The following is a 56,791-nucleotide window of genomic DNA, read 5'->3' on the forward strand; positions in this document are numbered from 1 at the left end:
GGGCCACTGTCCTGTCTGAACGAGGCCCGCTTCGGCATCCTGTTCGGCGCGGTCGGCGCGGCCCGCGACTCACTGCAGGCGGCCATCGAGTACGCCGACTCCCGGGTCCAGTTCGACAAGCCGATCAGTGCCTTCCAGCTGACCCAGAAGAAGCTCGCCGACATGAGCGTGACCCTGGGCAACGCGGCACTGCTCGCCGTCCACCTGGGCCGGCTCAAGGACCAGCACCGCATCCGGCCCGAGCAGATCAGCGTCGGCAAGCTCAACAACGTACGAGAAGCGATCGCCATCGCACGGGAGTGCCGCACCATTCTCGGGGCCAACGGCATCTCCCTGGAGTACTCGCCGCTGCGGCACGCCAACAACCTGGAGTCCGTCCTCACCTACGAAGGCACCAGCGAGATGCACACCCTCGTTGTCGGCCAGGCGATCACTGGCCAGCCCGCATTCCGCTGATCGCCGAAGGCGGAGGGAGGACACCCGTGAACATCGTCGTACTCGTCAAGCAGGTCCCGGACTCCGGCGCCGAACGCACCCTGTCCCACACCGACCACACCCTCAACCGGGAGGACACTGAACCCGTCCTGGACGAGATCAACGAGCGTGCCGCCGAAGAGGCTCTGAGACTGAAGGACACTTCGGACGCCCACGTCACCGTCGTTTCCATGGGACCCGAGTCCGCGCGCGACGCCATCCGCAAGGTCCTTGCGATGGGCGGCGACCGCGGCATCCACATCTGCGACGACAGGCTGCGCGGCGCCGACGTGCTGACCACCGCGCAGGTCCTGGCAGCCGCCGTGCGGACCGTGGCGGACGTCGACCTGGTGCTCGTCGGCAACGCGACCACCGACGGTCAGGCCGGCGCGGTTCCCGCCGTCGTCGCAGACCTCCTTGCCATGCCGCAGGTGACCCACGTGCGGAAGCTGGACGTGGACGCGGGACGGGTGCGCGCCGAGCGGGAGACCGAGAACGGCCGGACGACGCTGGACGCGCCGCTACCCGCGCTGGTCAGCGTCACCGAGAAGACCAACGAGCCGCGCTACCCCTCGTTCAAGGGGATCATGGCCGCCAAGAAGAAGCCGGTGGCCACGGTCGACCTCGACGACCTGTTCCCCGATACCGGCGACGCCGGATTCCGCGTGACCCGCACTCGTGTGGTGGAGGCCGTGCCGCGTCCCGCGCGAGCCGCCGGAACCCGCATCACGGACGACGGCTCCGCTGGTCTGTCCCTCGCCGCGTACCTGATCGGCCAGAAGCTGCTCTGAACCGCCCCGTCAAGAAAAACCCGCCCAAGAACAAAGAAGACAGGCACCTCATGCCCGATGTCCTCGTGCTCGTCGACCACGACGGGGAACGTGTCAACACATCCACGTACGAACTCCTGGCCGCCGCACGGAGGTTGGGGGACCCCGGTGCCGTCGTCGTCGGAACTCCCGGCACGGCGGCGCGTCTTACGGATTCCCTCGCTCGCTATGGCGCCACGAGCGTCCACGCGGCGGAGTCCGCCGAAGCTGCCGAGTTCCTTGTCACGCCCGCAGTCGATGCCCTGGAGCTGGCGGTCCGAGAAGTAGCTCCTGTCGCCGTCCTGGTCTCCGCCACGGCGGACGGTAGGGAGGTGGCCGCGCGTCTCGCCGCACGTCTGGACGCCGGACTGCTGATCGACGCGGTCGACCTGGATTCCTCCGGTGTGGTCACCCAGATCGTCTTCGGTGGGTCGTACACGGTCCGCTCCCAGGTCACCCATGGCATACCGGTGATCAGCGTGCGCCCGGGCGCCTTCGAACCGGAGGAACATCCCGCGGACCCCGTTCAGCGGACACTCGCGCTGCCGGCGGTCGACCCCGCGGCGTCGGCCCGCATCACTGCCCGGCGCGACACCCCTGTGGGCGACCGGCCCGGGCTCACGGAGGCGACCGTCGTCGTCTCCGGAGGTCGCGGTGTCGGGGGAGCGGAGGGCTTCGAGGTGGTGGAGGAGCTGGCCGACGCCTTGGGAGGTGCGGTGGGCGCCTCCCGCGCCGCAGTGGACGCCGGGTACTACCCGCACCAGTACCAGGTCGGGCAGACCGGCAAGACCGTCTCCCCCCAGCTGTACATCGCCCTGGGGATCTCCGGGGCCATCCAGCATCTCGCCGGGATGCAGACCTCCAAGACGATCGTCGCGGTCAACAAGGACCCGGAGGCGCCGATCCTGGACCTCGCCGACTACAGCGTGGTGGGCGACCTGTTCGCGGTGGCGCCCCAGCTCACGCAGGAAGTGACTGCCCGCCGCCAGTGAGCTGGAGAGGCCCGCCGTCGGGCGGGCCATGATCCAGGTGAGTATCGCAGGGAGGGACCCCGCCCCCGCGGTACTCACCTTTCCACCACGCGGTCGGACGCACGCCGCCGCAGACCACCGCGCCCACGGAGCCTGGCCGTGGGCGCTTTGGTGTTCAGCCTTCGGCACACGGGACGTACTCCGCCCCGGGCTGGGCGGCCGCCGGATCCGTTCGTGCGTGCAGCCGACGAGCTCGTTGTGGATCCCCGACGCCCCGTGGCGGAGGTGCTGGGTGCCACGGGTACAACTTGGCGAAAATCGCCTGTACCACTGGATCCTCGCCACTGGCCAGTACTCTGATCGGCACCCTGCTCGCGGAGCCCGCCGACGTGGATGATGCAGCTGCCCAAGTCAGCCACACCTTGAAGATGGCTTGGGGAGTGAGCCCCCCCCCGAGAGGCGCACGCTTCACGCCGATGACGGCGGCCGGTATTCCGCAGCGCGGGTCCTCAGGCTGTCTGGTAGCTGAAGAACCCCTGCCCCGACTTACGGCCCAGCAGCCCCGACTCGACCATGCGGCGCAACAGCGGGGGAGGGGCGTACAGCGGTTCCCGGTATTCCTCGTACAGGGCCTCGCCTATCGCCGCCACGGTGTCCAGGCCGATGAGATCGGCGAGGTGCAGCGGGCCCATGGGGTGGGCGCAGCCCGCCGTCATCCCCGTGTCGATGTCCTCCGCGGTCGCGGTGCCGGAGCCGACCATCCGCACCGCTGCCAACAGGTACGGCACAAGGAGGGAGTTGACCACGAAGCCCGCACGGTCCTGCGTGGCGATGGCGGTCTTGCCCAGGGTCTCGTTCGCGAAGGCCCGCACCCGCAGTTCCGTGGCCTTCGAGGTCTGCAGGGAGGGGATCACCTCGACCAGCGGCATGACGGGGACCGGGTTGAAGAAGTGCAGGCCGACCACCGCCTGCGGCCGACTGGTCGCGGCCGCGAGCCGGGCGATGGGGATCGAGGAGGTGTTGCTGGCCAGCACGGCGGCCGGGTCGGTGACCACGGTGTCCAGTTGCCGGAACAGCTCTGTCTTGGCCCGCTCGTCCTCGACGGCGGCCTCGATCACCAGGTCCGCCCCCGCCAGGCGGGAGAGATCGCCGGCGACCGAGATCCCGGCGAGCGCATGCGCGCGCTCCTCCGGGGTGATGGTGCCGCGCTTCTCGGCCTTCAGGAGGGAGTCCGCCACGCCCACCAGTCCGGCACGGGCCCGGTCCTCGGTCACGTCGCACAACGTGACGTGCAGACCGGCCCGGGCACAGACCTCGGCGATGCCGCGGCCCATCTGGCCGGCGCCGACGATTCCCACGTGCTTGATCGATGTCATGTGCTCCTCCGCCTGTCCTCCGTCCGGCGGTGGTCGAGCTACGCCGTCACGGTCTGTGGTCACATCGAGCGTAGACCGCCTGCAACCCCTCTGACCTGCTCAGACAGTGCGTCATCCACGCACAAACATGCGCCGGTTCGCGGTTGACCGACCCTGTCGTGCCGAGCCACGATGAGCACGCCCAGGGCGGGTCCGGTAACCGGAGAAGCGGGAGATGAGGAGGCGGTCGCGGTCATCGAGGACAGTGCCCGCGGACGGGCATGACAGCACCGCCGGGAAGCGGGTCAAGGCACCCTGAACGGAGCGTGGACTGCGCACTTCTTCGTCTGCCTGGTCGCGTGCTGGGGTACGCGACGTCAGCCGACGGTGATCGTGGCCGCGGCAGCCTCCCGCAGTCGGCGGATCACGCCGCGCACCGCGGGCGAGGTTTCGCCCCTGCGGTAGGCACCCACCAGCCGGGTGGTCAGTGCTACGTCCGCCAGCGGGCGGTAGGCGACGCCTGGTATCTGTACGTGGCGCAGCGAGTCGGGCACCAGCGCCACGGCGAGACCGCCGCCGACCAGGGTGAGCGCGGCGATGAAGTCCCGTACCGGAGGTGCGCACTGCGGGCTGAAGCCGCCCCGCTGCGCCACCTCGAGGACATGGTCGCGGCAGCCGTACTCCTCGTCGAAGTACGGGGCCGCGAACTGCTCGTGGCGCAGCTCCGCCGCCGGCACCGCCTCGTACGCCGCCAGCGGGGCGCTCTTGGGCAATGCCAGTACGACGTCCTCGGTGAGCAGGCAGGTGGCCGTGATCCCGGCCGGGTACTCGGGCCGCCAGCGCAGGAAGCCGACGTCGATGTCCCCGCAGGACAGGGCCTCCAGCTGGGCTGGGGTCTCCAACTCGCGTACCTGCACCGTGAGATGGGTGTCGAGGGCCGTACATCTGCTGAGGACGTCGGTCAGTACACCGGAGAAGGCGGCGGAGGCCACGTAGGCGATCTCGGCGTGCCCGAGCTCGCCGCGACCGGCACGCCGGCCCACCGCTTCCGCCCGGGCGGCCTGCGCGAGGGTCAGCCGTGCCTCTTCGAGGAACAGCCGCCCGGCGCTGGTGAGCGCCGGGCGAGTGCGTCGTCCGCGGTCGATCAATCGGACTCCCAGGTGCGACTCCAGCGCTCTGACCTGGGCGCTGAGTGCCGAAGGAGCCAGATGCAGCCGGTCCGCCGCACGCGCGAAGTGCAGTTCCTCCGCGACGACGACGAACGATTCCAGCCAGCGCAGTTCCACCGGCTCCTCCGTCCTGCTGGGTGTACCGGCCGTGCATACGGCCGGTGGGATGGACACCCCGCGGCGGCGTCAGGGCAGAACAGGTCCGCCGCGGGGTGAGCTGGGGAGGTCAGGGGATGACGACGTAGTTGCTGAATCCGCCGTCGCGGTCCGTGAGACCCGAGATCGCTTCGTTGACGCGGGACAGCGGGAACGGTTTGGCCTGCAGATAGGACAGGTCCAGGGTGCCCGTGGCCACCATGTCGGCGAGTTCCTGTCCCTGCGCGGTGCTGAACCAGTTGGAGCCGATCAGCTGGACCTGCTCGTCCATGAGCCACTTCACGTCCACAGGCAGCCGGTCGGCCACGCCACCGACGTTGACCACCCTGCCGCCCCGGCGGACGCCCTGCATGGAGTCGAGCATGGTCTCCACCGGCGCCTTGGCGCCGAGGGCGCTGATCACGTAATCCGCGCCCTCGCCGCCGGTGCGGGACTTCGCCCACTCACCCGTGGAGCCGTCACCCAGGCGGAAGACCTCGATGCGATCCGGGGCAAGTTCCTTGACGCGCTTGAGGAGTTCCTCGTTGCGGCCGGTGCCGAGGATCCGGGAGGCTCCGGAGGCGAGCGCGAGTACGGTCGACGCGACACCGAGGGTTCCCGTGATCCCGTCGATGAGCGCGACCTGGCCGGGGCGGGCCGCGGCGTTCTTGAGGGCGCCATAGGACGTGCCGATGTAGCCCAGTTTGCCAGCCTGTTCGAACGTCATGTTGTCAGGGATGTTGACGATCGAGTACTGCGGAGCGGTCATGGATTCCGCGAAGCCGCCGTAGGGGTACAGGTCGAAGATCCGCTGGCCGTCACGGGAGGTGCTGAAGTAGCCGTTCAGGGTGAAGTAGCGGCACCGGCTCAGTTCACCGCCCCGGCACACCTGGCAACTTCCGCAGGAACGCAGGGGGTTGACGTACACCCGGTCGCCCGGTCTGGTGTGCAGCACCGCCTCGCCGACCTGCTCAACCACGCCGGCGGCGTCCAGGCCGAAGATGGCGGGGAGCTTCGGCAACGGCTGGTGCGGGAACCAGGTCGGCCAGTTGTTGATCACGTTGGCCATGTTCGGCACGATCCCGCACGCCTTGACCCGCACCAGCACGTCGGTCGGTCGCGGGGTGGGCTTGTCGATCGTGTCCACGGACATCGGCTCACCGAGTGCGTGCAGCCGTGCAGCGAGCATTTTCGCCATTGAAATACTCCTTGGAACCGCTCCGTCCCAGCGGCCGGGGCGGAGATATCGAGAATCCTCTACGAATTCGGGAACGGGTGTGGGTAATTGGCCTCAAGGTCGATGCCCAGCAGCCCCATGATGCGGACGCCGGAGTTGTACCAGGCGATGGACAGCGACAGTTCGACCATCTGCTTGTCCGTCAGGCGGTCGGCGGCGGCACGCCAGGTCTCCTCCGAGACGTCGACCTGGAGCGTGGACTCCTCGGCGAGGCGCATCACGGCCTTCTCCGTCGCGTCGAACAGATCGGACGACTCGAAGTCGGGCACCGCCGCCAGCTGTTCCTCCGTGAGACCGGCCCCCAGCGCGTGTGACTGGTGGTGCGCGACCTCGTACGCCGACCGGGTCGCGTACCCCACGGTCAGGATCGCCAGTTCCCGCAGCCTGGGGCTGAGGTCGGCGGCCCGCAGCGAGTTGGCGTAGGTCAGGAAGCCGTCCAGCTGGGTCGGCGCGTTGGCCAGGGCGAGGAAGATGTTCGCCGTCGGCACCTTGCGCTCGGCTTCCAGCCGGTCGTACAGGGGCTTCTGCGACTCGTCCGCGTCCTCGCGGCGCAGGTAGGGGACTCGTGCCATGGTCACTCCTGGAGGTACGGAAGGTCAGCGTGCGGACTGTTCGAGCAGGAACCGCTCAAGCGTCATTGGATTCGGCGTCTGGGCCGGCGGGATCTGCTTCACTCCCGCGAAGGGCGACGCCTCGAAGTACCACTTCTCCAGGGCCGGGAGGCCCCAGCGGGCGTTGGTGCTCAGCGATGCTGCGTCCCAGCGCACGGGCTCGATCTCGGTGTCGATCGTCTGGTAGTGGCTGTTGAAGATCTCCACCCGGTGTCCGTCGGGGTCGCGGAGGTAGGTGAAGAGCATCCCGCCCGGACCGTGCCGACCGGGACCTCGCTCTACGCCGTCGCCGTAGCCGAGGATGCCCGCCCAGTCGCAGGCGGTGAAGATGTCGTGGCTCTCGGAGACGGTGTAGGCGAAGTGGTGCAGGGCGGGTCCGGTGTTCTCGACGATCGCGAGGTCGAGGCAGGTGCCCTTGCGGTACATGAACGCACCCAGCAGCTTGTCGCCGTGCTCCAGGTACTCGGAGTTGCGGAAGCCGAGTTCGCCGTAGAACGCGCACAGTTCGTAGGTGTCGGGCGCGAAGGTCTGAAAGTGGTCCAGCCGCTGCGCGTGGGCGCCCTTGTACTGCTCGAAGTCGATGTGCAGCCGCGGCCGGGTCTCCATGTGGGCGCACAGTTCGAGCGGTGTGCCGATGGGGTCGCTGACGTGCAGGGTGCGGCCCTGGTACGGCACGTCGACCCACTCGGCGGGCAGTCCCCGCTCACGGAACCAGGCGTACGCGACGTCCAGGTCCTCGTCGAAGAACACCCGGAAGCCGATCCTCCTGCACTGGCCCGCGCCCTCTTCGTCCAGTTCCAGGACGAGGCTGTGGTGACAGGCTTCGGCCAGGCCGCGCAGGTAGCAGGTGCGTTCGTCCTCGTCGCTGACGACCAGCCCCAGCACCTTCACGTAGAAGTTCCGGCTCTCGGCCAGGTCCGCGACCGTGAGACGCACGTGACTGGAGCGGGTGATATTGAAACTCGGGCGCAGATTGACGGGTGGCAGCATGCTGGTCTCCGTGCTCGGATCGGCTCTGGATTTCGATGACTGTAATACTGCGGTGCTGTTTTACGGCCTGGCTGTCGAGGGCCCGGACCCGGTGAATGTGAAGGCGGACCAGCCGCTGAATTCCGCGGATTCACCGAGGGATTCCTCGATACGCAGAACCTCGTTCCACTTGGCCATGCGCTCGGAGCGGGTGAACGAGCCCACCTTCAGCTGACCGGCGTCCCAGCCGACGCTCAGATGGGCGATGGTGATGTCCTCGGTCTCTCCGGAACGCGCCGAGACGATCGTGCCGAAGCCCGCTTCCTTCCCGGCCCGCAGGGCCTGGAACGCCTCCGTGATGGTGCCGGCCTGGTTCGGCTTGATCAGGACGGCGTTCGCCGTTCCGCCGGTGGCCGCGGCCTCGACCCGCTTGGCGTTCGTGACCAGGTAGTCGTCGCCGATCACCTGGCAGCGGTGGCCGTAGCGCCGGGTGAACTCCAGCATGCCCTCGTGGTCGTCCTCGCCCACCGGGTCCTCGACGGACATGATCGGATACTGCTCGATCCAGCCGCCCAGCATGTCGATCAGCGCTGCGGTGTCCAGGGTGCGGTCGTCCAGGGCCAGCGTGTACCGTCCGCCGCTGCCGAACTGCGAGGCCGCGACGTCCAGCGAGATGCCGACCTGGGCCGAGGGTGCGAAGCCCGCGCTCTCGATCGCTCGGGTCAGCGTCTCCAGCGCCTCCTCGTTGGAGTCGAACGCGGGCCAGAAGCCGCCTTCGTCGGCGACCCCTTGGGCCTTGCCCGCCTGCCGCATCAGACCGCCGGCGGCCCGGTAGATCTCAGCGGTCCAGTCCAGGGCCTCGGAGAAGCTCCGCGCCGCGGGGCAGACCACCATGAAGTCCTGGACGTCGACCCGGCGGTCCGCGTGGGCGCCGCCGCCGAAGATCTGGATCTCGGGGAGGGGGATGCGGACTGGGCGCCCGCCCGCCAGGTGCTGCCACAGGGGCACGCCTGCCGACGCGGCGGCGGCGTGCAGGACCGCCATGGACGTGGCCACGATTGCGTTGCCGCCGAGACGGCTGCGGTCGGGCGTTCCGTCGAGGTCCACCAGCAGCCGGTCGACGGCTTCCTGATCGGTCGCGTCGCGGTCCATGAGCGCGGGAGCGATCTCGTGATTCACCGAGCCCACTGCACGCCGGACGTCGAGGCCGCCGAAGCGGTTGCCTCCGTCGCGCAGGTCGAGCGCCTCGCCCTGCCCCGTCGAGGCCCCCGCCGGAGCGATGGCCCGCCCGGTCGAGCCGTCCGCGAGGTGGACCTCGACCTCGACGGTGGGCCGACCGCGGGAGTCCCACACCCTGCGGCCGTGGAGCTGGGCGATCCGCGCGTCTGTCATGGCGGTGCAACCTTTCGGAGTTCGGACGATCCGGGCGCGGAGCGCTGCCCGTGCCTGTCCTCGGGCGGACAGCCCTCGCGGCGGTGCCGGAAACGGCGCGGTGGCGCTGGGCGCGAACGAGAGGGGGAAAGGGAAAAGGAGGACGACGAGGGTTGCTCGTTCAGCTCTTCCACCGCGCCTCAGTCGTGCTATCGATAGCGCAATCGTGCAAAGCGGCGACACGTCTGTCAAGAGGTGGGACGGACTTCGAACCGGTGGCCGTGCCGTTTGTTTACGTCTCCTTGGCCTGTTGAGACACGAATGCTATCGTTCGCACGATCCGGAGCGCTGCGGCAGAGACTCCGGCGGACCCACGCTCTCCTGGACGGACGGACAGCACAGGCGGCGTGGGTCCGCCGGGCCGGATACCGGCCGACAGGAAAGCGATCCTCCATGACACCCCAGCCCTCCGCGGCGCCCATGACCCTCACCACCGTTGCGGCCAGCACGCGCCCCGGACGTGTGGGCAGATCCGTCGCGGACTGGTTCGCCCTCCGGGCCGCGGAGTACGACCAGTTCGAGTCGCACACCGTAGATCTGCACGAACTCGCTCTTCCCTTCTACGACGAGCCGCATCCGCCCGCCCAGCAGCGGTACACGAAGAGCCACACCCTCGAATGGAGCCGGATCGTCGACGCGTCGGACGCGTTCGTCTTCGTCACTCCGGAGTACAACGGCGGCTTCCCCGCCCCGCTGAAGAACGCGTGGGACTACCTCGCCGTCGAGTGGCAGCACAAGCCCGCCGGGTTCGTCAGCTACGGAGGAGTCTCGGCGGGCACCCGCGCGGTGCAGATGGGCAAGCAGATCGTGGCGAACCTCAGGATGCTGCCGATCGGTCCGACCGTGAGCATCCCGTTCGTCGGTCAGCTCGTCGAGGACGGCGATTTCAGGCCCGGCAAGATCCACGAGTCCGCCGCCGAGCAGGTCCTCGACGAACTCGCGCGGACCGCCCGTGTCATGCAGAGGCTGCGCAGCGGCACGTACTGACTTGGCGGCACACATGCGAGGGCGCCCGGAGCAATGTGCTCCGGGATCCCTCGGTGTTCGCGGGTGAGGCGGCTCCTGATTCAGACGGACCTGGACGGAGCCTTTCCGTCGGGAGGTGCGGTGCTGCCGCGCAGGATCAGCGAGCCGGGGGAAACCGATGTGTACGCGCCGTCGTTGCCCGCTTTGGTCTTGAGCCGGCGCAGCAGCCACAGCGCGCAGCCGGTGGCCATCTCCTGGATCGGCAGGCCGATCGTGGTGAGTCCGGGCCCCCACCAGGAGAACCCCGGCTCGTCCCCGAACCCGACCACGGACAGTTCCCCGGGCACCTTCACCCCCTGCTCGGACAACTCCTTCAGGACCCCCAGGGTGAGCTGGATCGACCCCAGTACGAGACCTGTGGGTGCGTCCGGGCCTTCCAGCAGCCGGCGCACCGCCTGGCGGCCGTGGGCCACGGACGACGGCGGTCCCAGTTCCGTACGCCCGGCGTCATCCGGCAGACCGCCTTCGCTCAGGGCGCTGCGGAAGCCGCGCAGACGCTCCGCGCCCGTGGGGAGTTCCTCCGGCCCGCCCAGATACGCGATGCGTGTGTGGCCCAGCGCCACCAGGTGGGCCGCCGCCTGGCGCAGCGACTCGTGGTCGTCCACGCCGAACCACTGGGAACCCAGTGACGGGTGACGGCGCAGCAGTTGAAGGTGCGGGAGGCCGCGCAGGAGTTTGACGGAGTCGCCGTGCGGGCGGGCGGTGGGCACGATGATGACGCCGGCGACGCGGTTGGCGGACAGTTCGCGCAGGTGGCGCAGCTCCACCATCCGGTCGTCGTCGGTCTCCGAGAGCATCAGCTGGAAGCCCTCGGCCTCCATGTTCGTGGACAGCTCGTGCGCGATCGTCGAGTAGAAGCTGTTGCGGATGTCCGGGATGACCAGCGCGACCACGTTGCTGGACGCGCCGCGCATCATCCGGGCCGCGCGGTTGCCGACATACCCCATCTCGGAAGCGGCCTGGCGGACCCGGAACTTGGTCTCCTCGCTGATGCGGGGATCGTCGGAGAGCGCCCGGCCGACCGTCGAGACGGAGATTCCGAGGCGTTCGGCGATGTCCCTGGTCGTGATCACGTAAGGCCCCCTTGAACTGGCTGATCCCGTGCCGTCACTATCCGTGTGCCAACGATAGCGCTCACGTCGCGCTCAGTGGTCGGCGAAGTGGAGGCGCCCGGCTGATCATCACCTTCATGCTAACGTTAGCACTACTGAATGGGCCGTGCAGCCGCCCGCGGCTGCCCAGTTGCGGAGGTGTCCGTGCGGATCGTCAGGTATGCCGTCGGCGGTGTGCGTCACTACGGAGAACTTGAGACCGGTGACGCCAGGATTGCGAGATTCGAAGGTGACCCCTTCAACGGACTGGCCCACACGGGGGATGTCGACGAAGTCGGCGACGTGGTTATTCTCGCGCCGCTGGAGCGGCCCCGAATCTTCGGGTTCGCCTACAACTACGCCTCACACATTGACGAGACCGAGCGTGAGGTTCCGGAGGTTCCCGTGTGCTTCATGAAGCCGAGCACCGCGGTGATTGGGCCGGATGACTCCATCGTCTACCCGGCGGACGGTGAACTGATCCATTTCGAGGGTGAGTTGGTCGTAGTCATCGGGAGGGAAGCCCGCCATGTGAAGCCTTCCGAGGCCCATGAGTACATCCTTGGCTATACGTGCGGCAATGACGTCAGTGACCGCATCGTCCAGCGCAAGGAAAGCAAATTCGGAACTCTGCTGATCGGAAAGGGGCAGGACACGTTCGCCCCTCTCGGACCGGTCATCGCGACCGAACTCGACCCCTCGGCCCTGTCGCTGACGACCCGTGTGAACGGCGCCGTCTTGCAGTCGGCGACGACCGCCGACCTGCTGCTCGCCGTTCCCGAGATCGTCAGCTACCTCAGCCGCTACCTGACACTGCTGCCCGGCGACGCGATCATGACCGGCACGCCTGCTGGCGTCGGGCCGATCCGCCCAGGGGATGAGGTCGAGGTGGAGATCGAGGGCATTGGAATCCTGCGCAATCCGGTGGTGGCCGAGGTCCTCTGACTGCCGCCGTCCACGGGCCGACACGCGTACCGGGGCCTGCCCACCGCTCGGCGGTGGGCAGGCCCCGGTACGCGTGTCGGTTCTGGCTCGTCAGCGAACCGCGTTGTTGAACTGCGAGGGGCGCACGAAGGTCAGCGCCAGGGCGCCCACCAGTGGCAGCGCCGTCACCTGCACCAGCCCGGCCCCGTCCCAGCCGAAGGAGTCCACCAGGGCGGCGAAGAGCAGGCCCGAGAGCGCCGCCGGTCCGTAGTAGCTGGTGACGAAGAGGCCGGAGGCGCGCCCGATCTGCGCGGGACGGACGGCGCGCTGTATCGCGCTGTTGGTGTTGGGGTAGATGAAGCCCAGGCCGAAGGCGCCCATGAGGAAGGCGAACAGGCACTGCATGCCGACTCCGGCGTGCGTCTCGTAGATGCACACGCTGATGGCGGAGACGGCCAGCAGGCTGATGATCAGCAGGTTGCGCTGGTTGAAGCGGTCGCCGAGCCAGCCGCCGAAGACGGCCGTCATCCCGCCGAAACCGAGGAAGCTCATCGCCAGTGCGGCCTGACCGGAGCTGTAGTGCAGCGAGGTGATGAGGAACGTCGGGTAGAGCCCGAGGAACCCGTAGATGGCCACACCGCTGGTGACCGAGTGGACGGCCAGTGCGGCGGTGTTGCGGTTGTAGGCGGAGGCCGGCATGTACTCGTAGGTCCCGGTCGAGACGGTCTTCTCGGCCGAGTGCTCGGTCAGGCTGGTCTTGACGAGGAACAGGGAGGCGGCGGCGATCAGCAGCCCGGCCGTGCCGAACAGGTAGAAGGGCGAGTGCCAGGTGCCGTGCATGCTCGTCAGCCGGACGCCGATGAGCGGGGCGATGAACACGCCGACGGAGTAGCCCATGCCGATGACACCGAAGGCGAGGCCGCGCCGGTGGGCGAAGAAGGCGCCGATCGCCGCGAAGATGGCGGCGGACTGCATGCCTTCGCCGAAGCCGGAGATGACCCGGTACAGGGTCATGTCGCCGAGACCGGTGGCCAGTGGCGTGGCCATGGTGCCCAGGGAGTAGATCACGATGCTGACCAGCAGCACGGTCTTGCGGCGGAAGCGGTCCAGAAGATAGCCCGCGGGCAGGCCGGCCAGGGCCATGCCGAGGGTGAAGTTCGTCGCCAGCAGCCCACCCTGCTCCAGCGAGAACCCGTACTCCGCACGGATGTTGGGCAGCAGCGGGGGAAAGACCTGGCGGTCCATCGCGTTGACCATGTAGGAGAGGGTCACCAGCAGGAAGCCCACGCCGATCAGCGGGCGGGAAATGGGGGCACGGCTGCTTTCCTGCGTTTTGTTTGCGGGCACCGCGCTGGTGTCGACTTGCGCTGCGTGAGTCATAGCGGCTCCTGGGGAGGAATGGGCCGCGGCAGGCCGCGGCGGATCCATCGCCCGTACACGGAGGTACGGACGATGACGAGAAGCGGTGAGCTGAACACGGACTCAGGCCGGCGACGGCAATGGTGACGTCGTCAGGCGGAATGGGGGCGACGGGCTGCCGCACGGTCGGACACCGCATGCGGAATTCAGCCGTATATCGCCCGTCGGGGACGTCCGTGGCTATGGCGTCTTCGACAGCCGGACCCCGTGCGGACACTTATCGGCCACACGGGCGGCGCTGGCAGAAACCATGAGGGGGAAGTCTCCGGCGCGTCAAGATGTGAACACCGGATTTCTTCGGCGTACCTCTATTTCCCGCGATGGCAGCGTTCCTCGGCTCGACGCGGCCCCTGATGCAGGGACGCCGGCGAACGGGCGCACGCCGCACTCTTGACGCGTCGAAACCCCATAGTGCTATCGTTAGCATCACGTGGCTGTGACAGAGTGATTCGACGTGCCCCGGCATCTCGTGACCCGTTCCAGGGACGTCCTGCGGCGCCCGCACCGACCACAAGTCGGCGAGCGCCGGCGACACCGGACCCGAGCTCAGCAACCCCCTCCGCCCGCCCACGGCGGCCGACGGCCCAACGGACAAGCCGACGGCCGCCCTTACCGATGGCGATCCAGACCCGCTCACCGGATGCGACCGGACATGACACCCGGCCGTCCGCTGCGGCCGCACGACTCTGCGAGGACGACCTGCCATGAACCCACCGAGCCGCCCAAGCACCGTGCTGCTCACCGACTACGCCTGGCCCGACGACTCCGTCGAGCGATCGGTCATCGAGGAGGCGGGCCACACCCTGGTGACCGGCCCTGCCGATCCCGCCTCCGCCGAGACCATCGAGGAACTGGTGGCCGGGCACCGGCCCGCCGCGATCCTGACCTGCTGGGCCCCCGTCTCCGCCACCGCGATCGGCACTTCGCGCGATCTGCGGATCGTGGCCAGGCTCGGGGTCGGCCTCGACAACATCGCCGTGGACACCGCCACCGAACGCGGCGTGTGGGTCACCAACGTGCCGGACTACTGCGTCGACGAAGTCTCCGACCACGCCGTCGGCATGGTCCTGGCCTGGACGCGGGGCCTGGCCGTGTCCGACCGGGAGGTCCGCGCGGGCCGCTGGGACCCCGCCGCCGCCCGCCTGCGCCGCCTGTCGACGCTGACCTGCGGAGTCGTCGGATACGGCCGCATCGGACGCGCCACCGTCCGCAAGCTCGGCGCGTTCGGCTGCCGGATCCTCGCCCACGACCCGCACCCGCCGAAGGACGCCCCCGGAGTGGAGATGGTGGGCCTGGAGGAGCTGCTGCGCCGCAGCAACGTGGTGATCCTCCACGTGCCGCTCACACCTGGCACGCACCACATCATCGGCGCGGATCAGCTGGCGCTCATGCCACCGGGCGGCCTGCTCGTCAACGTCAGCCGGGGCGGCCTGGTGGACACCGACGCGGTGATCAAGGCGCTCGACAGCGGGCACCTGGACGGAGCCGCTTTCGACGTCCTGGAGACCGAACCGCACGTCCCCGCCGCGTTGTTGGACCAGCCGGGCGCACTCCTCACCCCGCACATCGCCTTCTCCTCCGACGCCTCGGTCACGGAACTGCGCCGCCGCGCGGCCGAGGAGGTCGTACGGATCCTGGCCGGCGAGGCGCCAGCCCACGCCTGCAACACTCCCCGCGGTCTGCCCGCAGGGCCGGGGGACCAGCGATGAGCCGGCCCTCCGCGCAGCCGGGCCCGGAGCCCGCGCTGACCGACTTCCTGACCGCCCACCAGCTCGCCGGACCCGACGAAGCCGCCCGTTGGACGCCGCTGGCCGGGGGCGTCTCGTCCGACCTGTGGCGAGTGGACCTGCCAGGACGCTCCCTCTGCGTCAAACGAGCCCTGGCCAAGCTCAAGGTCGCCGCCGACTGGCAGGCACCGGTGTCGCGCAACGCCTACGAATGGGCGTGGATGCGCTTCGCGTCCCGCCACCGCCCCGACAGCGTGCCCGATCTGCTGGCCCACGACCCCGAAGCCGGCCTCTTCGCGATGGCGTTCCTGCCACCCGAGCACTACCCCGTGTGGAAGGCGCAGTTGCTGGACGGCGGGGTGTGTGTGGCGACCGCGGCGGCCGTCGGAGAGCTGCTCGGAGCCCTGCACGCCGCGAGTGCCGGCGACGCCGCCCTCGCCGCGGAGTTCGCCACCGACGACAACTTCCTCGCGCTGCGCGTCGAGCCGTACCTGCTGGCCACCGCCGCCGCACACCCCGCCCTGGGGGCCATCCTCCAGGGCCTCGCCGATCGCACGGCCACGACCCACCTGGCCCTGGTGCACGGCGACGTCAGCCCAAAGAACATCCTCGTCGGACCGTCCGGACCCGTACTGCTGGACGCCGAGTGCGCCTGGTACGGCGACCCGTCCTTCGACCTCGCCTTCTGCGTCAACCACCTGCTCCTCAAGAGCCTTGTCATGCCCGGGCACCGGGCCGAACTCCTGCGGTCCGCCCGGGTACTGACCGAGGAGTACGTCCGCTGCGTCACCTGGGAGCCCCGGCCGACCCTGGAGGCGCGGGCCGCGTCACTGCTGCCGGCACTGCTGCTCGCGCGCGTGGACGGCAAGTCCCCGGTGGAGTACCTCACGGACGACCGGCACCGGCTGTTCGTACGCACAGCGGCATCGGCCCTGCTCCGGGGGCCCGCCGCTACGGTGGCGGACGTGCTGGACGCCTGGGCGAGCGCGCTCGGGGCGCCGACCGAGCCCGGCAGCGGCCGGCCCGACTGACGGCACAACCTATTCGACGGATCCGGCAGCCTCGCGGATCCGACGCGACCGACCGAGGAGAGACACATGCGCAGAGTCGTCACCGGCCACGACGAGAACGGCAGGTCGGTCGTCGTCAGCGACGGCCCCGTCCCGCGCAGCCGGGAGTTCACGAGTCTGCCGGGCTGGGTGTCGCGCCTGCCGTGGGCCACCGAACCTGGTCAACCGGTCAGCGGGACCGGCGAGGATCCCACACCGAAGGTCACCAGCTTGCTCCCGACGCCCGGCGGCACGCGGTTCATCGTCCTGACCTTCCCGCCGGACACCGCGATGGCCGACCCGGCGTTCGACCCCGTGGCTTTTGACCGCGAGCAGCGCGCCGACTCGCCCGGCATCGCGGATCTCATTGAGCCCGACGGCATGCACGCGACGCCGACCGTGGACTACGGCATCGTGCTGCAAGGCGACATCGTCCTCGAACTCGATAACGGCCAGTGCACCCGGCTCTCGACAGGGGACATCGTGATCCAGAACGGCACCCGCCACGGCTGGCGCAACCGCAGCGGCCGACCGGTCACGATGGCCTTCGTCCTCGTCGGCGCGGAACGCGACGGCTGACTTCGACGCCTCTACCGCCGCCGCGCTTGTCATGGCCTTCGAGGTGCATCGCACCACCACCTGCGTCAGCCTGTCCGCCGTCGGCCGCGCCGGGCCCTGTCCCCGAATGTCACTGTCCGTGATGCGATCCGAGGGCAGTCGATCCTGGACGGGGTGCCGTACGGAGAACTGGACGGGTTGGATACCGCAGGCACAAACCGTGGGCTGCCAGTTACTTCTCCCTGAAGGGAGGTCCTGGAGATCTCGGACGCGGCCGTGTGGAGCGGGGACTGGGGAAGCCCACTGAGGGGCAGCCGGTTTTGGCCGCCCCTCCTGGGTGACTATGCGGTGCGCTTGAGATGGGAAAGTACGCCCATGCCTCCGCTGAAAGCGGCAGCGAAGGCGCTGCCGCTCGCGCCGAAGGTCGCGAGGGGGTTGCCGTGGAAGGCCATCACCACGATGACCGCGACGAGAGAAACCACAACAGCACAGAGACTGACGATCGCAACATCACGCCCGGGGTGCGTACAGGCGAGCTGCTGCGTCGAGTTGGCCGGCACTCGGCACCTCCATTGACTTGTTCGCTATCTCCGCTGGATCTGGACGCACTTGACCTGGGTCAAGTGGTCACCAGCGGTACGCGGAGGGGCTTAGGTCGCCCCGGAACAGCCGTTCGGCTGTGTCCACGTATGAAGCGGCGAAGTCAAGGAGCCTCCTGTGAGTGGTGGGCAGATCGACTCTAGCGATCCGTCAACTCTGCTGCAACGGCCGGTTGTTCAGCGTCTTGGGTGGAGTGAGGGGGCCGTCCCGGCAGGCAGATCGGGCAGTCGCGCTGCTGGCGTCCCTTGCCCACATCACCGGATGTCTCCGCGGCCTGTAGTCCGACCAGTGGCCCTCGAACAGCAGTCGTACGTTCGATGGTGCACGCGGAGCGGGAACGCAGCAGCGGGCATTCAGGCGGAAACGGCAACGACCCACCAGACCGTGTGTGTTTCTGTGTGGCCTTCGGTACATTCAGGCAGGTCACATGGCATTTTCGCGTGAAAGGCGCGCCGGCCCCCGAGGTGTGCGGCACGGTCGGTATTTGGTGACGTGTATCGCCAACCGGCCTTTGGCGAATGGCCTTTGAACTGCGGAAACGCGTCAGATGGAGAGCGCGGAAGTCGGTGTATCGCTCGGAAAGAGAAACGGTCAAAAGACCGTGTGCGTTTTGACGTGAACGCAAAAACTCCCGACCTGTATTTCTGCAGGTCAGGAGCTTTTCCCGGAGTGCCCCCTGGGGGACTATTCACAGATGGTTGCGGGGCTGACCAGCTGGTTCTTGTGGGGCGGCTCGTGGTGGAAGGGCGGTTCCGTCCTGCGGTGTTGGGTGCGGGGGTGCGATGAACGCTTCGGGTGCCGAGTTTGTCCCGGGCCGAGAGCCGCGCCGGGTGGCAGAGAGTGGTCCGTCTGATCTTGATGCGTGGTTGCGGCGGGGTTGTGCGTTGGTGGTTGCTGGGGTGGCGGCGTATGCGTCGTATGTGCATCAGCGGGAGTTCGCCCTGCAAGGTGGTGCGGATGAGGTGAGCGCGTCCTTGTGGCCGCTGTCGGTGGACGGTTTGTTGCTGCTGGCGACGGTTGGCATGCTGAAGCCGTCGGGGCGGGGTGGGCGCCGGGCGCGGTATGCGGTGTGGGCGGCTTTTCTGTTGGGGATCGCGGTTTCCCTGGCGGCCAATATCGCGGCGGCGCCTGCGCTGGCGTGGAAGCCGGTGCTGGTGGCGGGGTGGCCGCCGGTCGCGCTGTTGCTGTCGGTGGAGTTGTTGGCGCACCGGCCGGCTGCACAGGTGGATTCGGAGCATCGCGTCGGAGAAGGCGCCGAGGTTGACGGAGGCGGTGATCGAGCCTCTGAGGATCCGTTGTTGGGGCGTGCCTGGCAGGTCGATGCTCGGCATCGGGATCTGCATCAGCGTCCGGTGTCGGCCGAGTCGCTGCGGAAGGAGCTGAGGATCGGTGCGGACCGGTCGAGGCAGTTGGTGGCTTTGGTGCGGGCGAGCCGCAATGGCGGCGTACGAGAGTGAGTGCCGACGCTTCAGGGCTGCCTCGGCAACCTCTAATTGCACCTGTTTGGAGGGGTTTTTCGCAGGGCCCGCGGCCAAGAGTTGCAGTAGCCAAAAGGCGATGGCGGGTTCCGGTTGGTGCTGGGTGAGGGGCGATGGGTGGGTAGCCCGGAGGCGATTCAGGTATGGGCCGCCTCGCGGCGCACAGACGGAGCGGCATCGCGCTATGGACGTGGCGATCCTTGTTCCGCTGGGGCACGAGGACGGTTCTGGCGGCGTGGCTGGGGCGGACGGCGACCTCTGATCGGCAGGATCCGACGTTGTCGCGAAGCCACACAACTGGTCGGCCGAGGATGACCTCCTCGCCCTCGACTCGGCCCTGGCCGGGCGCCGCGCCGCGCGAGTGGGAGCGACGCCGTGTTCGTCGGTGTCGGGGGTCGTGGTCAAGATCCGCTGGGTCACGGGTGTGTCCCGGCGGCCGGTGATCGCGAAACGGTGCCGATCGTGCAGATCCTGCCGATCGGCTGCTGGAAACGGCGTCCCAAACGGCCGACGGGCGGGGGACACCGTATTTGGGCCCGTATTCGGGTGGGCCGCGTTTCCTGGGCCGGACGGCAACAGGGGAGGGGCGCGGCAAGAAGAAGGGGAGAGGTACGCGGGGAGGCCGGTTGGGAAGGCCTTGGCGGGGGAGGACGCGACCTCGGGGGGTGGTTCCGGTGCGGACGCCGGGGTCGGCAAGTGCCGCACCGACGAGTTGGAGGTCACCGCGACGGACAGCACCATTGACGGCGGCCCTGAGGATTCGGTCGCGGTCACGTTCAAGAACGGCGGCGGCCAGGACTGTTCCCCGTCCGGATACGCGGGCGTGGACCTGAAGACCAGCGAGGGGGATCTGTCCGCCGAGCGCGGTGGTCAGGAGGCCGGCCCGACGACGCTCAAGGACGGCGAGTCGGTGTCCTTCGGTATCAACTACCCGGTCAACGACTCGGGCGACTCCGGCGTCAAGATCACCGGACTGGTGGTGACGCCGCCGGACGAAACGAAGTCGGTCTCCCTCGAATGGCCGGGCGCCGCCAGCCTGCCCGTCATCGACGGCTGCGGCTCCGTCGTCGAGGTCGGCCCTACGGGCAGCGCTGGCCAGGGCGGGGCGAGCTGACCCGAACGCCTCAAGGTGAGGTGTACCGCTACGGCTACAGCTACGGCCCCCGGACACGACCGCTCAGCGGCTGTGGTGGGCTCAGCCTTCCAAGTACGCGAGGACGGCCAGGACCCGGCGGTTGTCGTCCTCGGACGGTTCGAGGCCGAGTTTGGTGAAGATGTTGTAGCTGTGCTTGCTGACGGTCTTCTCGCTGACGAACATCCGGGCGGCGATCGCGGCGTTGGAGCGGCCCTGGGCCATCAGTGAGAGGACCTCGTGCTCACGTGGGGTCAGCGCCAGCAGGTGAAGGTCGGCCGAGCGGTGGGTCAGCAGGGCGGCGACCACGTCGGGGTCCATGATCGTACTGCCTGAGGCGACCTGGCGGACGTGGTCGACGAACTGGTCGACGGCCATGACCCGGTCCTTCAGCAGATAGCCCACGGCCCCGGCGCGGTCCGACATCAACTCCCTGGCGTAGAGCTGCTCGACGTACTGCGAGAGCACCACGACGGGCAGCCCGGGGAGCTGCCTGCGCGCGTCGATCGCGGCCCGCAGGCCCTCGTCGGTGAAGGTCGGGGGCAGGCGTACGTCGATGATGGCGACGTCGGGTCGGTGGGCTGTCAGTGCCCGGATCAGCGAGGGGCCGTTGTCAACGGCCTCCACGACCTCGAAGCCGTTGGCCTGGAAGATCCTGATCAGGCCCTCGCGGAGCAGGGCGAGATCCTCCGCTACGACGATGCGCACGGCAACGACATCCTTATCTCGGTGGGTCCGCCGGGCGGGCTGTCGACGGTCAGGGTGCCGTCGAAGGCGGCCAGGCGGCGGGCGATGCCGTGCAGGCCGGTGCCGGCACCGATGGCGGCGCCCCCGCAACCGTCGTCGGACACCCGCATCGTCAGTTCCCCCGTGCTGCCGCCTGGGTGGGTTGTGAACTCCACCTCGATGCGGATGTGCTGGGGCCGGGCGTGCTTGATGGCGTTCGACAGGGCCTCGGTGACGGCGAAGTAGGCCGCGGACTCGACGGGTGTGGGCAGCCGCCCGGGCAGGCGGGTCACCACCGTGGTCGGAATGGGGTTGACCAGGGCCAGGGCCCTCAGCGCGCCGTCCAGGCCACGGTCCGCCAGGACCGGCGGATGGATACCGCGTACCAGGTCGCGCAGTTCGGCCAAGGCGTCGGTGGTCGCCTCCCGGGCCTCGGCCAGCATCCGCTGGACGGCCTGCGGATCGTTGGGCAGCATCTGCTCGGCCAGGCCCAGGCTCATACCCAGCGACACCAGACGGGCCTGCGCGCCGTCGTGCAGATCCCGTTCGATCCGACGCAGTTCACCGGCCTGGGTGTCGACGGTGTCGGCCCGCGAGGTCGCCAACTGCTGGACACGGGCCCGTAGTCGCGCCTGCTCGGTCGGGCCGAGCAGGGAGCGGATCACCAGGGCGTTGAGGTTGGCCAGGCGCACGGCGGTGGTGTACCAGACCAGGAGGAGCACAGGACCGAGTGGGACCATCACGAACGACTCCTGGACGCTGTGCAGGCGGAAGCCGTTGCCCAGGGGGGTGCGGAACACCTGGGGCGGGGTCAGCTGGTAGAGGAGCGGATAGATCAGGTAGAAGACGCCGCCGAGGAAGAGGACGAACGACAGCCCGCAGGTGAACCAGCCGGTGATCGAGTTGACCACCAGCCAGGCCCAGTCCCGCCAGGTCGCCGGGTCGCGCAGGAGTGCCCACAGCCGCGTCGGCCAACCGGCGTCCGGGGGCGGCAGGTAGGGCCGGGGCATCGGTTCGCCGAGCCGGTCGGCGGCCCAGTGGCGGTGCAGTCCGGCGTACCAGCGGACCAAGACGGTCGCGAGCAGGGTCAGCGGGATGCCGACCCCGAGCGCGACGACCGACACCGAGGTGATCCAGAGCGTGGCCAGGCCGGTACCCAGGACCGTGCCGAGCAGCAGCACCAGCGACCAACCCAGCAGGCTCACCCGCACGGCCAACCCGGAGGGCGGCGCGGAACCGTGGCGCGGGCCATGGCCGCCGGGCACCGGGCGTGCCCTGGAGGGCGGGGCGCCGCCGGGACAGCGGCTCGCGCTGGAATCGGTCATCACGCTCCATCATCGTGCATCGGTGTCGGGGCGACCGGCCTCCCGGTCGCCACCGGTCCGTGCGGCCGGTGTGGTCCGTGACCACCGGTGACGTACCTCGATCGCCTCGATCATGACCGGGTGGCCGGGGGCCGCACAGTGGGGTTTTCTCCACCCCCCTGGGGGCTCAGCCCCCGTGTTCCGTTGCCCCGGCCCGGCGAGGCTGGAAGGGCAGGCAGGCATCGACGGCAGCACCGCCGCCGAGCAGTGGCCTGCATCCGTGCGCCGGCGTCGGACGATCCGAGGCCGGTGTCCTCTCGTTCAGGAGGCCCCTCATGACCGCATTCGCGTCGTCCCCGCGCCACCGCCGCCAGGCAGGCCTGACACTTTTCGTGGCCGCGGCCTTGACCGGCACCCTCGGTGCCTGCAGCGGGGCGGCGGCCAAGCAGCCGTCCGCACCCGTCGGTGCGGACGTGTCCCAGCAGGCCCGACTGGCCGAGCTGGCCCAGCAGGACGTGGACGCCGGAGCCCCCGGGGTGATCGTCCGGGTCGACGACGGTCACGGACGGCCGATCGAGATCGCCCGGCAGGCCCCCTGGAGCAAGGCCGACCACACCCTTGCCGCGGAGGACAAGTTCCGGATGGGCTCCAACACCAAGACGATGGTTGCCACCGTGGTCCTGCAACTGGTCGCCGAACACCGGCTCAAGCTGAGCGACCCGGTCGACGCGTGGCTGCCCGGCCTGGTTCCCAACGGGTCCGCGATCACCGTACGCATGCTGCTCAACCACACCAGCGGTCTGTTCAACTACACCAACGACCCCGACGTGCTCAAGGCGTTCACAGGCCAGGACACCAGCGTCTGGACGCCCCAGGAGCTAATCGCCGCCGGCGTCCGGCACGACCCGCTGTTCGCACCCGGCACGGACTACGCCTACAGCAACACCAACTACGTCGCGCTCGGCCTCGTCGCCGAGAAGACGACCGGACACACCCTCGGCGACCTGATCCAGCAGCGGATCGCCGGTCCGCTCCACCTGAAGAACACCTACCTGGTCACCGGCGCCGACACCGACACGGGTACGGGCAAGGACGCCGACGCCGGCACCGAGAAGAGCCCCGTACTCGCCCACGGTTACGAGCCCAACGCCACTCGCCTTGGCCCGCTGCTCCCTCCGGGCACGCCCGCCGGGACCGCGTTCGCCGGCCCGGCCCGGCCCGCGGGATACGTCGACACCACTTTCATCAACGCCAGCACGGAGTGGGCCGCCGGCGGCATGGTCTCCACCGCGCAGGACTGGGCCCGCTTCGACAGCGCGCTGCTGTCCGGCAAGCTTCTGCCGACCGCCCAGCTGAAGGAGATGAAGACCACCGTCGCCGAGGAGTCCGAGTTCCCGAACCGCCGGTACGGGCTCGGCCTGGAGAAGGTCGTCACCCCCTGCGGCACCGTCTGGGGCCACAACGGCCAGGTCCCCGGCTACTCCAGCGAGGCCTATACCGACGCCACCGGCCGGCGTACCGCCTCGGTCCTCACCTCCACGATCTTCGGTCTGGCCTCGCCGAAGCCCGGCGCCGCCAACCAGGCCCTGGTGAACGCCGCGGTGTGCGCCATGCTCGGCAAGCCGATCCCCGCCACGCCCGCGTCCCCGGCGGCCTGAATCCGCCGCCTGACCCCGGCCGACTGACGTCGGCCGCTTGCCTCCGGACCGGCTCGCCCCGCACCCCGCACCCCTCATGCCTCGCCCGTCGCGTGAGCGGTCCCGTTCCGTCTCGTCTCCCGTAGAGAAGAAGGTTGTTCAGTCATGTCCGCACTGGCCAGATGGTGCTTCCGCCACCGCCTTGTAGTTGTGGGGATCTGGGCCGCGATGCTGGTCGCGCTCGCCGTGCCGTACGCGATGCTCGGAACCAGCTACTCCAACGAGTTCAGCCTGCCCGGGGCCGAGTCCGCCAAGGCACAGGCGCTGCTCCAGTCCGCCGCTCCCCAGCAGGCCGGGGACAGCGACCAGATCGTGGTGCACGTACGCGACGGCTCGGTCCGGGACGCCGCCGTGCGGGACAAGGTCACCCCGATGCTGGCCAAGGTCGCGAAGCTGCCTTCGGTCGCTTCGGTGACCAGTATGTACGGCCCCGCCGGAGCACCGCAGATCAGCAAGGACGGCACCACCGCCTACGCGACGGTGACCTTCGACGCGACGGCCGACCGGATACCGGTCGCCGACATCACCCGGGTCGTCGACACCGCCCAAGCCGCCCGTGACGCGGACCTCCAGGTGGAACTCGGCGGCCAGGCCGTCAGCAGCGCGGCCGAGGGCACCACCCAGAGCACCGAGGCGATCGGCATCGCCGCCGCCGGCATCATCCTGTTCGTCGCCTTCGGCTCGCTCCTGAGCATGTTCGTTCCCCTGCTCGTCGCGATCGCCGCACTCGGCGCCGGGCTGATCACCGTCGGACTGACCTCGCACCTGATGACCCTGGGCAGCATCGCCCCCACGGTGGCGGCCCTGATCGGGCTCGGTGTCGGCATCGACTACGCGTTGTTCATCGTCAGCCGCCACCGGACCGGCCTGCAAGCGGGACTGCCGCCCGAGGAGGCGGCGGTCCGCGCGCTCAACACCTCCGGGCGGGCGGTGGTCTTCGCCGGCCTCACCGTGGTGGCCGCGCTGCTCGGCCTGCTCGTGCTGGGCATCGGCCCCCTGACCGGCATGGGCGTCAGCGCCGCCACCGCCGTCCTGTTCACCGTGGCCGCGGCGGTGACCCTGGTGCCGGCCCTGCTCGGCGTCTTCGGCACCAAGTTGCTGAACCGGCGCCAGCGACGCGCCCTCGCCTCGCACACCTCCCCCGTCTCGCACGCCTTCCACGCCCACGGCCGGGGCCGCTGGGCCGAGCGGGTCGAACGCCACAAGACGCTGTACGCCCTGGGCGCGGTCCTGGTCGTCGCTGCCCTGTCGCTGCCCACGCTCTCCCTGCGCCTGGGCGCCTCCGACGCCGGGAACGACCCGAAGGCCAGCACCACCAGAGCCGCCTACGATCTGCTCGCCGAGGGCTTCGGGCCTGGTTCCAACGGGCCGTTGGTACTCGTGGCGCAACAGGGTTCGCCCGGCGACGGTCCCGCCCTGAAGGCCCTGGTCCACGCTGTACGGCAGACGCCGGGCGTGGCGGCGGTGGCCGTCGGGCCGGGCGGCGCGACAGGCGGGCTGTCCGTGATCGACGTGGTTCCGACCAGCGCACCCCAGGACAAGGCGACCAGCACGCTGGTCACCCACCTGCGCGAGGACGTCATTCCGGCCGCGGAACGCGGGACCGGTCTGACCGTCCACGTGGGCGGCCCGACGGCGGCATCCGCCGACCTGGCCGACATAGTGACCGGCAAGCTGTCACTGTTCCTCGCGGTGATCGTCGGACTCGGCTGTCTGCTGCTCATGATCGCGTTCCGCAGCATCCTGGTGCCGCTGACCGCCGCCGTGATGAACTTGCTCGCCTCGGCCGCGTCCTTCGGGGTCGTCGTGGCCGTGTTCCAGTGGGGATGGGGCTCGGAACTCCTGGGCCTGGGCAAGGCCGGGCCGGTCGAGGCCGAACTGCCCCTGATCATGCTCGCGATCCTCTTCGGACTCTCCATGGACTACCAGGTCTTCCTGGTCAGCCGTATGCACGAGGAGTGGGAGCACACCCGTGACAACCACCGCGTGATCCGGATCGGTCAGGCCGAGACCGGCCGGCTGATCAACGCCGCCGCCCTGATCATGATCTGTGTCTTCACCGCCTTCGTCTTCGCCGGCCAGCGGGTCATCGCTGAGTACGGCGTGGGACTGGCCGCAGCCGTCGCGATCGACGCGTTCGTCCTGCGGACCGTCCTGGTCCCCGCGCTGATGCACCTGCTGGGCCCGGCGAGCTGGTGGCTGCCCGGCTGGCTGGACCGGATCCTGCCGAGGCTGTCCATCGAGGGCACACCGGTCTCCGGCCCGGCCCTCGCCGCCCCCGCGTCTGCGAGTGCGGTCCCCACCGTCCTCGCAGACGCGAGTGTGCCTCCGTTCGTCCCCGTACCCGCGAGTGCGGCCCCCGCCATCCCCGTACCCGCGCGTGTGCCTCCGGCCGTCCGGGCGGAGGCACTGCGCCACCTGGTGGCGGAGACCGCGGCCGAGCCGTCGGCGCCGGTCCCACCCGCCGTGGCGCCGGCGTCGCGCCAAGGCGCCGGGCTGAGCGCTCCGAAGTCGGTCGGAGTCGCCTACCTCTGGTGGTTCTTCCTCGGCCTGTTCGGCGGCCACCACTTCTACCTCGGCCGGACCGGCCGAGGACTGGTCCACCTACTCAGCATCGGCTTCTGTGGTCTGGGCTGGCTCGCCGACGGGGCCACCCTGCCCCGCCAGGTCCGCAGCGCGAATGCCCGCAATGCCCCGAGAGACGTCGTACCCCCTACGAACGCCACGGTCGGCTTCGGCCTCCACGACTCCGTCCACTGACCGAGGCCCCGCTCGCCGACCCGGCCCCGGACGCGCTACGCGGACACCGCCACCACATGCTTGCCCGCGATGCCGCCGTGCTCGAACGCCCGGCGCGCGGCGGCGATGTCCGCGAGCGGATACACGCTGTCGACTCTTCCGCGCGCCGGGTTGGGATCGTCGTACGAAACATCCGGTGGCGAGTGGTCGTCGTGGACGGAGACAGCGGGTGTTGTCCGGCGGCAGGCTGCGTGCTGCAATTCGAAACGGAGACACGATGAAATCTGCTCAGGCCCTCGCGGTAACCGGAGTGTTCACCCCGGCTCTTGCCGGGTGCAGTGGTGCATCTCCCGAGCGGGGTTTCTGGACCGCGTTCGCGTCGACCGCCGCACCAAGTGAGGGGGACCGACGTTCGTCGTGTGATCGCTGACCGGGCGTCGCACGAACTTGGTCATTCGGGCGAACTCGTCGGCCGGATTGACGTCGTAGGTGGCGAAGAGCAGGTCGGTGAGCAGCTGTCCGAGTCCTCGGTAGGTGGCGAGCGCCGCGTGGTACTCCCGCGCGGACACCCCGGCGTCGATTTCCCTGAGCCAGGCCGTGAAGGGCATGAGTTGGTCCGCGTGTTCCGGCTCCATCGACACCTCGGCCCACCAGGTCGAGTACAGCCTGAACAACTTCTCCAGGGTGGAGGGAGAAGGCGAGGGGCACACGGTCCGCGTGTGGGCCACGGGCGCGAAGCGGAGCAAGCAGATCGGAAGGCAGTACAAGCGGGAACGTGGTCTCGCACTGAACGGGAGGTCCTTCAACGTGTCTCTCATGAAGGTCACACCGTCATGACCTTCGAGATCGACAACGTCGAGATCTGGGATCGAACGACGGGGAATGAACGATGCCGTCGACACCCGGAGGCGGCGCACACACGGCGGTCGGGGTCCGCCCCGATGGCGGAGAGCACCGCCTGCGCGGCGCGCCATACCTTCACCACCAGGCCAGCGGTCTCGGGGCGGGCGGCGGTCAGGAGCAGCGGCGGTCCCGACAGGCCGCAGGCCTCTGTCAACAGGCGGCCGCCGGGCTTGAGTGCGTATACCAGCCGCTCGACGACGGCCTGGGCCGGCGGCAGATGCATCAGGCCGTTCTGGATCGCCGATTCGCGCGTATCGGAGTGCACTTGGTGCGCGTCGCCGCGAACCCTGTCCCTTTGCGGCCGCGTGGGTGGCGACGGGGGACCGCCGTCACCCAGCCGTCAGGAAGGAGCGCACCCCTGAACAGCTCGTATGGCAGAGCGTGACGGAAGTGCTTGTTATTGGAAGTCCCCCTATGGTTCGAACCTGTGACAGTCGCCCAGCACGATTCGGACCATCGTGACGGTGCTTCTCACCTGCGGCAATGACGTGTGAGGGCATGTCGTGGGCGCGTGTGATCGCCCTGCGCGACCGATTGTGTGTGAACCATAGGTAGTTTCGCAGGTAGGACCATTGCTGGCCCTGACCTGCGAAAATACAGAGTGTGACTGGTGCCCCCGGGGGGACTATTCGCAGATGGTTGCGGGGCTGACCAGCGGTTTCTTGTGGGGCGGCTTGTGGTGGAGGGGCGGTTCCGACCTGCGGTGTGGGGTGCGAGGGTGCGATGAACGCCTCGGGTGTGGAGTCCGCCGCGAGCCAGGAGCCGCGCCGGGCGGCGGGGGGTGGGCTGTCTGATCTTGACTCCTGGTTGCGGCGGGGTTGTGCGTTGGTGGTTGCGGGGGTGGCGGCGTATGCGTCGTACGTGCATCAGCGGGAGTTCGCGCTGCAGGGTGGTGCGGATGGGGTGAGCGCGTCCTTGTGGCCGTTGTCGGTGGATGGGTTGTTGCTGCTGGCGACGGTCGGCTTGCTGAAACCGTCATCGAATGGCGGCCGCCGGGGACGGTATGTGGTGTGGCTGGCTTTTCTGTTGGGGATCGTGGTGTCTCTGGCCGCGAATATTGCGGCGGCGCCGGCGCTGGCGTGGAAGCCGGTGCTGGTGGCGGGTTGGCCGCCGGTTGCGCTGTTGTTGTCGGTGGAGTTGTTGGCGCACCGGCCGGCTGTGCAGATGGATGCGGAGCATCGTCTCGGAGAAGGAGCCGAGGTCGACGGGGTCGGTGATCGAATTCTTGGGGATCCCCTGTTGGAGCGTGCCCGGCAGGTCGATGCCCAGCACCAGGATCGGCACCAGCGTCCGGTCTCGGCTGAGTCGCTGCGTAAGGAGCTTCGGATCGGTGCGGACCGGTCGAGGCAGTTGGTGGCTTTGGTGCGGGCGAGCCGCAATGGCGGCGCACGAGAGTGAGTGCCGACGCTTCAGGGCTGCCTTGGCAACCGTAATTGCACCAGACCCGCCCTTGACCTGTGCATTCAGGTTGACGGAGGCTCAGTGGGGTGTCCAGGGTCTGGGCCGCGGCACACCGGCTTGTCGTTCGCGCCCACTCTCGACGGGGGTCGGCTGTTCCGCATGGCAGATGTCGCTGTCGGGACGCCGGTTGTCGTACGCGTGCTGTGGCTGCAGAGTACTCCGGGACGTACGGCTGGCGCGGCTGCTGCCGTTGACCGCCGTTTCTGAGGCATGGCACGGCAAAGATCGCCGCTCACGTGGTGCAAGAGGCCGTGCGGGACCTGTAAAGACTCCCCGGATGACCGCGCTGGTCGGATCAAATGACGTCATGGCGACGAGCGCTTCCCAGGGCAGGAGATCAGCACAGCAGCTTCGCCGTATTGCCCAACGCCGAGCGGCAGTTCGTGCCACGACGGGACAGCAACGGACGGGGGCCGGTGACCCGCAGACGCCAACTCCGTCTGACCCCGGCGATGCAGTGCGGCGCCCGGACGATACGGATGCCACACGGCCGTCGACACCGGACTCACACGCCGGCGACCAGACTGGGGTGGCGCGGGACTGGACGCGTCACATCGAAGTGCTCGGCACGGCGATCGGCAGCACGCTGACGGCCATCGCCGCCATCGCGGCCGTACTGATCAGCGTGCTGCTGAATCACAACGAAACGGCTACGACCAGGGAAGGACAGGTCACCGACCGCTACACGGCCGCCATCGACAACCTGGGCAACTCCTCCGCCGACGTGCGTCTGGGCGGCATCTACGCCCTGCAGCGCATCATGAAGGACTCGTCCCGCGACCAGGCATCCATCGTGGACGTCCTGTCCGCCTACATCCGCGCCCACTCCTTGTCCGCCGGGAAGGAGAGCGCGGGATACGCCGGACGGCCCGAAGCCGATGTCCAGGCCGCCTTCGAGGTCCTCGCACGCCGTAATCCCGCCCACGACGGCAGCTCCGAGGTGGATCTGCGCGACGCCTATCTGCCGCACATCGCCGTACGCAGCGCCAGCCGCGAGGGGAGCATCGAAGAGGACCTCACCGGAGTGGACGCCGCGAACCTGCCGGACTCCAACCTGAGCGGCGCGCATCTCAGCAGCGCCAACCTCCCCGGATCGAATCTGCGCGAGGCGTATCTGGTCGGGGTGGACCTCAGCAAAGCGGCCCTGAACGACGCGGACCTGCGAGAGGACTGGCTGGACGGAGCCGACCTGATCGGCACGCGACTCGACGGGGCCCGGCTCGGCGAGGCGAGCCTGGTGGACGCCTCTCTCAGGGGCGCGAGGCTGACCGCCGCGAATCTGCAGAACGCGGACCTGCGCGGCGTCGACCTCACCGGAGCCGATCTCAAGGGCGCGGATCTGCGAGGGGCGGATCTGCGTACCATCGCCAAGAAGACGGTGAACGGCAAGGCGGCAGGCTGGACCTCCAGCAACACCACGCATGTGACGGTTGCCCAGTTGCTCACCGCGCAGCTCGACTCCCGCACCGCCCTGCCGTCGGCGCTGGCCGGCGATCCGAAGATCAGGGCCAAGATCGCGGAATCGGACGGATGATCCGGTCCTCAGCCCGCGCGGCGCCGGGTGGTCGCCGTGGTCCGGGTGTTTGCCCTGGTCCTGCCGGCCGTCACGCGGCCGGGGCGCTCAGCGGGTGAGGCCGTAGGGCAGTGCCGGAGCGGCGGTGGCGGCCAGCGAGACGCCGATGATCGCGTTGGCTCCGAGCCGCGACTTGGTGTCGGTTCCGTCCAACTGGATGAGGGTGGCGTCGACTTCGGTGAACGAGGAGTAGGAACGGCCGCTCAGCGCGTCGGCGATCTCGCCGTTGACGTGAACGGCTGCCTGCGCGACGCCCTGGCCGCCGTAGCGCATTCGACGGCCTCGCGGGTTCCGGTGGAGGCACCGGAGGGGACCCCGGCCCGCACCGTCAGGCCGTCGGCGGTTTCCAGGGTGACGGCGAGGGTGGGGCGGGCGCGGGAGTCGAGGATCTCGGTGGCGTGCAGGTGGGCGATGCGATGCGGAGCAAGGTGCCGGAGCACACGGAGGCGGATGTGCAGCCGCACCGCGCCCCGCTGGAACAAGCTGATCGCGTCTGTGCGCGCGGTCTGCGAGCACGCGTTCGCGCACGTGAGGTGTCTGGCGCATCATCACCAAGCTTCGACTGTCGGCCCGTTACGCCACCACGCTGCTGCGGGCGCTGCTCGTGCTGACCAACACCGAAGTCGCACGCTGACAGACGACCTCGGGAGCAGACAACCGCCCGCGCCCAGTACAAGCACGAGATCGCTGACTCACAGCAGCCCCCGATGACCTGCGGGTTCGAAGCTGGACGAGGCTCAAAGGTCTTCTTAACTAGGGTGTGTCCGCCGGCAGGGGCCTTCAGCTGCGGACACGGCGGGGTCGAGCGATGCGGTTCCAGAGTCGGTGTCGCCGGTAGGAGCGAAGGTTGGCCTCTGAGCCGGCCAGGTGGCTTTGGTAGGTGGGATCGGTTGCGGCGAGCTTCCGGTACTGCTGGACGGCTTGTTCGCTGATCGTCACGGCCTCGTGGTACCGGCCGAGGTCGGCCAGGTGGATGGCGAGGTTGTGCAGGGAGCCGCCAGATTCGGGGGCGTAGGCGAGGGTGTCAACGCGCCGCGAGTGTCACGTTTCAAGGGCCGAATGAATGCCGTGGCTACCCGGGGAAGTGAACCGCCGTGGCGAGTTCCTGTCAATGTCCTGGTACGGACCATCCTCCGGGTTTCGGCGACGGGAGGCTGTCGAGTGCCGATGTGCATGCATGGCGGCCGTGATCGCAGGCGGTCGGCGCCGGCTCGACCAACTCCCTGCGGGCATCGGACAGTCACTCGGATTCGGGCGTCGTTCGCTCATGCCGGGCGTGCCGCCCGGAGGTCGGCGCGCCCGGCGCGCACCAGCCCCCGGGAGCACGGCGCGGAACAGGGTGCCTTGGAATGAGGTAGACGCAGGCCATATCCCAACCCCAGCCGTCACCGTGCTCCGCTCTCAAGGTTCGACCGCATCGGCGGCACCCCATCAGTCCCGCGCCCTCGCACCGCAGGGAACCGTGGGTAACGGTGCGTCGGGGATGGAAATGACCTCTCATGCCCAACCGGCGACGAATCTCCGACTCAGGTCAGGGGGCGTCAGTCGTGCGATGAGCCGCACGATGACCCTCGCCATCAGCCCGCCCACTTCATCGAGGCGGCCCGGGCGACGGACAGCTGTACACCTCACCGGCGATCCCTGTCCCGCCGCAGCCGCCCACCGACACGCCTACACCGCCTGCGGCCTGCCCGATCCGGCAACGAGCCATCGGCGGGAGGCTGCGCGTACACGACCTGGTATTTCGAATCATGGGCGTCATCGGCCTCTCCGGGTCAGCCGAGCGTTTGACGCTGACCGGTTGCCGCGGCCGTTTCGATCGCGTTCAGCATGCGGTGGCGCGTGACCGCGTCCTCGAACGTGGGGCACACATGCGTTCCCTCCCGATAGTCCTGGGCGAACCGTGCGTACGACTGCGCGACGTTGGTGGAAGGGCCCGGGCCCTGCGGCGGAGACCACCGGTACTGCTCCGGCACGGGTAGGACCTCAAGCGAGGACTGCGCGCCCCTGCCGCCGCGTACGGTCAGGTCGAAGATCTGCATCTGGCCGCCGTCGGCGGTGACCTGCAGATCACCTTCGGTGCCGTTGATCTCCCAGAGAAGGTTCGTGCCGCGCGAGAAGCCGCCGCGATAGTGGATCGAGAACGCGGCCCCGCCGTCGAGTAGTCCGGTGGCACTCACTTGGTCGGCCGCGGTCATGGGCCTGTGCTCGCCCGTTTCATCGATCGTGACGGTCTTTCGCCGCACGGTGGTGGTGGCCGAGAGCTCTTGGACCTCGCCGAGGCAGTGGCACAGCGCATCCGCCGCGTGGCCGACCGCGATCGACAGCATCGTCGCGCCGTTCTTCTTGTCGGCGAGATATGCGTTGTGGGGTTCCACCGTCGGTCCCCAGCCCATTCCCGAACCGATCAGCGTCGTGGAGAGCACCTCACCGACGTACCCCTGCTCGATCAGATCACGGACGTACGCAACCGCCGGCGCGGAACGGGCCTGCAGACCCGCCACGGCGAGGACGCCCTGCTTCCTCGCGAGTGCGGCCAGCGTCTCCGCCTCTTCCAAGCCGTTGCCGAGGGGCCATTCGCAGTACACGGCCTTGCCCGCGCCTAGCGCCGCGCTCGCCAGTTCGAGGTGATGGGGCACTTTCACGGTGACGGCGACGACGTCCACGGCGTCGCTGGTGACGAGGTCCTGGTGATTGTCGAAGGCGAGAGGCACACCGAAGAGCTTGCCGGCGGCCTCGGCGGATTCACGTCGGCTGGTGGACAGCGCCGTGATCTCGAAATCGTCCGAGAGCGTCTTCAACGCGGGGATATGCGCCTGCGCCGCCCATCCGCGATCCGGATTGGCGCCGATGATGCCGACGCGAATCCTCTTGGTTTCACCCTTGCTCATGGCGATCATTCCTTCCTTGAGCGGCGCCCGGTCAAGCCGCCGCGTTGAGTGGCGAAGAAGCCGAAGCCCACGGCCGGACGTCGTCGGACGCCGGCGGGGCCGCCGCCTGCTAGGCCGTCGGCAGGACCGACGAGAAGCCGTAGCGGGCGAGCTTCCAACAGCCGTGAATCCTGTGCAGCACGAACAACTCGTGGTTGCTGCTCGCGAGCTGCGCGCCATCGGCGAGCGTGGTGACGGTGCCGGTGGAGGCGCTTCGCAGGAACGCCCACTCGGAAGACACGATGTTCACCTCGGCGACCTCGAAGGTGAGGTCGAGGCGGAGCGCTTGAAATATGCCCGTGTACGTCGCCCGTACGGCGTCGATACCGACCGCGGTCGGAGCTCCCGGAGGCAGCAGCACTGCATCGTCGGTGTACAGCCGCACCACGCCCGTCACATCACTGGCAGCCAGAGCCCTTTCATAGCTCTTCAGTACTCCCACGATCTCGGCATGCTGCTGCGCCTCGAATCGGTCGCGTCGAGGTGAATTCGACGACGGGGACTGCCGCATTGTCTGAGCCTCCGCGGGATCCGCGGAGGCGACGGCGCCGAGAGCGGTGGCACCAAAAGCCACGGCGGCGCTCTTGCGGAGTACGGTACGACGGCTTGTCATGAATTCGGCTCCTTCTGGAAGCGGTTGCTGAAAGAGGCATGTCGCCGATGACTGCGACGGCCAACGCGATGCGCAGCTGTCATTCGGTGGAATCGGCGCGGTGTCCGGCTGATCGAAGCCGGGTCAGGGTGGCGCTGAACTGCCGCAGGGAAGTGGCGTCGACGGCCGAGCCGAGCCGGATGCGCAGCTCGTCCTCGAACGACGTGACGGCGGCGGCGAGCAGCCGCCTGCCGGCGGGTGTGGGCTCGATCACCGAGGAGCGTTTGTCGTCGGGATTGGGCCGGCGACGACAGTGCCCGGCCGCCTCGATACGGTCCACGAGCTTGCTGACTCCGCCGACGGTGATCGACATCTCCTCGGCGATGTCCTGCACCCGGCACGGGGCGCGCCGCGTGATGACCCGCATGGGCTCGAACCTGCTGAGCGGCAGGTCGCAGTCGGCGCGCAGGCGCGTGTCCACCGCGTTCCACAGCTCGATCTCGAAGCGGATGAGTTCGTCGAACAGGCCCGCCAGGTCCGGTACGGCATCACCCTCGTCGATCTCCACCGGCGAAGGTTGTTTCCGTGGAATCATGTTTTTAAGATAGCACATACATTCCATGGAATGTAATGATGTGCGGTGCTGCACTTGATCCGCCTACACATACCGAACCAAATGATCAGGTTCGGAAAGTGGAATGGCGTCTGAGACCTGCGGCGGTTCCGCGGTGAGCAGTCGTGGCCCGACCCGCGGCGAAGTGCGGAGCCTGGTTCCCGAGGAGCGAAGGTGGGATCCCTGTTGCACGCAAGCCGGTAGCCACAGGTCGGTGTCGGCGGGCGGAGCCTCCGGAATGCGTCGCGGATGCTCTGAGAACGCTCGCCCTGTTTACGGGCAGGGCGGGCCAGGGTGGTGCGGTGGGCGGGGCGGTGGGCGGGGCGGTGGGCGGGGCGGTGGGCGCGTGCGGCGTCCAGTCAGGCCACGAAGCGCTGGCGCAGTTCGCCGATGCCCTCGATGGTGGACACCAATTCGTCGCCGGGGGCGAGCCAGCGCTGCGGGGTGCGGCCGAGTCCCACGCCGGCCGGTGTGCCCGTGAAGATGACGTCCCCGGGCGACAGTGGCAGGACGGCGGACAGGCCGGCGACGAGGGCGGGCACCGAGGAGATCAGGTCGCGGGTACGGCCCTTTTGGACCTCCTCGCCGTTGACGGTGCAGCGCAGCTCAAGATCGTCGGGGTCCTCGAACGCGTCCGGGGTGACGAGCCAGGGGCCCATGGGGGTGAAGCCGGGGTGGGACTTGCCGAGGCTGAACTGCGGGGCGGGTCCGGCCAGTTGGCCGATCCGCTCCGAGATGTCCTGTCCCACCGTCAGTCCTGCGACGTGGCTCCAGGCCGCTGACTCGGAGACCCGGTACGCCCGGGTGCCGATGACGGCCACCAGCTCGACCTCCCAGTCGGTGTGCCCGCCGGCCGGCAGGGTGACAGCGGTGACCGGGCCCGAGATGCTCGTACGGAATTTGGTGAACACCGGCGGCAGACCCTCAGGTGCGGCGAAGCCCGATTCGGAGGCGTGGTCGCGGTAGTTCAGCCCGATCGCGAACAGCTGGCCCGGGGACGGGGCCGGTGCGCCGAGGTCGCCCGGTGCGAAGTGGATTCCGGGCGGCAGGTCGGCCTGCTCCGCCCAGGCGCCGAATTCGGCCCAACGCGGGTAGACGGCCTGAGGATCGGCGGTGAACCGGCCTGCGCTGGCCTGCTCCATGTCGACGGCCAGACCGTCGACGATGAGGACTAGGCGGCCGGAAAGGTTGGCGATACGCATGGGATGCTCCAGCTGCGAATGAGGCGTGCGTCGGACGTCATGCGGTGCCGCCGAGCGTCGAGTTCGGCTCGTCCTCGGCACAGCTGATCAGCAGCTGCGCGGTGTGCGCGATGTGGTCGCGCAGCAGCTCGGCGGCGAGGTCGGGGTCGCGGGCGATGGCGGCTTCGAGCAGGGCGCGGTGCTCGCCCGGCAGGTCACGGTCCGGTTCCTGCCCGAAGGACACCGACCACTGCCGGTACAGCTCCGCCTCCTCCCGCAGGGCACGAGCGGTGTCATGGAGCCTGCGGTTGCCGCACCCCGCGAGCAGGGCCATGTGGAAGGCCCCATGGGCCTCCGCCCATGCGTCGCTGGGGTGATCGTGGTCGCTGTCCGCGAAGAACGGTGCGCGTTCGAGCAGATGGTGCGCGGCGACCGCCTGGGCTTCCCAGTGCATGTCGCCGTCCAGTACGGACAGGCGAAGGACGAGCGACTCGATCTCCACCCGGGCCCGGGTCAGATCGGCCAGGTCCTCGTGGGACAGCGGAGTGACCATGTACCCGTGGTGGGCCTGCGTCTTGACCAGGCCCTCGGCGGCCAGGCGGGTCAGCGCCTCGCGGGCCGCTCCCACGCTGGTGTCGTAGCGCTCGCACAGCTCCGGGAACTTCAGCCGCTGTCCGGGGACCAGTCGGCCGCCCAGGATGTCGCCGCGCAGCCGCTGGTGCACCCCGTCCGTGCGGGTCTTCGAGCCACCTTGCCGATTCATGCGAACAGTGTAGCCACATGCGAATGAAAGAGAAACATTCGAAAGTTTATTGACGAGTCGAATGAGCGGGAGTACACATGGATGTCATCCAGCACATACATGGTTTGAGCTGCCGGAAAGGAGCGTGGCGACGATGCCACTGCACCGGCTCAACTCCCTCGTCATCGGCGTGCCCAACGTCGAGGAGACAGCCGCCTACTACCGCGATTTCGGTCTCGTCCGCGACCACGGCGGATGGTTCGCCACCCGGGACGGCGGCCGGCAGTTGAAGATCGTGCACGCCCCCACCCGACGTCTGGTCGAGATCAGCATCGGCGTCGACGACACCGACGATCTGGAACGGATCTCCCGTCGTCTCACGGCATTGGACCTCCAGGTCAAGCGGGACGACAGCGCGCTCGTCACCGAGGAGCCGGTCGCGGGATTCCGCGCCGTGGTGCACATCGCCGACCGCATCCACCAGGACCGGGAACCGCCCACCCCCTACAACGGCCCCGGCCGCCTGGAACGCCCCAACGGGCGTGCGCCGGGCGTGCTTCGGCAGCAGCCGGTACGCCCCCGCAAGCTCGGCCACGTGGTCATCGGGTCCGTCGACCACCAGGCGACGATGCGGTTCTTCACCGAAGGACTCGGATTCAGGACCAGCGACTACATCAAGGGCCACGGCGCGTTCATGCGCTGCTCCACCGATCACCACAACGTCCTGGTGCTCGGCGCCCCGGTCAACTTCCTGCACCACACCTCATGGCAGGTCGAGGACGTCGACGAGGTCGGACGCGGCGCGTCCGCGATGCTCCAGGACCATCCCGACCGCCATGTCTGGGGCCTGGGCCGCCACCACGCGGGCTCCAACTTCTTCTGGTACCTGAAAGACCCGGCGGGCAACTTCTCCGAGTACTACTCCGACATGGACTGCATCATCGACGACCAGCTGTGGACCCCCGAAGTCCTCAACGGCGCCAAGGGGTTGTTCAACTGGGGACCGCCGCCCCCGCCCTCCTTCCTCAAGCCGGACGACCTCGCCGCGCTGATGACCGGCGCACACCACGCCGGCTAACCCGTACCGGCAGTTCCCCAGGACCTCAGGACCTCAGGAGAGGTTGATCGACCATGCCCACCTTCGACACCGACGTGCTGGTGATCGGCGCCGGCCCCGCGGGTCTGACCGCCGCGGCCCTGCTGGCCGAGTACGGCACCAGCGCCATCACTGTCACCAAGTACCCGGGCACCGCGCACTCCCCGCGCGCCCACATCACCAACCAGCGCACCATGGAGGTCTTCCGCGACCTCGGCATGGAGGACGACGTCCGCGAGGCCGCCGTACCCAATGAGCTGATGGGCAACAACGTCTGGGCCACCAGCTTCGCCGGCCGTGAGCTCGCCCGCCTCATGACCTGGGGCAGCGGCGTCGCGAGAAAGGCCGACTACGAGGCCGCCAGCCCCACCGCCATGTGCAACATCCCCCAGCACATCCTTGAGCCGTTGATCCTGCGGGCGGGACAGCGGCGCGACGCCGACATCAGGTTCTCCATCGAGCTGATCAGCATCAGCCAGACACCGGACGCGGTCCACGCCACGGTCCGGGACACGACCAACGGCCACGAGTACGACATCTGTGCCCGCTACGCCATCGGCGCCGACGGCGGCCGCAGCACCGTGGCCCAGCAGACGGGCTTCGCGTTCGACGGCGAATCCGGCCTCGGCCACGCGGCTAACGTATGGTTCGAAGCCGACCTCACCCGCTACACCGCTCACCGTCCCGGCACGCTGTACTGGATGAGCCAGCCCGGCAACGACTACTGGGTCGGCTCCGGAACCTTCATCTGCGTCAAGCCGTGGACCGAGTGGGTCATGCTCTTCATGTACGACCCCGCCGAGGGCGAACCCGACCTGTCCGACACCGCGGTCACCGCCCGTGCCGCCGAGCTCATCGGCGACCCCGACATCGGCATCCGCATCAAGTCGGTCAGCAAGTGGCAGATCAACCACATGATCGCCCGCACCTACCGCAAGGGCCGGATCTTCCTCGCCGGAGACGCGGCTCACCGGCATCCACCCGCCAACGGCCTGGGCACGAACACGTCCGTTCAGGATGTCTACAACCTCGCCTGGAAGCTGTCCTTGGTCCTGCGCGGCCACGCCGGAGAGGCCCTGCTGGACACCTACGACGCCGAACGCCAACCGGTGGGCAGACAGGTCGTCGACCGGGCCATGAAAAGCGTGCAGGACATGCTGCCCATATCCCAGGCGTTCGGCTTCAGGCCCGGCCAGAGCGCGGAAGAAGGCTGGCGCGGCCTGGACCAGCTGCTCTCCGACACCGAGGCCGGCCGGCAAAGCCGAACCGCTCTGCGGGAAGCCGTCAGCCTGCAGAACTACCAATTCAACGCCCACGGGGTGGAGTTGGGCCAACGCTACAGCTCGACCGCGATCGTGCCGGACGGTGCGTCCCCTCCCGCCTACGACCGGGACCCGGAGCTGTACTACCACCCCACCACCCGCCCAGGGGCCCGTCTGCCGCACGCCTGGCTGCAAAAGGACAACCAGCAGCTGTCCACCCTTGACCTCGCCGGTCACGGCCGATTCACCGTCCTCACCGGTATCGGCGGCCAGGCGTGGCTCGACGCGGCCGAGAAGATCGGCGCGGAGCGCGGCATCGAGATCGCCGGACGACTGCTCGGCCCCGGCTGCGACTACGCCGACGTGCTCGGCGACTGGGACCGGGCAAAGGAGATCAGCGACCGCGGATGCCTGCTCATACGCCCCGATCACCACATCGCCTGGCGAAGCAACGGCCTCCTCACCGACCCAGCCGACGCCCTCCGACGCGTATTCGCCCAAGTCCTGGCGCACTGACTTGTTCTTTCTGGTCCGACCTCGGACGATGTCCCGAACGCGCTCCCCCGTACGAGGGTTCCGAGGACGTGAACACGGCCCGGTCCTCATCTGATCCTGTGCTCTGGCCAAAGAGGGACGTGACCAGCACGAAGGCTGTGAGGGAATGACTCTGCGCAACCGGGCGTCCGGCGGGAAGCGTTCGCGGTGGCGTCGTCCTTCGGGGACGACTTCTTCGACGCTGATCTTCTCCGTCACCGGCGCGGATACCTGCTGCTGGAGTGGATCCGCCAGGCCGAGCAGGACGCCCCGAAACCGATGCAGGGCTTCGCTGGCTTTCGCCGCCAGAACCTCCACGCCGCTCCTCCGGACCCGCATCCTCACTCAGCCATGACCTTCACGGAACTGCCGTCAGAGCCGTTTTCATGAAGCCTCATCAATATCCGTTGCCTATTCGGAGTTCGGTGGAGTTGTTGGCGCACCCGGCCGATTGTCCGGGCGGGGGGCGGGGGGCGGGGTGCGGGGGTGCGGGGGACGCCGAGGGCTATGGCGAAGGTGAACGGGGTGGTGGTGATCCGCTGTTGGAGCGTGCTCGGCGTATGGATGCCCGGCATCGGGAGTTGCATCAGCGTCCGGTCTCGGCTGAGTCGCTGTGGAAGGAGCTGCGGATCGGTGCGGACCGGTCGAGTGAGTTGGTGGCTTTGGTGCGGGCAAGCCGCAATGGCAGTGTTCGAGACCTCCAGGACAACTTGCCGCCGCGTTGAAAGACGATGACGAACATGAGGGGCATCGGCGGGGATGGCCAAGTCGCTCAGCCGGGTTCCCGTGGCACCCACACAGCTGACCCGCCTGGCGGACGAACTGTCCCGCCGCTCTTCGACTCCGTGCGCCTGACGGTTCGCTACGACAGACGGCCGAACCGGTGAAACCGTGTGCGGGGAAGGGGGCGCTCCATCAGATTCCAGGGAACGACGCTCTCGCCATCCGAACACGGTGTGACGAGGGGCTGTGCTTGGGCTGGCAGGCGGTTACGGGTGAGCTGGGGGCTGTCGCAGGCGGGCGGTCCGCCCTCCTCCCCCGTGGGAGGGCGGACCGCCGTCACGCAGGCCCTAGTAGCGCAGCCACTTCCAGGTCTGCGGGCCGACAATGCCGTCCACCCGGATGTGCGCGTGCTGGTACTTGTTCCGGAGGTGCTGGAACTCATGGACGGCCTTCGTGGTCTTCGGGCCGTACTTGCCGTCGATCGCCAGGTGTTTGCCGAGGGGTGACTTCCAGTGGAGCTTCAGCAGGCACTGCGCTTCCTTGACGGCCGCGCCCTTCGAACCGGACCTGAGGATCTTCGAGTTGCCGTGGTAGTAGTTGCAAGTCCAGCTTCCCGCGGTCCTGTCGGCGCGGACCGCGGCTACGGTCGCGGTGTGGGCGGACTGGTGATTCGCGCTCGTAGAAGCGGCCTCGGCCGCCGGGACGACGGCGAGACCACCCAGGGCGGCAGTGGCGACGGCGACGGCCATGCGCTTTCGTGCGTTCATGTCGTGGGAGTTCCTTCCCCGTTTGGTCGGTGGAGGCGGCGCGGGGTGGACCGCGCCGCCCGGCTTGCCCTACCGACGATGCTGGCCAAATCGTCGGGAGGGCCAGGGGGTTAGGGGTGTACGGGCCATCGTGGGACGACGTACACGCTGACCAGCTGCGATGTCGTGGGCGGTGCTGCGTCCCTGGGACGCCTCACCCGCGCGGGGGCGGCCTCCGGATGGCCGGATCGCAGGGGGCTGGCGGCAGCGGGAGGGGTGGACGGGGAACCATTCGAAGGGGGTACGCCTCCCTTACGGGGACTCGAAACACCGGACATGGGGTGGAACATGTCGCGTTGGAAGGAGCTACCCGCGTCGCTCGACCAGAAGGTGTGGCAACTCGTCGTACAGATGCGGAGGCTGAAGGACCACGGCGGGCTGAGCCTTAGCGCGCTCGCCGCGAAGACGACGTTCAGCAAGTCGTCCTGGGAGCGCTATCTCAACGGCAGGACGTTGCCGCCGCGCTCCGCCGTCGAGGAGCTGGCCCGGGTCTGCGATGCCGATCCCGAGCGGCTGCTGGCCCTGCACGAGGTCGCCGAATCGGCGTGGGCGGCATCGGCACCGAGCCGGAACGGGGAGGGCGAGACGCCCGGGGAACGGGCGACCGAGCCGCTGAGCGCCGTGGCGTCACCGCGCCGACGAGGATTCTGGATGACCGTGGGCGGCCTGGGCATAGCCCTCGCGGGCGGTCTCATCGGTGCGCTGCTGGTGTCGGCTCCCTGGGCGGGCGGCGGCACGGCTGAGGGCAAGCCGGAGCAGGGGCCGTTGACAGGCGCTCATGAGGGGGCTTTCGAGTACGGCGAGACCTACCGCTGCGAGTTCAAGCGGTACGACGGCCGTCTCTACGCGGGACACAGCGCGGACCGCAAGACGGTGATCGGGCTCAACGTGCAGGGCTGGCAGGTGGTCGAGGCCCAGTGTCTCCTCCAGCACGCCAAGTTCTCGCCAGGACGGATCGACGGTCGCTTCGGCCCGAACACCGAGATCGCCGTCAAGCGCTTCCAGCACAGCAGGAAGGGGCTCGACGTCGACGGCCTGGTCGGACCGCAGACCTGGGGGGCGCTCAGCAAATGAGCCAAGAGGCGCCGGAAAGCGTGCTGCTCGCCGAGGCGCTGCGGGAGTTGCGCGGCCGCACGGAGCTGAGCCTGGCCGCGCTCGCCGCGCAGACCGCCTTCAGCAAGTCGTCCTGGGAGCGCTATCTCAACGGCCGGAAGCTGCCTCCGCGTTCGGCGGTGGAAGCGCTGTGCCGGGTGGCGGGAGTGCCCGCCGCCCGCCATGTGGCGCTGTGGGAGCTGGCTGAGGTGGCCTGGAGCGGCCGGGGCGCTCGCCCCGGAGCGGTGGATTCCGAGCCGGAACCTTCCCGCTCCCCGTGGTGGCGCCGTCCCTTGGTGAGGGTGGCCGCGGCCACGGGCATCGTGGCGTGTGTGCTCGGTGCCGTGCTGGCGGTGGCACTCCGGCCGACCGGCGAACCGCACTCTCCCCCTGCTCCCAGGGCGCGCAGCGCCGCCCGGCAGGTCCTCTGCCATGGTGCGGGGTGTACTGGCCAGGAGCCCTTGGCGACAGGGTGTGGGGACGTGGAGGTGCAGGGGGCGCCGAAGGTCCTGCGCACGCTCAGGAGATCGGGTGTCGAGGTGCAGATCCGTTACAAGCCGGAGTGCGGCGCGGCCTGGGTGCGCGTCAGCGGGCAGCGCGTCGGTGACCGCTTCGAGGTCTCCGCGCCGGGCGTGGCAGCACAGCACATGGTGATCGCGGACAAGTACGTCACGGGGATGTACCGCTCCTCACCGATGGTCGCGGTGAAGGCGGGGGACACGAAGGCGATCGAGGCATGCGCCGAATTCGCCGGGAGCGCCAGCCGGGAGTGCTTCCGGCCGTAGCGGAAGGTGCCGTACTCCACTGGAAGAACAGCGGCTGATCGCACTCACGAAGCCGTCGGCGTCCGCGACCTCCTGGCCCGCCGCCTGCGCGTCGGTCGGCTGTGGCCGGTCGTTGGTCGCCGCACCCGAGCCGGCGGCGGTGTTCTTGTACTCCGCAGGTCGAACTGCAGAGCGTAACTGAAGTGCTTGCTATTGGAAGTCCCCGGATGGTTCGAACCCGCGCACGCCGCCAAGCGGTCCCTGAACCGCTGCGGCACGCCCCTCTACTGCGGCAATGCCCGTGAGGGCATGCCGCGGACGAGAGGTGATCTTCCTCGTTGGCTGACTTTCTGTGCGCCAGAGGTAGTCTCGCAGGTAGGGCCCATGTCGGCCCTGACCTGCGAAAACACGGATTGTGATCTGGTGCCCCCGGCAGGATTCGAACCTGCGCACACGGCTTCGGAGGCCGTCCGGGGTGCGCGGGGTGAACGAAGTGAGCCGGTTGCGCGCCCAGCTCGCTGAGGGTGCTCCCGGGTGGTGCCCGGGAGAGCGGTGGTCGGTGATCGGCATCCCACGACTTCTCGTCTGGACCTGTGAGGGCGCGTGGGCCCATGCGAGTTTGCGGCTACCGGCAAGGGCTCGGCGTGCGGCTCCATCGTCGATGTTGTGCTCGCGGGCCAGGTGCTGCGGCGCTGCCCTGCATGGTGAGCGGCGTTGGCCGGAGGGCAGGATTCCAGCGGAGCCCACAGCGAACATGCGAGCCAGACGCCGGGCGGATTGCCGACGGCTGCAGACGGGCGGGCGAAGGCCGGCTCGGGCCGGTCAGCGCATTCCGAGGCCGGGATGCGAAGTGGGGGCGGTGAGCCCTTTCACCTCGTAGCTATGCGTGCGGACCGCAGGCGAGTCGACCGTGCTCCGATGGGCTCGCCCGAAGGCTCGGCCGCACCTGGTCGTGAATGCAGACGGCTGTCGTGTGAAGTGGTGAGCTTGGTTCGAGCGCGGCATTTCGACGTGCGGGCAGTGGAGGACGGCAGGAGACCGACGCCGGACACGACGGCCTGGCTGGCGTAGGAAACTCCGCCCGCCCCCTCACCCCACCGACGGACCCGGCGAGAGCGTGCTGGTCGCCGACGGGGTGAGGACAACCTGCGGCTGGCCCACGTCCGGGGGGGGCGGCGGTGTCATGTCCTGAAAGAGCAGGCACAACGAACGGCCGACCGATGCGGTGGACCACACGGTGACAGAGACCGGACGGGCGCCGGTCATTGCCCTACCGTTCCCGCCACATCCTGTCAGCGCGCGACCGTGGAGTCCGCCGAGACGGCCCAGAAGCGCAGGAGCAGGGCGATCATCCCCGAGAGGACCAGTATCGCCACCCAGGAAGCCGTGTTCTCCCGAGTTGCTTCGTCGAACACGATCGACAGGACTGTGAAACTCATGAGACCGAGCACCGCGTAGAAGTCGATCCGGATGGCCTTCGCCGACCGGCGGCGGAACCGGTAGAGCAGCAGGAGCCTGCTGAACGAGACATGCGGATCCTCACCGAGGTTGGGCTGTTCGGCTGCGGTCACTCGTGCGGATGCCTCGTCCAGCCAGCCGTTGGCCACCGCGGTCGGGACCTGGAGTGCTTCCGGGGTGGCGGCGGTCAGTTGCTTTGCCCTCCGCCACTCGGCTGCGAAGGCCACCTGCCGAGTTGCGTCCTCGAAGACGAGCCGACGCCGGCCGTCGCGGGACCGGCGCACCCGCCGGTCCTGTATCAGCAGACTCACGACGCCGGCAGCCGCGGTCACGACAGGGACCAACACCGCGACGGCGATCGTTACTACATCTTGCGTGCTCATCAACAGCCCCCCCAACTGTTTTCCCAACCGTTTTCCCAGTGCGCTGGCATCCCGTCCCGGCCCGCTGTCGGCCAGAATCTTGCCACCTCACCCAAGCCGTTCGCACCTATGGGCGACTCATGTCCCGGCGATATTCACCCGTGCTCAGGCTGGCCAGTGACTCCCGAAGACGCGGCAGTTGACCACTCAAGCCCGGTCGTAGTGGGTGATGCTGCCGTCGGCGGCTGTCACGACCGGATGAGCCTGCGTGCAGGCGACCTGGGTGGGGTCTAGCAGGGGGATATGGGTAGGTGGCGGTCTTCTGATCATCGACGTACACGGCCTGCCGCCAATTGCTGGCCTTCGAGGCCCGGACAATGTGCATGTAGGAGTCCCGGACGGTGTAGGTGAAAGCGTCTGATCCCGTGACGTCCACCTCGATGTGCTTGCCTTCCTGAGTGCCGAACAGCTGCATGTCCGCCAGGAGTGGGATGGCGACCGCCGTGGTGATGCTGAAGGGCGTCCAGTGTTGTGGACTGCCGGCGCCGTTCGTCGCGGGATCATCGCCGTTGCCCGGCTCCGCCATTGCCTCTACCCCGTCAGAGTGCTCATGGTGCGGGCGGCGTTCATGGCGGCATCGGACAGATTCGAACCGACGGCCGTCGCGCCCTCAGTTTCGCAGCAGCTCCACCGCACGGTCGAGGGGTGACAGACGTCGGTTCGGTGTCAGGCCCGACACTGTCGACCTCGCTCCCACCCGAAACGGTGGAAGCCACCACGCCATCACGGCAGACCAACGCACAACTGCACCGGCGAACGAGTCACTTCAAGAGAGCCGCACCCGTCCAGGATTCCTCCCGGACCGAGGCCAGGAAGCTCCTGCCGCGCTGACCGTCGGCCCCGCGAATACCGACTGCCGTCTGATGACCAAGGGTGGTCGTATCTGTCCAAGCGCCACCTCCGACCGGGCGCAGCGTCGGATCAGCGCGGTTCGCTTGGCGCGACGCTGTGGACCTTGACGTCGAGCAGTGCGAGCGCGGGGGCGGCGCCGACTTCTCGGAAGAGTCGGGGTGCCGGCGGGCCGCCCGGGTAGGCGGCCCGCATGGCGTCGAGGGCTGCACGGTCTTGCCACAGCGTCTGAATCCGCCAGTGCCCATCCTGTCCGCTCAGCAATTCGCTTCGCACGAGGCCATCGGGGAAGGGGCGGGCGACGAGCTCGCGGTAGGCCGCGACGAGATCGGCCTCACGCTCGGCCGCCACGACGGCGCTGACCTCGGTCAATACCTGTCCGGACATGACCCTCATCTCCTCGTCATCCACACTACGCGGCAGGCTCCGGGACCGCCCGTGTACCGGACGGCCATGAGAACTCCGTGGCCGGGCTCCCGCAGACCCGGACCCGGCCGGGAGAAGGATCCCTGCGGCAGCGGGCCCGCTACTTGGGTGGCAGGCTCGCCGCGAAGGCGCGGCCCTCGTCGATCCACTCGCCGAGCGCCTCATCCTCGGCGACGGCGGAGCCCGCAACCACGATCCAGCCGCGCATCGGGCGGCCCGTCATGTCGAAGATGCGCGTACCCGGCCGGGCAAGCGCGGCGTCCGTGGCGTCGGGGCCGACCCGGACCATGAGATCGTCTCCGGTCACGCCGACGGCCATGTTCCCGCTGCGGAGGAAGGCGATGCCGCCGAACATCCTCTTCTCCGTGATATCGGGATCCGCTCCGAGCCGCTCCCGGATCCGCTCGGCCAGCCCTTCGTCGTACGCCATCACGTGCCGCCTTCCCGGTCGGTGAGCCGTTGATTCGAGGCCGCGCAGGTCCTTGGCAAGACTGGAGCGGACCTGACGGGACATCAGGCGCGCCGACACCCGAAGGAGGCCGCGTGGGCCGCCGTGCACCCGGACGCGGCCAGGGTGCCGTCCGGGCGGGCCTCGAAGGCGTAGGTGACGTGCATGGGCATGGGGCGGCCGAAGCGATCATGTCCAGGAGCCGGGGCGGCTCGTACGCGACCACGCGCAGCACGTATTCGATGCTCCGGCCGAGGAAGCGCGCCCTGCGGCTGACCTCGGCGCCCGCCCCGAACCCGCCGCTGTCCGCCTCCCGGGTCAGCTCCGCCCTGCGGATGCCCTGGGTCCTCTCCCATAGCCCTGAACGGGCATGGGAGTGCCCCCAGGTGTCGTGGCGCCAGTCCATGGCGTACGCGGCCACCTGTTCGGGCGGCAGCGGAATCATGCGCCGCACCGTCACGTCCATCGCCATGGGCCCAGGATCCCAGCGAGTGCGGGAGCGTGCGCGACATCGGTCGGAACGGTGACGAGTGGCGGACAAAGCGCGACAAACAGAGATCCACGCGAGAGGCTTCGGCTGGACGCGTCCCGCTCCGGGGCGGCCCCTGTCCCATGCGAAGGAGCCCGCTGTGACCGCCGAGAACCCCGCCGACGACGCGTACCGCTTCGACGACCTCACCGCCCTGTTCATCAACTGCACGCTCAAGCCTTCCCCGGAGGTCAGCCACACCCAGGGGCTGATCGACAAGAGCTCGGCGATCATGATGGCGCGAGGGGTCACCACCTCCGAGATCCGGGCCGTCGACCACGAACTCGCCCCCGGTGTCTACCCCGACATGACCGAGCACGGCTTCGCGAGGGACGAGTGGCCGGCGTTGTACGAGCAGGTGATGGCCGCCGACATCCTGGTGCTGGCCGGGCCGATCTGGCTGGGCGACAACAGCTCGGTCATGAAGAAGGTCGTCGAGCGGCTCTACGGAGGCTCGGGGCTGCTCAACTCCCAGGGCCAGTACGCCTATTACGGGCGCGTAGGCGGCTGTCTGATCACCGGCAACGAGGATGGCGTGAAGCACTGCGCGATGAACATCCTCTACAGCCTCCAGCACCTCGGCTACACCATCCCGCCGCAGGCCGACGCCGGCTGGATCGGCCCGGCGGGACCCGGACCCTCCTACCTCGACCCCGGTTCGGGCGGGCCGGAGAACGACTTCACCAACCGCAACACCACGTTCATGGCCTGGAACCTGATGCACATGGCGGCGATGCTCAAGCGCGCCAAGGGCATTCCGGCGCACGGCAACCAGCGCTCCGAGTGGGACGCCGGCTGCCGCCTCGACGCGGCCAACCCCGACTACCGCTGAGGCGTGCGCCGCAGCAGGATATTCATGCGGTCTTGGTGAGCACGGGCTCGCCGCGCTGGTTGAGGACCTCGACGGCGGTGTGCAAGAAGCCGCGGTCCGGCAGGGACCGCTTCTGTCCGCGAGGTGAGGTGAGCGTGGACGGGCCAGGCGTGAACGGGCTCCGGCTCGGCAGCCGGTGCGGGCTCGGTGTCGGACGGTTCGGCCGCAGTCTGTCGAGGCTGCGGGTTGTCTTCGGTTCCTCCGCGCGGTGGCGGACAAAACACCGTTCTCGTCCAGGCAGCCACCCCTTCGAGCAGGCCGAATGGTGGACGGACGTTCCGCTCCCGCAGGTGAGAACGGTGCGGCGGACGGGGCGGCCGCTTCCCACGGTTCGGCGAGTTCTGACTACAACTCGCCGGAATGTGTGCCGGAGACGCCGGACAAGGCGGGCTGCGACAGATCGAACGGGCTCAGTTCAGCCGCACAACTTCCCCAACCCGTGTGGGCGTTCTCGTGGCACGGCTCGATCGGGGCGTTCCTTGTTTCCCCCTAGGTGGTCAGCCGGCGTCCTTGGTGAAAGAGCCGTGCCAGACTTCGAGGGAGCCGTCCGCGAGCGCGGTGACGTAGTTGATGACGCGGGTATAGCCGTCGTCGAGGAGCATCGGTAGTGCGGGTTCGGCGGGCAGGCCGTTCGCGAAGGTCCTGGTGATCCAGTCCTGGACCCATGCCGACTCGTTGGTCCATTCGACCGCGGCGAACCCCGCGCCCTCGATACAGGCGAGCAGTGTTTCGGCGGAGACGACGAAGCTGTCGGTGCCGTCGAGTGACCAGGGCATGGGCCAGGGCAGGTCGGCCTGGTGTGGTTGGCAGACTTCCCAGACGGCCAGGTGCGCGCCGGGGGCGAGGCGTTCGGCGATGTGACGGAACCAGGTGGTCTTGTCCCGTACGTTCATCTGGACGTGCATGGTGAGCGCAGCGTCGAAGGCCGGATCCGGCCGGAGACCGGCGATGTCCCCGGCGTGGAAGTGGACGAGGTCGCCGAGTCCGGCCCGGGCGGTGAGGTCGCGTGCGGCGTCGACGTAGGCCGGGGTGATGTCGATGCCGACGACGTGGTTGCCGGTACGGCGGGCGATCTGGCGCGCGGGTCCACCGAATCCGGAGCCGACGTCCAGGACGACGTCACCCTGGTTCAGGCCGAGGGTGGGGATGAGCCGTTCGACGGCGTCGGCGCCACCGATGTGGAACTGGTCGAGGTTGTCCAGGGCTCCGTCGGCCGCGGCGTCGAGATCGCGATGGTCGCTCAGGAGTCGGTCGATGGTCTGGGCGACGGCGGTTTCTCCGTAGGTCATGGCACCGGGTCCTTTCGGTTGCTGGTGGTGTCGGTCGGCTCGACCGGCTGGTGTTGCGGGGCGGGTTGCTGCGGGGGCTGAGCGGGCAGGAAGACGGCGGCGAGCAGCGCACCGGCGACCGCGACGACTCCGGCGACGACGCATCCGACACTGAGGCCGTGGTCGAAGGCACCGGTCGCGGCCTGACGTACGGCGTCGGCCGCGGCGGTCTGACCGTGGGCGGCGAGCCGGCCGGAGACGCCGAACGCCGCCCCGACGGACTGATGGGCGAGGTCCCTCAGTGCGGGCGGCAGTCCCGCGGGGAGCGCGGTGTCGAGCCGCGCGTCGTACAGGGAGGCGTACACGCTGCCGATGACCGCGACCCCAAGCGTTCCGCCGAGCAGGCGGGTGGAGTCGTTGACGGCGGACCCCACGCCGGCCTGGTCGGAGGGGACCGCACCCATGATGGACTCGGTCGCCGGCGCGGAGGTCAGGCCCATACCCAGGCCGTAGACGACCATCTGGACGGCGATGATCCCGTAGCTGAGGGTGGGGGAGATGTCGCCTGCGACCCAGAAGTAGAAGATCGCCTGGAGGGCCAGACCGACGGTGACGACCGCCTTGGTGCCCGCACGGACCGCCAGCCGCGTCCCGAGGGTCGATCCGACGGCCACGGAGACCGCGACCGGCAGCAGGTGGACGCCGGTGGACAGCGGGCTGTACGTCCGGACGAACTGGAAGAACTGCGTCATCAGGAAGATGAACCCGAACAGGGTGAAGAACGCGATCGTGACCGCGGCGCTGGCGGCGCTGAAGCGCATGTCCTTGAAGAGCCGTACGTCGAGCATTGGCTCGTCGGTGCGGCGCTCGCCGGCGATGAACGCGATCAGCAGGAGGACGGCACCGGCGAAGCCGGCGAGCGACGCCGGTGATGCCCAGCCACGGTCAGGGGCCTCGATGACGGTGTAGACGAGCAGCCCCATGAAGCCGCCGGACAGCACCAGGCCCAGGAAGTCCAGGCGGTGCGGGAGGGGGTTCCGCGACCGGGGGACGAACGGTGCCACCAGGGCGATGACGGCCAGCGACACCGGGCCGAGGGCGTAGAAGACGCTCGACCAGCTGTAGTGCTTGAGCAGGAAGCCGCCCACGATCGGCCCCAGCGCGATGGCCACACCGGCCGTCGCGCCCCACAGGCCGATGGACAACGCCCGCTCCGTGCGGCTGGTGAAGACGCCGGTGAGCAGGGAGAGTGTGGCCGGGAACGTCATGGCGGCCCCCAGACCCATCACGGCCCGTGCCGTGATCAGCTCGGCCGGGGTGTCGGCGTACCCGCCGACGAAGCCGGCCACGCCGAAGACCAGCAGACCGGCCATGAGCATGCCCTTGCGGCCGAAGCGGTCGGACAGGCTCCCCGAGGTCAGCAGCAGGGCGGCGAACACGAGGTTGTAGGCGTCCACCACCCATTGCAACTGCGCGGTGGAGGTGCCCAGTTCACGTGTCAGGGTCGGCAGGGCCACGTTGACCAGAGTGGTGTCGAGGTTGATCACGAACGACGCCGCCAGCAGCGCGACGAGCACGAGTGGTTTCGACGGTGCACGAGTCATGGTGGAAGGTTAAGCACGAGTGGTTGAGTTTTTCTACTGCCTGATTTGGAAAATAAACCATCGGCGGCCTAGGCTTGCCGCATGCGGAGCTATGGCCAGTACTGTTCGATCGCCCGGGCCCTCGACGTCGTGGGCGACCGCTGGACACTGCTGATCGTCCGGGAGCTGCTGCTGCAAGGCCCGTGCCGGTTCACGGACCTGAAGAACGGGCTGCCGGGCGTCGCGGCGAACCTGCTGTCGACCCGCCTCAAGGAACTCGAGGCCACCGGACTGATCACTCGCGAGGACGCGCCACCGCCGGTCGCCACCGGCCTCTACTCCCTGAGCGAGGCCGGTCTGGAGCTGGAGCCGGTGCTGAAGGCGCTCGGGCTGTGGGGTCTGCGGTTCATGACCGTGGAACGGCCGGACGACGCGTTCCAGGCACAGTGGCTGGCCTACGCCCCGGCGTGGTTCACCACCGACACCGATCCCGACGGCCCGCCCGTGGTGATTCAACTCATCGCGTCCGACGAGCTGGCCGTCATCGAGCTGCGAGACGGTCGGATCCACACCCGGCTCGGCCGCGCCACCGACCCGGACCTCGTCCTGGACGGTCCACCCCGTGCCGTCCTCGGACTGCTCAGCGGCGTGATCGATCTCGAACGCGCCGGCCGACTCGGCCTGTCCGCCCATGGCCGACGCGACCTGCTCACCCGCCTCCGCCCAGTCGCCCAGGACCGGGCACCCACTCAGGACGAGGCCCGCCCATGAGCAGCGACGCCGGCCTGTCGGTCCGCGATCGCGCACGACGATGCCCAGAGCCGACGCCACGTCCTACGACACCGGCGTCCTGTACCTGACCGAGTCGCACGCCACGACCGACGCCACTCCGGGGCACTTCCATCAGATTCATGCTGCTTCATGCTGCGCCGCTACCTGGAGCAGCGCTCGGTGCCGATGTTGCCCGTCGCCCGTGGGGGGTGCGTGGTCTCCAACGCGTCTGCCGGGGCGGAGAACGACGATCCGGAGGTCCGGGCCGTCTGGACCGCCATCACCAGGCACTGCGAGATGTGCTGCTGTACATGGCCCGCGGCACGGCGCGGGAGCGGGGCAGCTTGCTCTGGACGCAGTGGCCGATCTCCTTGCCCTGCCGGCCTTGACCGGCGCTCCCGCGTCGGGCTGACGCCCAGGTCCTGCGCAGGGCTGTGACCGCCACCCTTGACTCGCTTGCTCGCTCGCCGGGCGGGCGGCGCCCTGCCGTATGACCGTCCGGTCCGGTCGACGCGCGGCGCGTCGACCGGACGCTTCCCTGCCCCGCCACGGATACGCCACCACCGCCGACTACGCGGGTGGACTCCACAGCTCCAAGGGGCTGTCGCCCGCTGTGGCCTTCACCGGAATCCGCCCGGCCGGCGGTCCGGGCGGCGTCCGCTGTACGGCCTACACGGCGGTCCGGCCGGCGTCCGCCGCGATGGTCGCGCCGGTGAGGTAGCTCGCGCGGTCCGAGGCGAGGAAGAGGATCACCTCGGCGATCTCGCGCGGGTTCGCGAGCCGGCCGAGCACGGTGGTCTTGGCGAACTGTTCGGCGCCTTCCTCGCCGACCGTGGCGAGCACCATGTCGGTCCTGGTCGGGCCGGGCGCGACGGTGTTCACGCGGACACCGGCCGGGCTGAACTCGGCCGCCCAGGTACGGGTCAGCGACTCCAGTGCGGCCTTGGTGGCGCTGTAGACGGACAGGCCGGGCAGGCCGATCCGGGCGGCCATGGTACTGACGTTGACGATGCTGCCGGAGCCCTTGGCGATCATGGCGGGAGCGAGGGCCGCGGTGAGGAGGTACGGGGCCCGGACGTTGGCGGCGAGCGCCTCGTCGAGCGCGTCCGGGGCCTGGTCCAGGGTCGCTGCGCCGGGGAAGATCGCGGCGTTGTTGACCAGGACGTCGACGTCGCCGGCCTCCTCGGCGAGGTGGCGGATCGCGGTCGGGTCGGTGAGGTCGGCCGCGACGAAGCGCGCCCGGCCGCCGGCGTCCGTGATCGACCGCACCGTCGCGGCTCCGCGCCCCAAATTGCGGCCGGAGACGACGACCTCCGCGCCGGCCGCGGCCATCAACCGGGCTGTCTCGGCACCGATGCCGCCGGTCGAGCCGGTGATCAGGGCGACCTTGTCGGAGAGTTCCATGCTGGGTCCTTCCGGGAGTACGGTCGCGATCTCCGCGACCAGAATGGGCTGCCTGACCCACTCTGGCGCCGAAAAAATGGGTTGTCCAATCCAGAATCTGCTAACGTGGACGACCGTGAGCACCGAGACACGCCGCCCGGCGGAGAAGAAGCTGACCCGCAAGGGGCAGGAGACCCGGCACCGCATCGTGGCCGCGGCCGCCCAGCTCATGTACGAGCGGGGCGCGACGGAAGCGACACTGGAGGACGTCCGCGCCGCCGCCGGGGTGAGCGGCTCGCAGATCTACCACTACTTCGCCGACAAACAGGCGCTGTTGCTGGCCGTGATCGAGTACCAGACCGAGGCCGTGCTGGACATGCAGCAGTCGCTGTTCGCCGGCCTCGACTCCATGGCCGGCCTACGGCGCTGGCGGGACGCCCTGGTGGAATACCAGCGGCGACTGCACTGCCGCGGCGGCTGCCCGATCGGTTCGCTGGGCAGCGAGGTGGCGGAGACGAACCCCGAGGCGCGGCTCGCGGTGGCTTCCGGGTTCCTGCGCTGGGAGACGGCGATCCGCGACGGCCTGCGGGCCATGCACGCGCGCGGTGAACTCGACGGCGACCCGGACGACCTCGCCCTCGCCACCCTGGCCGCACTCCAGGGCGGCCTCCTGCTCACCCAAATCCAGCGTGAGGTCAGGCCGTTGGAGGTGGCGCTGGACGCGATGCTCGACCACATCGAATCCCGTACGACACTCAACGGGCGCCCCTGAGCGGTTCGATCGCGCGGCCGCCGGCCACGGCGGCGAGCCACGTGCGGTCGGCGGCGCGGGGGCAGCCCATGGGCGTGACCTGTACACCCTCCGCGGGCGCACCTACGCTGGAAACAGAAGGGGCTCGCGGGGCGGAAGAGTCGCCCGCGGACCCCGCGGATCGAGTCGGCTATGGAAGCACCCGTCGCACCAGCAGGGATCCCGGCCGTGAGCGGCGAGGCACCGCGCACCGCCGTCGGAGGAGTCGGGTTCGGGGCCGGGGCGCGCGGTGTTCGTTCTGCGCGGGCCGCGCGTTCCCCACCGGTCCGCTTCTGATGCCGGCGCCGTCCGCACCGTCGGACGACGGTCGTACTCCCTCCTTCAGGAGCAGTCATGACGTGGAACATCTCGGGCAACTACCTGGCCAGTTGCTCATGCGCGCTGGTCTGCGGATGCGCGGTCGACGCGATGCCGCACGACCCCCAGGGCCGCGAGGAATGCCTCGGGTGCGCCGTTTTCCATGTGGCCGAGGGCCACCTGGACGAGGTCGACCTGTCGGGTGTCGACTTCGCCCTCTACAACCACTTCCCCTCCCATCTGACCGCCGGCGACTGGAAGGTCGGCATCGTCATCGACGACGACGCGAGCGACCAGCAGTCCGAGGCCCTCGAACGCATCGTGTCCGGGCGTGAGGGCGGGGCGTTCGGTGAACTCTCCCAGTTCTTCGGCGAGTTCCTCGGCGTGGAACGGGCGAGCATCTCGCTGACCGACGGGGAGAAGTCGCACCTGAGCGTCGACGGCAGGACGCAGCTCGCTTTCGAACCGCTGCGCGGGCCCGACGGCGGTCCTACGACGGTGAAGAACGCGATGTTCGGATTCGCGCCGGAGTTCACGATCGGCACCACCACCGGCAGCTCGCAGGCGTTCGGCCTGTCTTACGAGCCCGTGTACGGCGAGCAGGCCGAGTACGTCTTCTCCAGCGAGCAGCCGGAGGGCGCGTCCACCGGTCGAGGATAGGCGCGTGTACGGACGAAGATCCAGGAGCGTGCCCTGCGCGGGAGGAGGGCGGCAGTGGCTCCGCCCGTGACGGGGTGACCACGGCTGGCGCCGACCGGGTTCTTCCGTGCGTCGCCGACCCGGTGCATACCGATCGCCCTGTCGGCCGGCACCGTGTTGTCCCTGGTCAGCCCGGGATCCGCGATCCTGGCGGGGACGACGGTGAGGCCACCGCCGTACGCGCGGCCGTGAACCACGTCGAACCGTTCCGCGTGTCGAGCGCCGGATCCTCAGCTGCTGTTGTGCCGTCGTGCCGTCGTGCCGCCGGGCGAAGTGGGCAGCGACCGCTCACCGTGCCGGGCCCGCCGCCATCCGGTCCATCGACGGACCGGACATCTGCAGACCCGGCAGCAGCCAGTCCTGGAACGGGGCCAATACGGCGAGCACGAGGAGGGCGGCGCCCACCGCCCAGCTGAGCCAGGGACCCCCGCGCCACAGCTTCTCCAGGAAGATCACAGCCGCCAGTCCGGCCATCGCCGCCACGTTCATGACGCCGAGCGGGATCAGGACGATCATCAGGCCCCAGCAGCAGCCGACGCAGTACAGCCCGTGGTGCGCGCCCACCCGCAGGTCCCTGGCCCACGGCCGGAAGTGCGCGTAGCGCAGCAGTTGGAACATGGGGTTGCGGCAGTGCCGTAGACAGACCCGTTTCAGGGGCCCGAACTGCTGTACGCCCGCGAGCAGGAACGCTGTCGCGCCGATCCAGCGGCCAGCGTCGGGGTGGCTGTCGACCAGGTGCCCGGTCGCCGCCAGGGCCCCGTACACGAGCAACCCGAACCCGGCCCAGGAGAGCAGATAGCCGCCGACGAACTCAGTGATGCGCAGCGCCCGGACGCGGCCTGCTGCGCTCCGGTTGATGGCCCGGACCCAGGTGAGGGCGACCGGCGCCAGCGACGGCAGCATCATCGCCGCCATCATCACCACCCACAGGAGCAGGAAGAGCGGGAGCGCCAGCCCCATGGTGCCCGGCTCCATCCCCATGTCGCGGGACTGGGCGATCGTGAGTACCCAGGCCAGAGCGGCGATCAGCACCAGGAGAACCCAGCCGAGGGCCAGATCACGTCTCGGCAGCAGCACTCCTGGCCGGTTGGGCACCGGTGGGGCGAACCGGAGATGGGGCATGGCACGCCTCCCAAGGTCGCCCACTGCCCGATCGGCGCAGCGGCCCCGCGCAGTAGGGCTGCGAAACGGCGGGACAACTCCAGCACAGCACAGAATCGCAAGGCTCAAAAGCGGAAGGCAGGGAAGCGGCTCTCGTCGGGGACGGGCCGGCCGGCAGGCAGATGGCCTGCCGGGCAGGGTCGGCTCAGAACCTGTGTCTGCTCCACCGCGGGTGGTGTGCGGTGCGGTGGCCTGCGCAGGACTGGGGCTTCCGCGCCGGGGAGGCGCATGCTGGAGACGAGGCCGCTCCGCCGTCGTGGCGGGGGGCTCCGTGCGGGACAGCCTCGCTCCCACGACCCTGCGGTAACGGGGGGAAGAGGAGGTCAGCGAGATGACCGAAGCAACCACCAGCCCGGCCTGGCACCTGGTCGGCGACTGGTTCGACGCCTGCAAGTGCGCCATACCCTGCCCCTGCACCTTCGCCCAGCCCCCGACCGAAGGCGACTGCGACGGGGTACTCGTCTGGCACATACGCGAGGGCCGGTACGGGGACGTCCGGCTCGATCGGCTGAACTTCCTGATGCTCGGGACTTTCACCGGCAATATCTGGGGCGGCGCCGCGACGGAGACGGCTGCCGCCTTTTTCGTGGACGCGCGCGCCGACGATCAGCAGCGTGCCGCTCTCGGCACGATCTTCAGCGGGGAGGCGGGGGGCTGGCCGAAGCAGTTCAACGAGCTCGCCTCCTTCGACGTCCGTGGCATGGAAGTCGCCCCCATCATCGTGGAGATCGCCGACGACCTGGGGGCGTGGAGTGTCGAGGTTCCCGGCCGCGTCACCGCCCTCGTCGAGGCCCTCGGCGGTCCCACCACGCCCGTCGGCGCGCGGGTGCAGGTCCACAACCCCGGCGGCGCCGAGGTCGGCCCGGGCCAGGTTGCCACATGGGGTCGCGCGACCACGGACCGGGCAGACGC

The 56,791-nt window shown here is 69.1% G+C and carries 51 protein-coding genes and 1 pseudogene (2 of these 52 running past the window's edge); 25 read left to right on the forward strand and 27 right to left on the reverse strand.

The features are described from left to right. The 3 genes in view from OH768_RS53175 to OH768_RS53185 are tightly spaced (at most 50 nt apart) and all read left to right on the forward strand, a layout consistent with a single transcriptional unit that may run on beyond the window. Positions 1-456 carry the end of an acyl-CoA dehydrogenase family protein gene (locus OH768_RS53175; protein WP_406464842.1) on the forward strand. Its footprint begins 723 nt before the window's first position, so 456 of the gene's 1,179 nt are visible here — the last part of the coding sequence; its start codon lies beyond the left edge, outside the window; it ends in the stop codon at positions 454-456. 26 nt (positions 457-482) lie between these two features. Beyond that, complete coding sequence (locus tag OH768_RS53180) at positions 483-1,265, forward strand: electron transfer flavoprotein subunit beta/FixA family protein (RefSeq protein ID WP_406464844.1); 783 nt, start codon at positions 483-485, stop codon at positions 1,263-1,265. Positions 1,266-1,315: 50 nt separating this feature from the next. Next, positions 1,316-2,275 (forward strand): electron transfer flavoprotein subunit alpha/FixB family protein, encoded by a 960-nt coding sequence (locus OH768_RS53185; protein WP_406464846.1) that lies wholly within the window; start codon positions 1,316-1,318, stop codon positions 2,273-2,275. 488 nt (positions 2,276-2,763) lie between these two features. Here the strand turns inward: OH768_RS53185 and OH768_RS53190 are convergent, their stop codons facing one another. The 6 genes from OH768_RS53190 to eno all read right to left on the reverse strand — a co-directional run bounded on the left by OH768_RS53190 (position 2,764) and on the right by eno (position 9,122). Further along, a complete protein-coding gene (locus OH768_RS53190) occupies positions 2,764-3,630 on the reverse strand; it encodes a 3-hydroxybutyryl-CoA dehydrogenase (RefSeq protein ID WP_406464848.1) in 867 nt (288 codons plus the stop codon). 356 nt (positions 3,631-3,986) lie between these two features. Next, complete coding sequence (locus tag OH768_RS53195; protein WP_406464849.1) at positions 3,987-4,895, reverse strand: LysR substrate-binding domain-containing protein; 909 nt, start codon at positions 4,893-4,895, stop codon at positions 3,987-3,989. A gap of 109 nt (positions 4,896-5,004) precedes the next feature. Continuing rightward, on the reverse strand, positions 5,005-6,111 hold the full coding sequence (locus OH768_RS53200; RefSeq protein WP_406464851.1) for an alcohol dehydrogenase catalytic domain-containing protein: 1,107 nt from the start codon (positions 6,109-6,111) through the stop codon (positions 5,005-5,007). A gap of 59 nt (positions 6,112-6,170) precedes the next feature. After that, positions 6,171-6,722 carry a carboxymuconolactone decarboxylase family protein gene (locus OH768_RS53205; RefSeq protein WP_406464852.1) on the reverse strand — a complete coding sequence of 184 codons (552 nt, stop codon included), beginning with the start codon at positions 6,720-6,722 and terminating at the stop codon, positions 6,171-6,173. 24 nt (positions 6,723-6,746) lie between these two features. Next, the gene (locus tag OH768_RS53210) at positions 6,747-7,751 is read right to left on the reverse strand and encodes a VOC family protein (protein ID WP_406464853.1); all 1,005 of its coding nucleotides are present in this window, start codon (positions 7,749-7,751) and stop codon (positions 6,747-6,749) included. A 60-nt stretch (positions 7,752-7,811) separates the two neighbouring features. Next, on the reverse strand, positions 7,812-9,122 hold the full coding sequence (gene eno, locus OH768_RS53215) for a phosphopyruvate hydratase (RefSeq protein WP_406464854.1): 1,311 nt from the start codon (positions 9,120-9,122) through the stop codon (positions 7,812-7,814). A 432-nt stretch (positions 9,123-9,554) separates the two neighbouring features. Here eno and OH768_RS53220 point away from each other — a divergent pair, with 432 nt between their 5' ends. Next, entirely contained in the window at positions 9,555-10,148 is a 594-nt protein-coding gene (locus tag OH768_RS53220) for an NADPH-dependent FMN reductase (protein WP_406464855.1), read from the forward strand. Positions 10,149-10,228: 80 nt separating this feature from the next. Here OH768_RS53220 and OH768_RS53225 read toward each other — a convergent pair whose 3' ends face one another. Beyond that, entirely contained in the window at positions 10,229-11,260 is a 1,032-nt protein-coding gene (locus OH768_RS53225; protein WP_406464856.1) for a LacI family DNA-binding transcriptional regulator, read from the reverse strand. Between the two features lie 183 nt (positions 11,261-11,443). Here OH768_RS53225 and OH768_RS53230 point away from each other — a divergent pair, with 183 nt between their 5' ends. After that, positions 11,444-12,223, forward strand: a complete 780-nt coding sequence (locus OH768_RS53230) for a fumarylacetoacetate hydrolase family protein (protein WP_406464858.1) — start codon at positions 11,444-11,446, stop codon at positions 12,221-12,223. Positions 12,224-12,313: 90 nt separating this feature from the next. On the opposite strand, the gene OH768_RS53235 is transcribed toward OH768_RS53230, so the two are convergent. After that, the gene (locus OH768_RS53235; RefSeq protein WP_406464860.1) at positions 12,314-13,582 is read right to left on the reverse strand and encodes an MFS transporter; all 1,269 of its coding nucleotides are present in this window, start codon (positions 13,580-13,582) and stop codon (positions 12,314-12,316) included. Positions 13,583-14,325: 743 nt separating this feature from the next. Between OH768_RS53235 and OH768_RS53240 the strand changes: the two genes are divergently transcribed. From OH768_RS53240 to OH768_RS53250, 3 genes are all read left to right on the forward strand, one after another. Then, entirely contained in the window at positions 14,326-15,330 is a 1,005-nt protein-coding gene (locus OH768_RS53240) for a C-terminal binding protein (protein WP_406464861.1), read from the forward strand. After that, the gene (locus OH768_RS53245) at positions 15,327-16,379 is read left to right on the forward strand and encodes a phosphotransferase family protein (RefSeq protein WP_406464862.1); all 1,053 of its coding nucleotides are present in this window, start codon (positions 15,327-15,329) and stop codon (positions 16,377-16,379) included. The genes OH768_RS53240 and OH768_RS53245 overlap by 4 nt, the downstream gene beginning before the upstream one ends. Positions 16,380-16,445: 66 nt before the next feature. Next, complete coding sequence (locus tag OH768_RS53250) at positions 16,446-16,976, forward strand: cupin domain-containing protein (protein ID WP_406464864.1); 531 nt, start codon at positions 16,446-16,448, stop codon at positions 16,974-16,976. 320 nt (positions 16,977-17,296) lie between these two features. On the opposite strand, the gene OH768_RS53255 is transcribed toward OH768_RS53250, so the two are convergent. Next, positions 17,297-17,515: a hypothetical protein gene (locus OH768_RS53255; RefSeq protein ID WP_390157079.1), complete on the reverse strand. Its 219-nt coding sequence runs from the start codon at positions 17,513-17,515 to the stop codon at positions 17,297-17,299. An 822-nt stretch (positions 17,516-18,337) separates the two neighbouring features. On the opposite strand from OH768_RS53255, the gene OH768_RS53260 reads away from it, so the two are divergent. After that, complete coding sequence (locus tag OH768_RS53260; protein ID WP_406464866.1) at positions 18,338-19,012, forward strand: DUF2637 domain-containing protein; 675 nt, start codon at positions 18,338-18,340, stop codon at positions 19,010-19,012. Between the two features lie 658 nt (positions 19,013-19,670). Then, complete coding sequence (locus OH768_RS53265; RefSeq protein ID WP_406464868.1) at positions 19,671-20,147, forward strand: DUF4232 domain-containing protein; 477 nt, start codon at positions 19,671-19,673, stop codon at positions 20,145-20,147. A gap of 81 nt (positions 20,148-20,228) precedes the next feature. On the opposite strand, the gene OH768_RS53270 is transcribed toward OH768_RS53265, so the two are convergent. Next, the gene (locus OH768_RS53270; RefSeq protein ID WP_406464869.1) at positions 20,229-20,873 is read right to left on the reverse strand and encodes a LuxR C-terminal-related transcriptional regulator; all 645 of its coding nucleotides are present in this window, start codon (positions 20,871-20,873) and stop codon (positions 20,229-20,231) included. Continuing rightward, complete coding sequence (locus tag OH768_RS53275) at positions 20,858-22,216, reverse strand: sensor histidine kinase (protein ID WP_406464871.1); 1,359 nt, start codon at positions 22,214-22,216, stop codon at positions 20,858-20,860. Before OH768_RS53275 ends, OH768_RS53270 begins: the two co-directional genes overlap by 16 nt. 314 nt (positions 22,217-22,530) lie before the next feature. Between OH768_RS53275 and OH768_RS53280 the strand changes: the two genes are divergently transcribed. Together OH768_RS53280 and OH768_RS53285 are read left to right on the forward strand one after the other, a co-directional pair. Next, positions 22,531-23,853 (forward strand): serine hydrolase domain-containing protein, encoded by a 1,323-nt coding sequence (locus tag OH768_RS53280; protein ID WP_406464873.1) that lies wholly within the window; start codon positions 22,531-22,533, stop codon positions 23,851-23,853. 144 nt (positions 23,854-23,997) lie between these two features. After that, on the forward strand, positions 23,998-26,652 hold the full coding sequence (locus tag OH768_RS53285) for an MMPL family transporter (protein ID WP_406464875.1): 2,655 nt from the start codon (positions 23,998-24,000) through the stop codon (positions 26,650-26,652). A 293-nt stretch (positions 26,653-26,945) separates the two neighbouring features. Here the strand turns inward: OH768_RS53285 and OH768_RS53290 are convergent, their stop codons facing one another. Both OH768_RS53290 and OH768_RS53295 read right to left on the reverse strand, forming a co-directional pair. After that, complete coding sequence (locus OH768_RS53290) at positions 26,946-27,359, reverse strand: hypothetical protein (RefSeq protein WP_406464877.1); 414 nt, start codon at positions 27,357-27,359, stop codon at positions 26,946-26,948. A 95-nt stretch (positions 27,360-27,454) separates the two neighbouring features. After that, positions 27,455-27,799 carry a hypothetical protein gene (locus OH768_RS53295; protein WP_406464878.1) on the reverse strand — a complete coding sequence of 115 codons (345 nt, stop codon included), beginning with the start codon at positions 27,797-27,799 and terminating at the stop codon, positions 27,455-27,457. 575 nt (positions 27,800-28,374) lie between these two features. Here OH768_RS53295 and OH768_RS53300 point away from each other — a divergent pair. Together OH768_RS53300 and OH768_RS53305 are read left to right on the forward strand one after the other, a co-directional pair. Then, a complete protein-coding gene (locus tag OH768_RS53300) occupies positions 28,375-28,932 on the forward strand; it encodes a DUF2637 domain-containing protein (protein ID WP_406464880.1) in 558 nt (185 codons plus the stop codon). Positions 28,933-29,524: 592 nt separating this feature from the next. Further along, entirely contained in the window at positions 29,525-30,529 is a 1,005-nt protein-coding gene (locus tag OH768_RS53305) for a pentapeptide repeat-containing protein (protein ID WP_406464882.1), read from the forward strand. 99 nt (positions 30,530-30,628) lie between these two features. Here the strand turns inward: OH768_RS53305 and OH768_RS53310 are convergent. The 6 genes and pseudogenes from OH768_RS53310 to OH768_RS53335 form a co-directional block, all read right to left on the reverse strand. Further along, positions 30,629-31,008, reverse strand: a pseudogene (locus tag OH768_RS53310) (phosphopyruvate hydratase); the annotation flags it as partial. 1,335 nt (positions 31,009-32,343) lie between these two features. After that, positions 32,344-33,459 carry a Gfo/Idh/MocA family protein gene (locus tag OH768_RS53315; protein WP_406464883.1) on the reverse strand — a complete coding sequence of 372 codons (1,116 nt, stop codon included), beginning with the start codon at positions 33,457-33,459 and terminating at the stop codon, positions 32,344-32,346. 109 nt (positions 33,460-33,568) lie between these two features. Further along, positions 33,569-34,111: a nuclear transport factor 2 family protein gene (locus OH768_RS53320; RefSeq protein ID WP_406464884.1), complete on the reverse strand. Its 543-nt coding sequence runs from the start codon at positions 34,109-34,111 to the stop codon at positions 33,569-33,571. Positions 34,112-34,190: 79 nt separating this feature from the next. Next, positions 34,191-34,658, reverse strand: coding sequence for a MarR family winged helix-turn-helix transcriptional regulator (locus OH768_RS53325; RefSeq protein ID WP_406464885.1), 468 nt, complete (start codon positions 34,656-34,658; stop codon positions 34,191-34,193). A 404-nt stretch (positions 34,659-35,062) separates the two neighbouring features. After that, positions 35,063-35,905 carry a fumarylacetoacetate hydrolase family protein gene (locus tag OH768_RS53330; RefSeq protein ID WP_406464887.1) on the reverse strand — a complete coding sequence of 281 codons (843 nt, stop codon included), beginning with the start codon at positions 35,903-35,905 and terminating at the stop codon, positions 35,063-35,065. A gap of 37 nt (positions 35,906-35,942) precedes the next feature. Next, positions 35,943-36,647, reverse strand: coding sequence for a GntR family transcriptional regulator (locus tag OH768_RS53335; RefSeq protein WP_406464888.1), 705 nt, complete (start codon positions 36,645-36,647; stop codon positions 35,943-35,945). A 133-nt stretch (positions 36,648-36,780) separates the two neighbouring features. Between OH768_RS53335 and OH768_RS53340 the strand changes: the two genes are divergently transcribed. The 3 genes from OH768_RS53340 (at position 36,781) to OH768_RS53350 (ending at position 39,908) form a co-directional block, all read left to right on the forward strand. Next, positions 36,781-37,704 (forward strand): VOC family protein, encoded by a 924-nt coding sequence (locus tag OH768_RS53340; RefSeq protein WP_406464889.1) that lies wholly within the window; start codon positions 36,781-36,783, stop codon positions 37,702-37,704. A gap of 53 nt (positions 37,705-37,757) precedes the next feature. Further along, positions 37,758-39,500 (forward strand): FAD-dependent monooxygenase, encoded by a 1,743-nt coding sequence (locus tag OH768_RS53345; RefSeq protein WP_406464890.1) that lies wholly within the window; start codon positions 37,758-37,760, stop codon positions 39,498-39,500. Between the two features lie 186 nt (positions 39,501-39,686). Then, positions 39,687-39,908 (forward strand): hypothetical protein, encoded by a 222-nt coding sequence (locus OH768_RS53350; RefSeq protein WP_406464891.1) that lies wholly within the window; start codon positions 39,687-39,689, stop codon positions 39,906-39,908. Positions 39,909-40,588: 680 nt separating this feature from the next. Here OH768_RS53350 and OH768_RS53355 read toward each other — a convergent pair. After that, positions 40,589-41,008 carry a peptidoglycan-binding protein gene (locus tag OH768_RS53355; RefSeq protein WP_406464892.1) on the reverse strand — a complete coding sequence of 140 codons (420 nt, stop codon included), beginning with the start codon at positions 41,006-41,008 and terminating at the stop codon, positions 40,589-40,591. A gap of 327 nt (positions 41,009-41,335) precedes the next feature. Between OH768_RS53355 and OH768_RS53360 the strand changes: the two genes are divergently transcribed. After that, on the forward strand, positions 41,336-42,121 hold the full coding sequence (locus OH768_RS53360) for a peptidoglycan-binding protein (protein ID WP_406464893.1): 786 nt from the start codon (positions 41,336-41,338) through the stop codon (positions 42,119-42,121). Beyond that, positions 42,118-42,924, forward strand: coding sequence for a helix-turn-helix domain-containing protein (locus OH768_RS53365; RefSeq protein WP_406464894.1), 807 nt, complete (start codon positions 42,118-42,120; stop codon positions 42,922-42,924). The genes OH768_RS53360 and OH768_RS53365 overlap by 4 nt, the downstream gene beginning before the upstream one ends. Positions 42,925-44,195: 1,271 nt before the next feature. On the opposite strand, the gene OH768_RS53370 is transcribed toward OH768_RS53365, so the two are convergent. The 3 genes from OH768_RS53370 to OH768_RS53380 form a co-directional block, all read right to left on the reverse strand. Further along, the gene (locus OH768_RS53370; protein WP_406464896.1) at positions 44,196-44,744 is read right to left on the reverse strand and encodes a hypothetical protein; all 549 of its coding nucleotides are present in this window, start codon (positions 44,742-44,744) and stop codon (positions 44,196-44,198) included. Positions 44,745-45,704: 960 nt separating this feature from the next. After that, complete coding sequence (locus OH768_RS53375; protein WP_406464897.1) at positions 45,705-46,019, reverse strand: hypothetical protein; 315 nt, start codon at positions 46,017-46,019, stop codon at positions 45,705-45,707. A 139-nt stretch (positions 46,020-46,158) separates the two neighbouring features. Then, positions 46,159-46,488, reverse strand: coding sequence for a TfoX/Sxy family protein (locus OH768_RS53380; RefSeq protein WP_406464898.1), 330 nt, complete (start codon positions 46,486-46,488; stop codon positions 46,159-46,161). A 209-nt stretch (positions 46,489-46,697) separates the two neighbouring features. Between OH768_RS53380 and OH768_RS53385 the strand changes: the two genes are divergently transcribed. Continuing rightward, positions 46,698-47,033 (forward strand): hypothetical protein, encoded by a 336-nt coding sequence (locus tag OH768_RS53385; RefSeq protein WP_406464899.1) that lies wholly within the window; start codon positions 46,698-46,700, stop codon positions 47,031-47,033. Between the two features lie 102 nt (positions 47,034-47,135). After that, positions 47,136-47,867, forward strand: coding sequence for a flavodoxin family protein (locus OH768_RS53390; RefSeq protein ID WP_317882306.1), 732 nt, complete (start codon positions 47,136-47,138; stop codon positions 47,865-47,867). Positions 47,868-48,403: 536 nt separating this feature from the next. Here OH768_RS53390 and OH768_RS53395 read toward each other — a convergent pair. Next, positions 48,404-49,195, reverse strand: a complete 792-nt coding sequence (locus OH768_RS53395) for a class I SAM-dependent methyltransferase (RefSeq protein ID WP_406464901.1) — start codon at positions 49,193-49,195, stop codon at positions 48,404-48,406. Continuing rightward, positions 49,192-50,778, reverse strand: a complete 1,587-nt coding sequence (locus tag OH768_RS53400) for an MFS transporter (protein WP_406464903.1) — start codon at positions 50,776-50,778, stop codon at positions 49,192-49,194. Before OH768_RS53400 ends, OH768_RS53395 begins: the two co-directional genes overlap by 4 nt. A gap of 81 nt (positions 50,779-50,859) precedes the next feature. On the opposite strand from OH768_RS53400, the gene OH768_RS53405 reads away from it, so the two are divergent. Then, a complete protein-coding gene (locus OH768_RS53405; RefSeq protein ID WP_406464904.1) occupies positions 50,860-51,528 on the forward strand; it encodes a winged helix-turn-helix transcriptional regulator in 669 nt (222 codons plus the stop codon). A gap of 669 nt (positions 51,529-52,197) precedes the next feature. Here OH768_RS53405 and OH768_RS53410 read toward each other — a convergent pair. Beyond that, positions 52,198-52,932, reverse strand: coding sequence for an SDR family NAD(P)-dependent oxidoreductase (locus OH768_RS53410; RefSeq protein WP_406464905.1), 735 nt, complete (start codon positions 52,930-52,932; stop codon positions 52,198-52,200). A gap of 115 nt (positions 52,933-53,047) precedes the next feature. Here OH768_RS53410 and OH768_RS53415 point away from each other — a divergent pair, with 115 nt between their 5' ends. Both OH768_RS53415 and OH768_RS53420 read left to right on the forward strand, forming a co-directional pair. Beyond that, positions 53,048-53,683 (forward strand): TetR/AcrR family transcriptional regulator, encoded by a 636-nt coding sequence (locus OH768_RS53415; protein ID WP_406464907.1) that lies wholly within the window; start codon positions 53,048-53,050, stop codon positions 53,681-53,683. A gap of 372 nt (positions 53,684-54,055) precedes the next feature. Next, positions 54,056-54,679, forward strand: coding sequence for a DUF1326 domain-containing protein (locus OH768_RS53420; protein ID WP_406464909.1), 624 nt, complete (start codon positions 54,056-54,058; stop codon positions 54,677-54,679). Positions 54,680-55,006: 327 nt separating this feature from the next. Here OH768_RS53420 and OH768_RS53425 read toward each other — a convergent pair whose 3' ends face one another. Continuing rightward, positions 55,007-55,840 (reverse strand): DUF2182 domain-containing protein, encoded by an 834-nt coding sequence (locus tag OH768_RS53425; RefSeq protein ID WP_406464910.1) that lies wholly within the window; start codon positions 55,838-55,840, stop codon positions 55,007-55,009. A 370-nt stretch (positions 55,841-56,210) separates the two neighbouring features. On the opposite strand from OH768_RS53425, the gene OH768_RS53430 reads away from it, so the two are divergent. Then, positions 56,211-56,791, forward strand: partial view of a DUF1326 domain-containing protein gene (locus tag OH768_RS53430; RefSeq protein ID WP_406464912.1) — the 5' portion only. Its footprint extends 73 nt past the window's final position; only the first 581 of its 654 coding nucleotides appear in the window; its start codon is at positions 56,211-56,213; its stop codon lies off the right edge, out of view.

Source organism: Streptomyces sp. NBC_01622, assembly GCF_045209635.1.
Taxonomy (GTDB): Bacteria; Actinomycetota; Actinomycetes; order Streptomycetales; family Streptomycetaceae; genus Streptomyces.

Bases quoted from the DNA above. Each gene is read 5' to 3' on its own strand.
- OH768_RS53335 (WP_406464888.1), bottom strand. From the start codon at position 36,647: ATGAATCGGCAAGGTGGCTCGAAGACCCGCACGGACGGGGTGCACCAG.
- OH768_RS53280 (WP_406464873.1), top strand. From the start codon at position 22,531: ATGACCGCATTCGCGTCGTCCCCGCGCCACCGCCGCCAGGCAGGCCTG.
- eno (WP_406464854.1), bottom strand. From the start codon at position 9,122: ATGACAGACGCGCGGATCGCCCAGCTCCACGGCCGCAGGGTGTGGGAC.
- OH768_RS53345 (WP_406464890.1), top strand. From the start codon at position 37,758: ATGCCCACCTTCGACACCGACGTGCTGGTGATCGGCGCCGGCCCCGCG.
- OH768_RS53260 (WP_406464866.1), top strand. From the start codon at position 18,338: ATGAACGCTTCGGGTGCCGAGTTTGTCCCGGGCCGAGAGCCGCGCCGG.
- OH768_RS53205 (WP_406464852.1), bottom strand. From the start codon at position 6,722: ATGGCACGAGTCCCCTACCTGCGCCGCGAGGACGCGGACGAGTCGCAG.
- OH768_RS53395 (WP_406464901.1), bottom strand. From the start codon at position 49,195: ATGACCTACGGAGAAACCGCCGTCGCCCAGACCATCGACCGACTCCTG.
- OH768_RS53370 (WP_406464896.1), bottom strand. From the start codon at position 44,744: ATGAGCACGCAAGATGTAGTAACGATCGCCGTCGCGGTGTTGGTCCCT.
- OH768_RS53250 (WP_406464864.1), top strand. From the start codon at position 16,446: ATGCGCAGAGTCGTCACCGGCCACGACGAGAACGGCAGGTCGGTCGTC.
- OH768_RS53235 (WP_406464860.1), bottom strand. From the start codon at position 13,582: ATGACTCACGCAGCGCAAGTCGACACCAGCGCGGTGCCCGCAAACAAA.
- OH768_RS53425 (WP_406464910.1), bottom strand. From the start codon at position 55,840: ATGCCCCATCTCCGGTTCGCCCCACCGGTGCCCAACCGGCCAGGAGTG.
- OH768_RS53240 (WP_406464861.1), top strand. From the start codon at position 14,326: ATGAACCCACCGAGCCGCCCAAGCACCGTGCTGCTCACCGACTACGCC.
- OH768_RS53380 (WP_406464898.1), bottom strand. From the start codon at position 46,488: ATGGCGTACGACGAAGGGCTGGCCGAGCGGATCCGGGAGCGGCTCGGA.
- OH768_RS53330 (WP_406464887.1), bottom strand. From the start codon at position 35,905: ATGCGTATCGCCAACCTTTCCGGCCGCCTAGTCCTCATCGTCGACGGT.
- OH768_RS53315 (WP_406464883.1), bottom strand. From the start codon at position 33,459: ATGAGCAAGGGTGAAACCAAGAGGATTCGCGTCGGCATCATCGGCGCC.
- OH768_RS53400 (WP_406464903.1), bottom strand. From the start codon at position 50,778: ATGACTCGTGCACCGTCGAAACCACTCGTGCTCGTCGCGCTGCTGGCG.
- OH768_RS53190 (WP_406464848.1), bottom strand. From the start codon at position 3,630: ATGACATCGATCAAGCACGTGGGAATCGTCGGCGCCGGCCAGATGGGC.
- OH768_RS53355 (WP_406464892.1), bottom strand. From the start codon at position 41,008: ATGAACGCACGAAAGCGCATGGCCGTCGCCGTCGCCACTGCCGCCCTG.
- OH768_RS53200 (WP_406464851.1), bottom strand. From the start codon at position 6,111: ATGGCGAAAATGCTCGCTGCACGGCTGCACGCACTCGGTGAGCCGATG.
- OH768_RS53360 (WP_406464893.1), top strand. From the start codon at position 41,336: ATGTCGCGTTGGAAGGAGCTACCCGCGTCGCTCGACCAGAAGGTGTGG.
- OH768_RS53320 (WP_406464884.1), bottom strand. From the start codon at position 34,111: ATGACAAGCCGTCGTACCGTACTCCGCAAGAGCGCCGCCGTGGCTTTT.
- OH768_RS53375 (WP_406464897.1), bottom strand. From the start codon at position 46,019: ATGTCCGGACAGGTATTGACCGAGGTCAGCGCCGTCGTGGCGGCCGAG.
- OH768_RS53185 (WP_406464846.1), top strand. From the start codon at position 1,316: ATGCCCGATGTCCTCGTGCTCGTCGACCACGACGGGGAACGTGTCAAC.
- OH768_RS53410 (WP_406464905.1), bottom strand. From the start codon at position 52,932: ATGGAACTCTCCGACAAGGTCGCCCTGATCACCGGCTCGACCGGCGGC.
- OH768_RS53340 (WP_406464889.1), top strand. From the start codon at position 36,781: ATGCCACTGCACCGGCTCAACTCCCTCGTCATCGGCGTGCCCAACGTC.
- OH768_RS53220 (WP_406464855.1), top strand. From the start codon at position 9,555: ATGACACCCCAGCCCTCCGCGGCGCCCATGACCCTCACCACCGTTGCG.
- OH768_RS53275 (WP_406464871.1), bottom strand. From the start codon at position 22,216: ATGACCGATTCCAGCGCGAGCCGCTGTCCCGGCGGCGCCCCGCCCTCC.
- OH768_RS53420 (WP_406464909.1), top strand. From the start codon at position 54,056: ATGACGTGGAACATCTCGGGCAACTACCTGGCCAGTTGCTCATGCGCG.
- OH768_RS53210 (WP_406464853.1), bottom strand. From the start codon at position 7,751: ATGCTGCCACCCGTCAATCTGCGCCCGAGTTTCAATATCACCCGCTCC.
- OH768_RS53365 (WP_406464894.1), top strand. From the start codon at position 42,118: ATGAGCCAAGAGGCGCCGGAAAGCGTGCTGCTCGCCGAGGCGCTGCGG.
- OH768_RS53405 (WP_406464904.1), top strand. From the start codon at position 50,860: ATGCGGAGCTATGGCCAGTACTGTTCGATCGCCCGGGCCCTCGACGTC.
- OH768_RS53245 (WP_406464862.1), top strand. From the start codon at position 15,327: ATGAGCCGGCCCTCCGCGCAGCCGGGCCCGGAGCCCGCGCTGACCGAC.
- OH768_RS53285 (WP_406464875.1), top strand. From the start codon at position 23,998: ATGTCCGCACTGGCCAGATGGTGCTTCCGCCACCGCCTTGTAGTTGTG.
- OH768_RS53385 (WP_406464899.1), top strand. From the start codon at position 46,698: ATGTCCAGGAGCCGGGGCGGCTCGTACGCGACCACGCGCAGCACGTAT.